Origin of the sequence: Sphingomonas sanguinis, assembly GCF_001476905.1 — a bacterium.
Lineage (GTDB): Bacteria > Pseudomonadota > Alphaproteobacteria > Sphingomonadales > Sphingomonadaceae > Sphingomonas > Sphingomonas sanguinis_B.
Genome location: NZ_LDTE01000079.1, coordinates 1 through 49,951 on the forward strand (window position 1 = coordinate 1; position 49,951 = coordinate 49,951).

Annotated in this window: 50 protein-coding genes; 14 read left to right on the top strand and 36 right to left on the bottom strand. The window is 66.2% G+C overall.

The window, feature by feature from the left end; genetic code table 11:
• Positions 1-150: 150 nt before the first annotated feature.
• Genes ruvC through SB4_RS12730 form a run of 3 tightly spaced genes read right to left on the bottom strand, consistent with a single transcriptional unit; the run spans position 151 to position 2,035 of the window.
• Positions 151-669 (bottom strand): crossover junction endodeoxyribonuclease RuvC, encoded by a 519-nt coding sequence (gene ruvC, locus SB4_RS12720; RefSeq protein ID WP_058752860.1) that lies wholly within the window; start codon positions 667-669, stop codon positions 151-153.
• Positions 670-724: 55 nt separating this feature from the next.
• A complete protein-coding gene (locus SB4_RS12725) occupies positions 725-1,468 on the bottom strand; it encodes a YebC/PmpR family DNA-binding transcriptional regulator (protein WP_042484083.1) in 744 nt (247 codons plus the stop codon).
• A gap of 27 nt (positions 1,469-1,495) precedes the next feature.
• A complete protein-coding gene (locus tag SB4_RS12730; RefSeq protein WP_058752861.1) occupies positions 1,496-2,035 on the bottom strand; it encodes a DUF1003 domain-containing protein in 540 nt (179 codons plus the stop codon).
• A gap of 71 nt (positions 2,036-2,106) precedes the next feature.
• On the opposite strand from SB4_RS12730, the gene SB4_RS12735 reads away from it, so the two are divergent.
• Positions 2,107-3,570 carry a helicase HerA domain-containing protein gene (locus SB4_RS12735; protein WP_058752862.1) on the top strand — a complete coding sequence of 488 codons (1,464 nt, stop codon included), beginning with the start codon at positions 2,107-2,109 and terminating at the stop codon, positions 3,568-3,570.
• A gap of 230 nt (positions 3,571-3,800) precedes the next feature.
• Here SB4_RS12735 and SB4_RS12740 read toward each other — a convergent pair whose 3' ends face one another.
• The 3 genes from SB4_RS12740 to SB4_RS12750 form a co-directional block, all read right to left on the bottom strand.
• The gene (locus tag SB4_RS12740; protein ID WP_058752863.1) at positions 3,801-4,190 is read right to left on the bottom strand and encodes a hypothetical protein; all 390 of its coding nucleotides are present in this window, start codon (positions 4,188-4,190) and stop codon (positions 3,801-3,803) included.
• A gap of 144 nt (positions 4,191-4,334) precedes the next feature.
• Complete coding sequence (locus tag SB4_RS12745; protein ID WP_037570224.1) at positions 4,335-4,595, bottom strand: DUF2312 domain-containing protein; 261 nt, start codon at positions 4,593-4,595, stop codon at positions 4,335-4,337.
• 144 nt (positions 4,596-4,739) lie between these two features.
• On the bottom strand, positions 4,740-5,042 hold the full coding sequence (locus tag SB4_RS12750) for a DUF1244 domain-containing protein (RefSeq protein WP_058752864.1): 303 nt from the start codon (positions 5,040-5,042) through the stop codon (positions 4,740-4,742).
• Between the two features lie 72 nt (positions 5,043-5,114).
• Between SB4_RS12750 and pyk the strand changes: the two genes are divergently transcribed.
• Positions 5,115-6,584, top strand: a complete 1,470-nt coding sequence (gene pyk / locus SB4_RS12755; protein WP_058752893.1) for a pyruvate kinase — start codon at positions 5,115-5,117, stop codon at positions 6,582-6,584.
• Between the two features lie 67 nt (positions 6,585-6,651).
• On the opposite strand, the gene SB4_RS12760 is transcribed toward pyk, so the two are convergent.
• From SB4_RS12760 to phhA, 11 genes are all read right to left on the bottom strand, one after another.
• Complete coding sequence (locus SB4_RS12760) at positions 6,652-7,533, bottom strand: AraC family transcriptional regulator (RefSeq protein ID WP_058752865.1); 882 nt, start codon at positions 7,531-7,533, stop codon at positions 6,652-6,654.
• A 136-nt stretch (positions 7,534-7,669) separates the two neighbouring features.
• Positions 7,670-9,064, bottom strand: coding sequence for a dihydrolipoyl dehydrogenase (gene lpdA / locus SB4_RS12765; protein WP_058752866.1), 1,395 nt, complete (start codon positions 9,062-9,064; stop codon positions 7,670-7,672).
• Positions 9,065-9,175: 111 nt separating this feature from the next.
• Positions 9,176-10,405: a 2-oxoglutarate dehydrogenase complex dihydrolipoyllysine-residue succinyltransferase gene (gene odhB, locus SB4_RS12770; RefSeq protein ID WP_058752894.1), complete on the bottom strand. Its 1,230-nt coding sequence runs from the start codon at positions 10,403-10,405 to the stop codon at positions 9,176-9,178.
• 112 nt (positions 10,406-10,517) lie between these two features.
• Entirely contained in the window at positions 10,518-13,499 is a 2,982-nt protein-coding gene (locus SB4_RS12775; protein WP_058752867.1) for a 2-oxoglutarate dehydrogenase E1 component, read from the bottom strand.
• Positions 13,500-13,629: 130 nt separating this feature from the next.
• Positions 13,630-14,514 (bottom strand): succinate--CoA ligase subunit alpha, encoded by an 885-nt coding sequence (gene sucD, locus SB4_RS12780; protein ID WP_042484035.1) that lies wholly within the window; start codon positions 14,512-14,514, stop codon positions 13,630-13,632.
• 79 nt (positions 14,515-14,593) lie between these two features.
• Positions 14,594-14,884 carry a GIY-YIG nuclease family protein gene (locus tag SB4_RS12785; protein ID WP_058752868.1) on the bottom strand — a complete coding sequence of 97 codons (291 nt, stop codon included), beginning with the start codon at positions 14,882-14,884 and terminating at the stop codon, positions 14,594-14,596.
• A gap of 88 nt (positions 14,885-14,972) precedes the next feature.
• Complete coding sequence (mdh, locus tag SB4_RS12790; RefSeq protein ID WP_058752869.1) at positions 14,973-15,935, bottom strand: malate dehydrogenase; 963 nt, start codon at positions 15,933-15,935, stop codon at positions 14,973-14,975.
• A 121-nt stretch (positions 15,936-16,056) separates the two neighbouring features.
• Positions 16,057-17,181 carry a cell division protein ZapE gene (zapE, locus tag SB4_RS12795; RefSeq protein ID WP_058715169.1) on the bottom strand — a complete coding sequence of 375 codons (1,125 nt, stop codon included), beginning with the start codon at positions 17,179-17,181 and terminating at the stop codon, positions 16,057-16,059.
• Between the two features lie 213 nt (positions 17,182-17,394).
• Positions 17,395-18,174: a succinate dehydrogenase iron-sulfur subunit gene (locus tag SB4_RS12800; RefSeq protein WP_058715170.1), complete on the bottom strand. Its 780-nt coding sequence runs from the start codon at positions 18,172-18,174 to the stop codon at positions 17,395-17,397.
• Between the two features lie 108 nt (positions 18,175-18,282).
• On the bottom strand, positions 18,283-18,858 hold the full coding sequence (locus tag SB4_RS12805) for an ATP-dependent Clp protease proteolytic subunit (protein ID WP_058752870.1): 576 nt from the start codon (positions 18,856-18,858) through the stop codon (positions 18,283-18,285).
• A 51-nt stretch (positions 18,859-18,909) separates the two neighbouring features.
• On the bottom strand, positions 18,910-19,779 hold the full coding sequence (gene phhA, locus SB4_RS12810) for a phenylalanine 4-monooxygenase (RefSeq protein ID WP_058752871.1): 870 nt from the start codon (positions 19,777-19,779) through the stop codon (positions 18,910-18,912).
• 14 nt (positions 19,780-19,793) lie between these two features.
• On the opposite strand from phhA, the gene SB4_RS12815 reads away from it, so the two are divergent.
• Positions 19,794-20,489 carry a TIGR02117 family protein gene (locus tag SB4_RS12815; protein WP_058752872.1) on the top strand — a complete coding sequence of 232 codons (696 nt, stop codon included), beginning with the start codon at positions 19,794-19,796 and terminating at the stop codon, positions 20,487-20,489.
• Positions 20,480-21,190: an esterase/lipase family protein gene (locus tag SB4_RS12820; RefSeq protein WP_153006203.1), complete on the top strand. Its 711-nt coding sequence runs from the start codon at positions 20,480-20,482 to the stop codon at positions 21,188-21,190. The genes SB4_RS12815 and SB4_RS12820 overlap by 10 nt, the downstream gene beginning before the upstream one ends.
• Here SB4_RS12820 and SB4_RS12825 read toward each other — a convergent pair.
• Both SB4_RS12825 and SB4_RS12830 read right to left on the bottom strand, forming a co-directional pair.
• Positions 21,184-21,492 (bottom strand): hypothetical protein, encoded by a 309-nt coding sequence (locus tag SB4_RS12825; protein WP_058733124.1) that lies wholly within the window; start codon positions 21,490-21,492, stop codon positions 21,184-21,186. The genes SB4_RS12820 and SB4_RS12825 overlap by 7 nt on opposite strands.
• A 13-nt stretch (positions 21,493-21,505) precedes the next feature.
• Positions 21,506-22,504, bottom strand: coding sequence for a glycerophosphodiester phosphodiesterase (locus SB4_RS12830; protein ID WP_058752896.1), 999 nt, complete (start codon positions 22,502-22,504; stop codon positions 21,506-21,508).
• A gap of 113 nt (positions 22,505-22,617) precedes the next feature.
• Between SB4_RS12830 and SB4_RS12835 the strand changes: the two genes are divergently transcribed.
• From SB4_RS12835 to SB4_RS12855, 5 genes are read left to right on the top strand one after another with little or no spacing between them, the layout of a single operon-like run.
• Positions 22,618-23,154, top strand: a complete 537-nt coding sequence (locus SB4_RS12835) for a 2Fe-2S iron-sulfur cluster-binding protein (RefSeq protein WP_058752873.1) — start codon at positions 22,618-22,620, stop codon at positions 23,152-23,154.
• The gene (locus SB4_RS12840; RefSeq protein WP_058752874.1) at positions 23,151-24,134 is read left to right on the top strand and encodes an FAD binding domain-containing protein; all 984 of its coding nucleotides are present in this window, start codon (positions 23,151-23,153) and stop codon (positions 24,132-24,134) included. Before SB4_RS12835 ends, SB4_RS12840 begins: the two co-directional genes overlap by 4 nt.
• 4 nt (positions 24,135-24,138) lie before the next feature.
• The gene (locus SB4_RS12845; RefSeq protein WP_058752875.1) at positions 24,139-26,376 is read left to right on the top strand and encodes a xanthine dehydrogenase family protein molybdopterin-binding subunit; all 2,238 of its coding nucleotides are present in this window, start codon (positions 24,139-24,141) and stop codon (positions 26,374-26,376) included.
• Complete coding sequence (locus SB4_RS12850) at positions 26,376-27,299, top strand: XdhC family protein (RefSeq protein ID WP_058752876.1); 924 nt, start codon at positions 26,376-26,378, stop codon at positions 27,297-27,299. Before SB4_RS12845 ends, SB4_RS12850 begins: the two co-directional genes overlap by 1 nt.
• On the top strand, positions 27,286-27,909 hold the full coding sequence (locus SB4_RS12855; protein WP_058752877.1) for a nucleotidyltransferase family protein: 624 nt from the start codon (positions 27,286-27,288) through the stop codon (positions 27,907-27,909). The genes SB4_RS12850 and SB4_RS12855 overlap by 14 nt, the downstream gene beginning before the upstream one ends.
• Here the strand turns inward: SB4_RS12855 and SB4_RS12860 are convergent.
• The 11 genes from SB4_RS12860 to SB4_RS12910 all read right to left on the bottom strand — a co-directional run bounded on the left by SB4_RS12860 (position 27,878) and on the right by SB4_RS12910 (position 42,480).
• Entirely contained in the window at positions 27,878-29,083 is a 1,206-nt protein-coding gene (locus tag SB4_RS12860) for an ABC transporter permease (RefSeq protein ID WP_058752878.1), read from the bottom strand. The genes SB4_RS12855 and SB4_RS12860 overlap by 32 nt on opposite strands.
• Positions 29,083-29,760 (bottom strand): ABC transporter ATP-binding protein, encoded by a 678-nt coding sequence (locus SB4_RS12865; protein ID WP_058752897.1) that lies wholly within the window; start codon positions 29,758-29,760, stop codon positions 29,083-29,085. The genes SB4_RS12860 and SB4_RS12865 overlap by 1 nt, the downstream gene beginning before the upstream one ends.
• 43 nt (positions 29,761-29,803) lie before the next feature.
• A complete protein-coding gene (locus tag SB4_RS12870; RefSeq protein ID WP_058752879.1) occupies positions 29,804-31,195 on the bottom strand; it encodes an efflux RND transporter periplasmic adaptor subunit in 1,392 nt (463 codons plus the stop codon).
• Entirely contained in the window at positions 31,195-32,667 is a 1,473-nt protein-coding gene (locus SB4_RS12875; protein WP_058752880.1) for an efflux transporter outer membrane subunit, read from the bottom strand. Before SB4_RS12875 ends, SB4_RS12870 begins: the two co-directional genes overlap by 1 nt.
• Positions 32,668-32,919: 252 nt before the next feature.
• Complete coding sequence (locus tag SB4_RS12880; protein ID WP_082670155.1) at positions 32,920-33,504, bottom strand: ABC-type transport auxiliary lipoprotein family protein; 585 nt, start codon at positions 33,502-33,504, stop codon at positions 32,920-32,922.
• Positions 33,505-33,524: 20 nt separating this feature from the next.
• Complete coding sequence (locus SB4_RS12885; RefSeq protein ID WP_058752882.1) at positions 33,525-34,487, bottom strand: MlaD family protein; 963 nt, start codon at positions 34,485-34,487, stop codon at positions 33,525-33,527.
• The gene (locus SB4_RS12890; protein WP_058752883.1) at positions 34,487-35,404 is read right to left on the bottom strand and encodes an ABC transporter ATP-binding protein; all 918 of its coding nucleotides are present in this window, start codon (positions 35,402-35,404) and stop codon (positions 34,487-34,489) included. Before SB4_RS12890 ends, SB4_RS12885 begins: the two co-directional genes overlap by 1 nt.
• Positions 35,404-36,510 carry an ABC transporter permease gene (locus tag SB4_RS12895; RefSeq protein WP_058752884.1) on the bottom strand — a complete coding sequence of 369 codons (1,107 nt, stop codon included), beginning with the start codon at positions 36,508-36,510 and terminating at the stop codon, positions 35,404-35,406. The genes SB4_RS12890 and SB4_RS12895 overlap by 1 nt, the downstream gene beginning before the upstream one ends.
• 97 nt (positions 36,511-36,607) lie before the next feature.
• Positions 36,608-37,813, bottom strand: a complete 1,206-nt coding sequence (locus SB4_RS12900) for a DUF445 domain-containing protein (protein ID WP_058752885.1) — start codon at positions 37,811-37,813, stop codon at positions 36,608-36,610.
• Positions 37,814-38,090: 277 nt separating this feature from the next.
• Positions 38,091-41,300, bottom strand: coding sequence for an efflux RND transporter permease subunit (locus SB4_RS12905; protein ID WP_058733137.1), 3,210 nt, complete (start codon positions 41,298-41,300; stop codon positions 38,091-38,093).
• A gap of 1 nt (position 41,301) precedes the next feature.
• Entirely contained in the window at positions 41,302-42,480 is a 1,179-nt protein-coding gene (locus tag SB4_RS12910; RefSeq protein WP_058752886.1) for an efflux RND transporter periplasmic adaptor subunit, read from the bottom strand.
• Between the two features lie 204 nt (positions 42,481-42,684).
• On the opposite strand from SB4_RS12910, the gene SB4_RS12915 reads away from it, so the two are divergent.
• The gene (locus SB4_RS12915; protein ID WP_193753813.1) at positions 42,685-43,434 is read left to right on the top strand and encodes an SIMPL domain-containing protein; all 750 of its coding nucleotides are present in this window, start codon (positions 42,685-42,687) and stop codon (positions 43,432-43,434) included.
• A gap of 140 nt (positions 43,435-43,574) precedes the next feature.
• On the opposite strand, the gene SB4_RS12920 is transcribed toward SB4_RS12915, so the two are convergent.
• The 3 genes from SB4_RS12920 to SB4_RS12930 form a co-directional block, all read right to left on the bottom strand.
• Positions 43,575-43,832, bottom strand: coding sequence for a GlsB/YeaQ/YmgE family stress response membrane protein (locus tag SB4_RS12920; RefSeq protein ID WP_042483991.1), 258 nt, complete (start codon positions 43,830-43,832; stop codon positions 43,575-43,577).
• Between the two features lie 159 nt (positions 43,833-43,991).
• The gene (sciP, locus tag SB4_RS12925) at positions 43,992-44,291 is read right to left on the bottom strand and encodes a CtrA inhibitor SciP (RefSeq protein ID WP_058715229.1); all 300 of its coding nucleotides are present in this window, start codon (positions 44,289-44,291) and stop codon (positions 43,992-43,994) included.
• A 95-nt stretch (positions 44,292-44,386) separates the two neighbouring features.
• Positions 44,387-44,617 carry a hypothetical protein gene (locus SB4_RS12930; RefSeq protein ID WP_058715190.1) on the bottom strand — a complete coding sequence of 77 codons (231 nt, stop codon included), beginning with the start codon at positions 44,615-44,617 and terminating at the stop codon, positions 44,387-44,389.
• A gap of 165 nt (positions 44,618-44,782) precedes the next feature.
• Between SB4_RS12930 and mnmA the strand changes: the two genes are divergently transcribed.
• Together mnmA and SB4_RS12940 are read left to right on the top strand one after the other, a co-directional pair.
• Positions 44,783-45,889, top strand: coding sequence for a tRNA 2-thiouridine(34) synthase MnmA (mnmA, locus tag SB4_RS12935; RefSeq protein WP_058752899.1), 1,107 nt, complete (start codon positions 44,783-44,785; stop codon positions 45,887-45,889).
• 15 nt (positions 45,890-45,904) lie between these two features.
• Positions 45,905-46,177 carry a UvrB/UvrC motif-containing protein gene (locus SB4_RS12940; RefSeq protein WP_058752887.1) on the top strand — a complete coding sequence of 91 codons (273 nt, stop codon included), beginning with the start codon at positions 45,905-45,907 and terminating at the stop codon, positions 46,175-46,177.
• Positions 46,178-46,190: 13 nt separating this feature from the next.
• Here SB4_RS12940 and SB4_RS12945 read toward each other — a convergent pair whose 3' ends face one another.
• From SB4_RS12945 to SB4_RS12955, 3 genes are read right to left on the bottom strand one after another with little or no spacing between them, the layout of a single operon-like run.
• Positions 46,191-46,565, bottom strand: a complete 375-nt coding sequence (locus SB4_RS12945; RefSeq protein ID WP_206598009.1) for a VOC family protein — start codon at positions 46,563-46,565, stop codon at positions 46,191-46,193.
• Between the two features lie 16 nt (positions 46,566-46,581).
• Positions 46,582-47,277 (bottom strand): VIT1/CCC1 transporter family protein, encoded by a 696-nt coding sequence (locus SB4_RS12950; RefSeq protein ID WP_058752889.1) that lies wholly within the window; start codon positions 47,275-47,277, stop codon positions 46,582-46,584.
• The gene (locus SB4_RS12955; RefSeq protein WP_058752890.1) at positions 47,274-47,987 is read right to left on the bottom strand and encodes a DUF4163 domain-containing protein; all 714 of its coding nucleotides are present in this window, start codon (positions 47,985-47,987) and stop codon (positions 47,274-47,276) included. Before SB4_RS12955 ends, SB4_RS12950 begins: the two co-directional genes overlap by 4 nt.
• Before the next feature lie 106 nt (positions 47,988-48,093).
• On the opposite strand from SB4_RS12955, the gene SB4_RS12960 reads away from it, so the two are divergent.
• Together SB4_RS12960 and SB4_RS12965 are read left to right on the top strand one after the other, a co-directional pair.
• Complete coding sequence (locus SB4_RS12960) at positions 48,094-49,338, top strand: putative DNA modification/repair radical SAM protein (RefSeq protein ID WP_058752891.1); 1,245 nt, start codon at positions 48,094-48,096, stop codon at positions 49,336-49,338.
• 66 nt (positions 49,339-49,404) lie between these two features.
• Positions 49,405-49,890, top strand: a complete 486-nt coding sequence (locus SB4_RS12965; RefSeq protein ID WP_058752892.1) for a hemerythrin domain-containing protein — start codon at positions 49,405-49,407, stop codon at positions 49,888-49,890.
• Positions 49,891-49,951: the final 61 nt, after the last annotated feature.

Here is a 49,951-nt window from a genome sequence, read left to right on the forward strand (position 1 = left end):
CCTCCCCCATCCCCTCCCGCCTGCGGGAGGGGCGTGCCAAGGCTCGCTTGCAGGAACACCTCAAAGGAACGCTTGCGGATAGCCAATCAACGCACCCCTCCCGCAGGCGGGAGGGGATGGGGGAGGGCAGGCCACGCGCGAAAAGGTCTGTTAAACCGCCCCAACCCGCCGCTGCATCGCCCGCGCACTTGCCAGATGGTGCGCATGCGTAATTGCCACTGCCAGCGCATCCGCCGCGTCCGGCCCGGTCAGCTTCACGCCCGGCAGCAAATGCCCGACCATGGCCTGCACCTGCTTCTTGTCCGCGCCGCCGGTGCCGACGGTCGCCTTTTTCACGATGCTGGGGTGATATTCGCCGACGATCAATCCGGCCTGCGCCGCCGCCAGCAGGACGATCCCGCGCGCTTGGCCCAGCTTTAGCGTGGATTGCGCATTGCTGTTGCCCAGCACCTCCTCGACCGCCGCGCCGTCGGGCTGCTGCTGGCGGATCACATCGTAGAGCGCGGCGTGCAGGTTCGCCAAGCGGCGCGGCAGCACCATCGACGGCTCGGTCTTGATCTGGCCATTGGCGACGTGGCGCAGGCGGTTGCCCTCCACCGCGATCACCCCCCAGCCGGTGGTGCCCAGACCGGGGTCGAGCCCGAGGATGATGGCGGGGGGTGGGGTCATAAGGTCTTCCGCGCCCACCTGCCCTCCCCGGCACGAAACCGGGGAGGCATCAGGATCAGCCGAGCTTTTCCATCACTTCGTCGGAGACTTCGTAATTGCCCCAGACGGTCTGGACGTCGTCGTCATCGTCCAGCGTGTCGATCAGCTTGAACAGGGTCGCCGCCGCCGCTTCGTCAACCGACACCATGGTCTGCGGACGCCAGGCGAGCTTGGCGCCTTCGGCCTCGCCCAGCACCGGTTCCAGCGCCTTGGCGACTTCGTGCAGATCGCCCTGCGCGGTCCAGATCTCGTGGCCGTCCTCGGACGAGGTCACGTCCTCTGCCCCGGCTTCCAGTGCGGCCTCGAACACCTTCTCGGCGTCACCGGCGCTGGCGGGATAGTTGATCAGGCCCATCCGGTCGAAACCATGGCTGACCGAGCCCCCCGCGCCCAGGTTGCCGCCATTCTTCGACACGGCGGTGCGCACGTTCGTCGCGGTGCGGTTGCGATTGTCGGTCAGCGCCTCGATGATCAGGCTGACGCCGCCGGGGCCGAAGCCCTCATAGCGGACCTCTTCGTAATTCTCCCCGTCGCCGCGCGAGGCCTTGTCGATCGCGCGCGCGATATTGTCCTTGGGCATCGAGGCCGCCTTGGCCGCGTTGACGGCCGCGCGCAGACGCGGGTTCATGTCCGGGTCGGGCGTACCCATCTTCGCCGCGACGGTGATTTCGCGGGAGAGCTTGGAAAATGCTGCCGAGCGCTTCTTATCCTGCGCGCCCTTGCGGTGCATGATGTTCTTGAATTTGCTGTGGCCTGCCATCGGTGCCTCTTGAGATGATCGGGCTCTTTACGACTGCCCAAGGGCCTTTGCCAACCCGTCGATCTTCGCCTCCAGACTATCGAGCCGTTCGGTGACTCCATTGTCCAGCTTGTGGTGCAGCCGCAATATGTCGATCTCGGCGCGCAAATTGGTACGATAGTCCAGGCTCGCCGCCAGCCGGTCCTTGGCCGATTGCCGGTTCTGGCTCATCATGATGACCGGCGCCTGGATCGCCGCCAGTGTCGAGAGCATCAGGTTCAGGAAGATGTACGGGTAGGGATCGAACGCCATGCCGAAATGGCTGAGCACATCCGAATTGAGCAGCATCCACCCCAGCAGGATCACCGAAAAGGTGATGATGAAGCCCCAACTGCCGCCGACCGCCGCCACCCGATCGGCCAGCTTCTCGCCCCAGGTCGAGGTTTCGTCCGCGACATCGGCGGCGTCGCGTGCGCTGAGCTGGCCCGACTCGATATCGGCGATGACCTGGGCTTCTTCCTCGTCCAGCTCATGCGCAGGCTTGCCCAGCGTGCGGCGGGCGATTTCGGCGGCGTTCGACAGGGCCATGGGCTTGGGGCTCCGTGCAAGAAATCAAATGCCTTGCTCCTTGGGGCGTTGATCGGCCAAACGCCAGAGTCATGACGGTACGCGTGGATATGGGAACCGATGAGCGCGGCTCGTCGGTGCCGATCGATCTTGAGGAACTGCTGGCGACCCGCCTGCTGGTGCAGGGCAATTCGGGGTCGGGAAAGTCGCATCTGCTGCGCCGCTTGCTGGAAAAGTCGGCCGGCCAGGTGCAACAGGTGGTCATCGATCCCGAGGGCGATTTCGTCACCCTGTCCAAGGCTTACGGCCATGTCGTGATCGAGGCGGGCGACTATGCTGAGCGTGAGGTCGGGCGCTTCGCCTCGCGCATTCGCGAACACCGCGCCTCGGTGGTGCTCAGCCTCGAGGGACTGGAGATCGAGGGCCAGATGCGCTGCGCCGCGACGTTCCTGAACGCCCTGTTCGATGCGCCGCGAGAGCATTGGTATCCCGCGCTCGTCGTGGTCGACGAAGCTCAGCTGTTCGCCCCCACAACGGGGGGCGAAGTGACCGAGGAGGTTCGCCGCGCCTCGCTATCCGCCATGACCAACCTGATGTGTCGCGGGCGCAAGCGCGGGCTGGCGGGGGTGATCGCGACCCAGCGACTCGCCAAGCTGGCCAAGAACGTCGCAGCGGAGGCGTCCAACTTCCTGATGGGCCGTACCTTCCTCGACATCGACATGGCGCGTGCGGCCGACCTGCTGGGCATGGAGCGGCGCCAGGCCGACTCGATCCGCGATCTGGCGCGCGGCACCTTCCTGGCGCTGGGCCCGGCGGTGTCGCGGCGGCCGATCACGGTGAAGATCGGCGCGGTCGAAACCTCGGCGCGCTCGGGCAGCCCTAAGCTGACCCCCCTGCCCGACGCCCCGCCGCCGGACTTGCAGGAACTGCTCTTCGCGCCGGTCGAGGAAGCGCCGACCCTGCCCATGACCTTCGACCCGCGTCCGCGCCGCGTGCCCGCCGAGGAACTGATGGCCGATCTCGGCCGCCCGCCCTTGCCCACGACCGCCGCCCCGCCCCAGCCGGAAATGGACGAGGCCGAGGTCGAGGCGATCTACGAACAGGTGTTGCGCGCGATCGTCGACGACCCCGAATCGACCTTCCGCCCCGCCTCTGTGCTATTCCAGGACTTCCAGGTGCGCTGCCGCATGGCGGGGCTGGCCCGGCCGCCGCTCGACCTGAACGGCTTTGCGCGGCGACTGTCCTGCGCGCGGGCGGGGATTTTCGACGTCAACGATCCCGACTGGCAGGAAGCACTGGCGCTGGCCGCGATGCTGCCCGACGACATGCTGGGCGCGTTCCTGCTGGTCGCACGCGCGGCGCGCGAGGGCCTGCCCTGCCCGCCGGATACCAAGATCGCCGAGACGTACGGGACCAGCTCGCTGGGCCGTGTGAAGCGGCTGATCGCCTATATCGAGAGCCGCGACCTGTTCGTGTGCCGCACCGACCTGACGGGCAAGCGGTCGATTACAATTCCCCGGCTGGGCTGGACCACCCAGGCGGCGGAGATGGGGTGAGGGTTGCCCTTGGCCTTCGACTTCGCTCAGGCGGAACGGAGGTTGGGGATTTTGGCGCGCGTAAAAGCGGGCGTCTCAGTCATTGTGCGAACCAACGCCCTACTTTTTTCGACGCTTTGCTGCCTTATCGTCATCACGGCGCATTTTTCGTTCCAACAGCATCACCAGCAACTGATCTGACCAGCAGAGCGCGATGATAGCGGGGACAGCCAGAATCGCACCCAGCCAAGTCATTGTCGTTTGACGTCCGGCGCGGCCTGGCCCTTAGACCTCGGCACCCAGATTGTACACGACAGTCCTTCGACCAAGGGCCCGCCATCCGGCATCCGGACGCGCTTAAAGCAGCCGCCCAGCGGAAATTCACGGCTCAGCCATTTCCCCTCCGGCGTGTCCTGTTCATAAGATTCGATCTTATGCCGCTGCAGAAACGTCCATAGCTTGTCTGCCGCCTCGCCAGCACAGATGTATTTGTGGCTTTCCTCGGTATCGCTGACGTAACCGGCGGCAATGGCCTCGCCCAGACACATTTCCATGAAACCCGGCATCTGTTCCGGAAAGGGCTTGTCGACGGCGGCGGCAAGCAACGCGAGCGAGAAGATCGGCATGATGAAACGAAACATGCCTGATCGGCCGACTGCCATCAAGCGCGACCCCCGTTCAGCCTGAGCGAACTCGAAGGCCACGGTCCACCGCCCACCACCAATAAAAAGGGCGACGGAGCCCGAAGCCCCGCCGCCCTTCGCATTCCGAACCCGAAACCGGGATCAGATCATGCCCAGCGCCTTCATATACACTTCGAGGATGGCTTCCTCTTCCTGATATTCTTCGCGCTTCTTCTTGCGGATGGCCATGATCTTCTTGATCGCCTTCGGATCATAGCCGCGCGCCTTGGCTTCGGCGAACACATCCTTGATGTCGTCCGAAATGCCCTTCTTCTCTTCTTCCAGCCGCTCGGCCCGCTCGATCAGCAGGCGCAGCTCGTCGGCCGTCACATTGCCGCTGCTGTCGAAATTCTCGTCCGCCATGGTCTTTAACCTTCTTGAAATCCTGTCCGCCCCCACGAACCCGCCGCCACGACACGGGCCCCGCCCATGGGCAAGGTCGGTCCGGCGCGAATGTCGGGATCGGGGAGCGGTCTAGGCGCTTCCGCGCCGTCGCTCAAGCGGGGGTTAACGGTTCTTCTTCACACTCTCGGCCATGCGCGCCAGTTGTTCCGGCGTCGCCTCGGCCTGATGCTCGGCCTTCCACTGGTCATAGGGCATTCCGTAGATCGCCTCACGCGCGGTCGCCTTGTCGACGCCCGCCGCCTCGCCCACCCAGTCGGACAGGCAGTTGCGGCAAAAGCCCGCCAGCCCCATCAGGTCGACATTCTGCGCGTCGGTCCGGTGGCGCAGATGCAGCACCAGCCGACGAAAGGCTTCCGCCGCCGCCTTGTCATCGATTGCATTCAACGCATCCACTGCATCGGCCATATTCGTCGCTCCTAGGTTGATCGTAACGCATTAGGCTTTAGGACACAGGCCGAAAAAATGCAGGATGTGACCATGACCACTCTCCCTCCGCGTTCGCGCAAAGTCCGCGTCCTGGCCACGCTCGGCCCGGCGAGCAGCGATCCCGAGACCATCGCCACCCTGTTCCAGGCGGGTGCCGACGCCTTCCGAATCAATATGAGCCATGGCGATCAGCAGTCGAAGATCCCGCTCATCCAGGCGATCCGCGGGCTGGAGGAGCGGTTCGGCCGTCCGACCACGATCCTGGCCGATCTCCAGGGGCCGAAGCTGCGCGTCGGCAAGTTCGCGGACGGCAAGGTCATGCTGGAAACCGGCAGCACATTCATCCTCGACCGCGATCCGACGCCGGGCGACGCGACCCGTGTCGAACTGCCGCACAAGGAAATCTTCGCCGCAATCGAGCCGGGCGCGCGCCTGCTGCTCGACGACGGCAAGCTAGTCCTGCGCGTCGCCTTCCACGACGCGGACAAGATCACCACGCTGGTCGAGGTCGGCGGCGCGCTGTCAAACAATAAGGGGCTGAACGTCCCCGACGTGGTGCTGCCCATGGCCGCGCTGACCGAGAAGGACCGTTCGGATCTGAACTTCGCGGTCGAGCAGGGCGTGGACTGGATCGCCCTGTCCTTCGTGCAGCGCCCCGAGGACCTGATGGAGGCGCGCGGCCTGATCAAAGGACGCGCCGCGCTCCTCGCCAAGATCGAGAAGCCGCAGGCGATCGACCGGCTGGAGGAAATCGTCGAGCAGTGCGACGGCGTGATGGTCGCGCGCGGCGACCTTGGCGTCGAACTGCCTCCTCAGGCGGTGCCGCCGCTGCAAAAGCGCATCGTCGAGGTGTCGCGCCGCATGGGCCGACCGGTGGTCGTCGCAACGCAGATGCTCGAATCGATGATCCAGAGCCCCTCGCCCACTCGCGCCGAGGTATCGGACGTGGCGACCGCCATCTATGACGGCGCCGACGCGATCATGCTGTCGGCCGAGTCGGCGGCGGGTGCCTGGCCGGTCGAATCGGTCGCGATGATGAACGCGATCGGCGTGTCGGTGGAAAACGACCCCGGCCACGGCGACCGTGTCCATTTCACCGCGATGACCCCCGACCCGACCACCGCCGACGCGCTGGCCGAGGCCGCCGCGCGGATCACCGATACCGTGTCGGCCAAGGCGATCATCTGCTTCACCACCAGCGGCTCGACCGCGCGCCGCATCGCGCGCGAGCGTCCCTCGGTGCCGCTGCTGGTCCTGACGCCGCAGTTGGAGACGGCCCGTCGCCTGGGCCTGCTCTGGGGCGCCCACGCGGTCCACACCCGCGACGTCGAATCCTTCGAGGAAATGGTCGCCAAGTCCAAGCGCATGGCCTTGCGCCACGGCATCGCCGAGGCGGGCAACCAGGTCGTGCTGATGGCGGGCGTTCCCTTCCGCACACCGGGGTCGACCAACGTGCTGCACGTCACCCGCATCATGGGCGACGAACTGGCCAATTATGGCGACCGCAGCGAAGAGGCGTAAGCGCCAGGCCTGACTATTGGCGGACAGACGAGAGGCGGCGGCGCGACAGGCGTTCGCCGCCTCTTTGTCATTTCAGCGGCAGGAAGAGTTCCAGGACCGCTTCATGTGCGGGCACATCGGGAAAGAGCGAGAGATGCTGGCAATAAAGAGGGAAGTCGCGCGCCTCCTCGCCGCTGGCGGGTAGCCAATCGCGATAGAGATAGATCGCCGCCGGCTCCAGATCATGGCTATGCCCTACGATCCTCAGCACCGCGCAGCGCCCGCCGGGAATGGTGCCAAGCTCGATCCGCTCGCCTTTCGCTTCGATCGGCTGATCCGTTCCAACGCACAAATCCATACGATAGTCGGCTGGGGGCGTGTTGCGTGGGTCTGAATGAAAGACATTGAAGGTCGTGCTGATCTTCGGCGACAAACCCATCGCCTTGCGCCAGGCGATAAAGCGCTGGATGGTCGCACCGATCGTCGCGGGATCACCGCGATGCTCCATGATTGCTACCGGGATCGGGGACACGTCGCGGATCGTTACATCGTCAGGGGTGTAGGTGGTCTGCATGAGCTTGCTCCTCGCGTTCTCGAGAGGCCCGAAGGCCGCGAGCCACGGCTCCCAATCAGGAGTTTTCCTGAACGACGACGGCGACTGCCCGAACCGTTGCCGAAAGGCGCGAGCGAAGGCATCCGGGGCGTCGTAACCGGCATCCATCGCTATGTCGGTGACGCTCTGCGCGTCCCGGTATGCCAGCCGGTAGGATGCCCGTTTCAGGCGGGCGAGCTGGACATAGCGATGCACGGTCAGCCCGAAGGTCGCCGCGAACTGCCGGTGGAAATGGTATTTCGAAAAGGCTGCGACGCCGCTCACCGCATCCAGGTCCAGATCATCGTCCAGATGTCGATCGATATGATCCAGCACCCGCTGCATCCGGTTTTGGTAGTGGCGTAGCGCCGCCTTCATCGTCCAATCCTCCGTGGCGAGTTCAGCTAGACGCTACCGGCCCATCGGCGCTCGACAGATCTTGCGCTTCGCACCATGACAAAAGGGGCCAGCATCTCGCGATGCCAGCCCCCTTCGTTGATTTGGTAAAGCCCGATCAGATGTGGATCGGCTTGCCCTGCACCGCCATGGCAGCTTCCTTGAGCGCCTCGGCATGGGTCGGGTGGGCGTGGCAGGTATAGGCGATGTCTTCGGACGTCGCGCCGAACTCCATCGCCTGCGCGGCCTGGGCGATCATGGTGCCCGCGAGCGAGGAGATGATCCACACGCCCAGCACGCGGTCGGTCTTGGCGTCGGCGATGACCTTCACGAAGCCGTCGGTGTCGCGGTTGGTCTTGGCTCGGCTGTTCGCCATGAAGGGGAACTTGCCGACCTTGACCTCGCCACGCTCCTTGGCGGCTTCTTCCGACAGGCCGACACCGGCGATCTCGGGCATGGTGTAGACGACGCTGGGGATGACGTCGTGGTTCACGATGCCGGTCTGGCCCGCGATGTTCTCAGCCACCGCGACGCCCTCGTCCTCCGCCTTGTGCGCGAGCATCAGGCCCGGGGCGACATCGCCGATCGCCCAGACGCCGTCGACATTGGTCGCGAAGTCATGGTCGATCTCGACCTGGCCACGGCCGTTCAGCTTTACGCCCGCGGCTTCCAAGTTCAGCCCGTCGGTGTTCGGCTTGCGGCCGATTGCGACCAGCACGGCGTCGGCCGACAGCGTTTCCGCCGCACCGCCAGCCGCCGGTTCGACCGACACGGTCGCGCGGTCGCCCTCGACGGTGACGCCGGTCACCTTGGTCGAGGTCTTCAGCTCCATGCCCTGCTTCTTGAAGAGCTTGGCCGATTCCTTGCGGACCTCGCCGTCGAAGCCCGGCAGGATCTGGTCGAGATATTCGACCACCGTCACCTTGGCGCCCAGGCGACGCCAGACCGAGCCCAGCTCCAGCCCGATCACGCCGCCACCAATGACGACCAGATGCTCCGGCACCTTGGGCAGCGCCAGCGCGCCGGTCGAGTCGACGACGACCTTCTGGTCGATCTCAACACCCGGCAGCGGGGTCACGACCGAGCCGGTCGCGATCACGATGTCGCGCGCGGTAACGGTCTGGTCGCCGACCTTCACCGTGCTCAAATCCTGGAACGCGGCCTTGCCCTTCAGCCAGGTGACCTTGTTCTTCTTGAAGAGATACTCGATACCACCGGTCAGCTCGCCGACCGCCTTGGCCTTTTCGGCGTGCATCTGGTCGAGGTTGAGGCGGGCACCGTCGATCTCGACGCCGAACTTCGCGAGGGCACCGTGGCTCGCTTCCTCGAACAGCTCGGACGCGTGGAGCAGCGCCTTGGACGGGATGCAGCCGACATTGAGGCAGGTGCCGCCCAGCGTCTCGCGCGCTTCGGCGCATGCGGTCTTCAGGCCCAGCTGCGCCGCGCGGATCGCCGCGACATAGCCGCCGGGGCCCGCGCCGATCACCAGGACGTCATAGTCATACTCAGCCATTTGTCTCTCCCGTTCCCCGGCGTCCGGGGTCCAGCCTCGCGGGCGCACCCGCCTTCACACAATAGGAACGGACCCCCGCGGTTGCGAGGGTCCGTATAGATCACAAAGCGATCAGAGGTCGATCAGGATGCGGGTCGGGTCCTGGATCGCATTCTTCAGCGCGACGAGGAAGGTCACCGCCTCGCGGCCGTCGATGATGCGATGGTCATAGGACAGCGCCAGATACATCATCGGGCGGATGACGATCTGGCCGTCGACGACGACCGGGCGCTCCTCGATACGGTGGAGGCCCAGCACCGCCGACTGGGGCGGGTTGATGATCGGGGTCGACATCAGCGAGCCGAACACGCCGCCGTTCGAGATGGTGAAGGTGCCGCCCTTCATCTCGTCCATTTTCAGCGTGCCGTCCTTGGCGCGCTTGCCGAAGTCGCCGATCGTCTTTTCAATGCCCGCGACCGTCAGGTCCTGCGCATCGCGGATGACCGGCACGACCAGGCCGTTCGGGGCCGAAACGGCGACCGAGATATCGGCATAGTCGTGATAGACGATCTCATCGCCCTCGATCGACGCGTTGACCGAAGGAATGTCCTTCAGCGCCATCGTCGCGGCCTTCACGAAGAAGCCCATGAAGCCCAGGCGGACGCCGTGCTTCTTCTCGAACAGGTCCTTATACTTGGCGCGCGCCTCGATCACCGCGGTCATGTCGACGTCGTTGAACGTCGTCAGCATCGCGGCGGTGTTCTGCGCTTCCTTCAGGCGCTTGGCGATCGTCTGACGCAGGCGCGTCATCTTCACGCGCTCTTCCTTGCGCGCCGAACCGGCGGGGGCAGCGGCCGGAGCAGCAGCGGCGGGAGCCGGCGCGCTGGACTTGTTGGCAGCGGCGGCAGCGACGTCTTCCTTGGTAATGCGGCCGTCCTTGCCGGTGCCCTTGATCGTCGCGGGGTCGAGACCATGCTCGAGGACCGCACGACGCACCGACGGCGAGAGTGCTGCGGGCGAGTCGCTCGACTCGTCGCCAGCAGGCGCAGCGGCGGGTGCCGGAGCAGCCGCCGGGGCTGCGGTCACGGCCGGGGTCGCCGCTTCGGTCTTGGCCGGGGCCGAACCACCGGCGTCGACGGTCGCCAGCAGCGCGCCGACCTGCACCGTGTCGCCGACCTTCACCGCATGCTCGCCCATGACACCCGCCACCGGCGAGGGCACTTCGACCGAGACCTTGTCGGTCTCCAGGCTCGCGATCGGCTCGTCGACCGCCACCGCATCACCCGGCTGCTTCAGCCATTCGCCCAGCGTCGCTTCGGAGATCGATTCGCCCAGCACCGGGACCAGAACTTCAGTCGCCATTTCCATTTCCTCCGCCCGGTCCATCGACCGGGGCTCTTACGCGGGCGGGCAAAACGCCCGCGCCAGATTTCATCCCTCCCCGGCTCGATCACGAACCGGGGAACTCGGTAAGTCAGTCCGCCGCCGCCGTGGTCGGCTTGGCGGTGGTGTTGCTGCCCTCGGCGCGCGTCCGGCGGATTTCCTCGCGGACATTATGGCCCAGCGCATCGGCGACCAGCGCGCCCTGCTCGGCGGTGTGGCGCTTCATCAGGCCGGTGGCGGGCGACGCCGCCGCCGCACGACCCGCATAACGCGCCCGCTTCACGCTCGCACCGGCGGCCGCCAGCGACTCTTCGATCAGCGGCTCGACGAAGAACCAATAGCCGTTGTTCTTCGGCTCTTCCTGCGCCCAGACCACATCCTGCAGGTTCGGCATGCGCGCGATCCGCTTGGCCAGCGCATCGCTCGGGAACGGATAGAGCTGCTCGACACGCACGATCTGGGTCGAGGTGTCGCCCGCCGCATCGCGTGCCTCGATCAGGTCATAGGCGACCTTGCCGGTGCACAGGACCAGCCGCGTCGTGGCCTCGTCGGCGGCACCGTTGGTGTCCGACAGCAGGCGACGGAAGTGGCTCTCGCCCTGGAAATCCTCGGCCTTCGATACCGCCAGCTTGTGACGCAGCAGCGACTTGGGCGTCATGACGATCAGGGGCTTGCGGAAATTGCGGTGCATCTGGCGGCGCAACAGGTGGAAATAGTTGGCCGGGGTGGTGCAGTTCGCAACCTGGATATTGTCGTTGGCGCAGGACTGGAGGAAGCGCTCGGGACGCGCGGAGGAGTGCTCCGGCCCCTGCCCTTCATAGCCATGCGGCAGCAGCATCACGAGGCCGTTGGCGCGCAGCCACTTGGACTCGCCCGACGTGATGAACTGGTCGATCATGATCTGCGCGCCGTTGACGAAGTCGCCGAACTGCGCCTCCCACAGCACCAGCGTCTTCGGATCGGCCAGCGCATAGCCATACTCGAAGCCGAGCACGCCATATTCGGACAACGGGCTGTCCAGCACTTCAAAGCTGCCATGCTCGACGGTCTTCAGCGGCACGTACTTGTGCTCGTCGGTCTGGTCGACCCAGACGGCGTGACGCTGCGAGAAGGTGCCGCGACCCGAGTCCTGACCCGACAGACGCACACCATAGCCTTCCGACAGCAGCGAACCGAAGGCCAAGGCCTCACCGGTCGCCCAGTCGAAATTCTCGCCGGTGGAGAACATCTGGCGCTTGGCGTCGAGCACGCGGTTCAGCGTCTTGTGGACCTGAAGCCCTTCCGGGATCGTGGTCAGCGTACGGCCGATCGCGTCGAACAGCTTCTTGTCGAGGCCGGTCTCGACGTTGCGGCGACCCTGATCGGACTCCTTCGGGGCCGACAGACCCGACCAGCGACCGGCGAACCAGTCCGCCTTGTTGGGCTTGTAGCTCGCGCCAGCCTCGAACTCGCCTTCGCAGCGCGTGGTATACTGCTTGATATTCTCGTCGACCCAGGCCTGATCGACCACGCCTTCGGACACAAGGCGCTTCGCATAGGTCTCGGCCACACCGGGGTGCGAACGGATCTTGTTGTACATCAGCGGCTGGGTAAAGCCCGGCTCATCGCCCTCGTTGTGACCGAAGCGGCGATAGCACCACATGTCGATCACGATGTCGCGGTGGAACTTCTGACGGAATTCGATCGCCATCTTGGTGGCGAAGGTCACCGCCTCGGGATCGTCGCCATTGACGTGGAAGACCGGCGCCTGGACGCCCTTGGCCACATCCGACGGATAGGGCGAGGAGCGCGCGAACTGCGGCGAGGTGGTGAAGCCCACCTGGTTGTTGATGATGAAGTGGACGCAGCCACCCGTGTTGTAACCACGGATGCCGGAGAAGCCGAGGCACTCCCAGACGATGCCCTGGCCCGCAAAGGCGGCGTCGCCGTGGATCAGCACCGGCACCGAGGCCGAGTGATCCTCCAGGTCGCCCGCGATCGTCTGGATCGCGCGGGTTTTGCCCAGCACGACCGGGTTCACCGCCTCGAGGTGCGAGGGGTTGGCGACCAGCGACATATGGACCTTGTGGCCGTCAAACTCACGGTCGGTCGAGGTGCCCAGATGATACTTCACGTCGCCCGAACCGCCGATATCATCGGGGTTGGCCGAGCCACCGGCGAATTCGTGGAAGATCACGCGCAGCGGCTTGGCCATCACATTGGCCAGCACGTTCAGGCGGCCGCGATGCGCCATGCCGAACACGATCTCGCGCACGCCCATCTGGCCACCGTACTTGATGACCGACTCGAGCGCGGGGATCATCGACTCGCCGCCGTCCAGGCCGAAGCGCTTGGTGCCGACATATTTCTTGCCGAGGAACTTTTCCCACTGCTCGGCCTCGATGACCTTGTTCAGGATGGCCTTCTTGCCATCGGTCGTGAACTCGATCGCCTTGTCCTGGCCTTCCATCCGGTCCTGGAGGAAGCGGCGCTCCTCCACGTCCGCAATGTGCATATATTCCAGGCCGACATTGCCGCAGTAATTCTTGCGCAGCGTGTCGACCAGCTCGCGAACGGTCGCCCATTCAAAGCCCATCGTGCCGCCCAGATAGACCTTGCGATCGATATCGGCGTCGGTGAAGCCGTGATATTCAGTCTTCAGATCTTCGGGCAGCTCGCGCAGGCCCGACAGGCCGAGCGGGTCGAGATTCGCCGCGAGGTGGCCGCGCACCCGGTAGGTGCGGATCAACATCTGCGCCCGGATCGCGTCACCCGCCGCCTTCACGATGTCGGCGGTCGAGGGTGCCGCAGCGGCCGGAGCGGCGGCGGCGGGCTTGCCACCCTTGGCGGGCTTGGGAGCCGGTTCCATCTGGGTCGGGTCGAGGCCCGCCGTCAGATCGTCGGTCGAGGTCAGCGGCCAGCGCTTGTTCTGCCAGCTGGGGGCGCCCACGCCCTGCTCCAGACCCTCGAAAAAGGTCCGCCAGCCAGCATCGACCGACGACTGGTCGGCCTGATACTTGGCATAGAGCGTTTCGATGAAGGCGGGGCTGACGCCCGCCGCGATGTCGCTGAATTCCTGGCCTTCGTAGCCCATGAGACGCTTCCTCGACCGCCCGACTTCTTTATGATCGCCACCCCGGCACATCCGCCTGGGGTCCGCAGCCGCGAGCGGCCCGCCTGCCGCCACGGACCCCGGCGGGTGTGCCGGGGTGACGCGATACGCCTTACTTGTTCAGCACCGACAGCAGCGTCGAGCCGAGTTCCGACGGGCTGGCCGCGACCTTGATCCCGGCCGCTTCCATCGCCGCGATCTTGTCCTCGGCGCCGCCCTGGCCGCCCGACACGATCGCACCGGCATGGCCCATGCGACGGCCCGGAGGCGCGGTGCGGCCCGCGATGAAGCCGGCCATCGGCTTGCTGCGACCGCGCTTGGCTTCGTCGCGCAGGAACTGCGCGGCTTCTTCTTCCGCCGAGCCGCCGATCTCGCCGATCATGATGATCGACTGGGTCTCGTCATCGGCCAGGAACAGCTCCAGCACGTCGATGAAGTTGGTGCCGTTGACGGGATCGCCGCCGATGCCGACCGCGGTCGTCTGACCAAGGCCAGCGTTCGAGGTCTGGAACACCGCCTCATAGGTCAGCGTGCCCGAACGCGACACGACGCCGACCGAGCCCTTCTTGAAGATCGAACCCGGCATGATGCCGATCTTGCACTCGCCCGGCGTCAGCACGCCCGGGCAGTTCGGACCGATCAGGCGCGACTTGGAACCCGACAGGGCACGCTTGACCTTGACCATGTCGAGGACCGGAATGCCCTCGGTGATCGCGACGATCAGCGGGATTTCCGCGTCGATCGCTTCCAGGATCGAGTCGGCCGCGAAGGGCGGCGGCACGTAGATGACCGACGCGTCCGCGCCCGTCTTCGACTTGGCTTCGGCGACGGTGTTGAAGACCGGCAGGCCGATATGCTCGGTGCCGCCCTTGCCCGGCGTCACGCCGCCGACCATCTGCGTGCCGTACGCCAGCGCCTGCTGGGTGTGGAACGTGCCGGTTTCACCCGTCATGCCCTGGGTGATGACCTTGGTGTTCTTGTTGACGAGGATGCTCATCTTAGCTCCCAATTCCCTTGTGTCCCCGCGAAGGCGGGGACCCAGTCCTGGGCTCCCGCCTTCGCGGAAGCACGATCGCTCAAAACAATGACTCGTACAGGTCGAGCCAATTCGGATTTTTCTCTTCGATCAGCCGCAGCTTCCAGTCCCGGTTCCATTTCTTGAGTTGGCGTTCGCGAAGCCGCGCACCGTCCAATTCGTCATGGGCTTCGTACCAGACCAGAAACCTGCAACCGTACTTCTTGGTGAATCCGTCGATCAGGGCGTTGCGGTGTTGATAGGCCCGCTTAACCAGATCGCTGGTGACACCGACATATATCGTTCCGTTCAGTCGGCTCGCCATCATGTAGACGTAGCCGGCCTTGGTCATCCCTGGGCCCCTTGTGCTCCCGCGAAGGCGGGAGCCCAGTACTGGGTCCCCGCCTTCGCGGGGACACAAGGAAATTCAGGATGCAATCTTACGCCAGGCTCTCGTCGATGCCCTTGCAGGCCACGAGCAGCTCCTTGACCGCGTCGACCGAAACCTGAAGATTGGCCTTCGCCTCGTCCGACAGCTTGACCTCGACGACCTTCTCGACGCCACCGGCGCCGATCACGACGGGCACGCCGACATAGAGGTTGTCGATGCCATACTCACCCGACAGGTGCGCCGCGGCCGGCAGGATGCGCTTCTGGTCGTAGAGATACGCCTCGGCCATCGCGATGCCGCTGGTGGCGGGCGCATAGAAAGCCGAGCCGGTCTTGAGCAGCGCGACGATCTCGCCGCCGCCGCCACGGGTGCGCTTGACGATCTCGTCGACCTTTTCCTTGGTCGAGAAGCCCATCTCGATCAGGTCGCTGACCGGGATGCCGCTGACGGTCGAATATTCCAGGACCGGCACCATGGTGTCGCCATGGCCGCCGAGGACGAAGGTGTTCACGTCCTTCACCGACACGCCGAACTCTTCGGCGAGGAAGTGGCTGAAGCGCGCCGAGTCGAGCACGCCCGCCATGCCGACGACCTTGTTGGCCGGGAGACCCGAGAATTCGCGCAGCGCCCAGACCATCGCGTCGAGCGGGTTGGTGATGCAGATGACGAAGGCGTCGGGCGCGTTGTCACGGATGCCCTCGCCGACCGCCTTCATCACCTTCAGGTTGATGCCGAGCAGGTCGTCGCGGCTCATGCCTGGCTTGCGCGCGACACCGGCGGTGACGATGATGACGTCCGCGCCCGCAATGTCGGCGTAGTCGTTGGAGCCCTTGATATTCGCGTCGAAGCCCTCGACTGGGCCGCACTGCGACAGGTCGAGTGCCTTGCCCTGGGGAACACCCTCGACGACGTCGAACAGGACGATATCGCCCAGCCCCTTGAGCGCGGCGAGGTGCGCCAGCGTGCCGCCGATGTTACCGGCGCCGATCAGCGCGATCTTCTTGCGAGCCATTCCAATCCTACTCCGTAGTGGACGTACGTGATTGGTCACGCGGCCTACGCCCATATGGGCGTCGGGGCAACCGTTATTCCACAGAGTTTAAGATTTTAAACGATAATGGTTCGCAAGTGCATTAAGCGTTCATTAGCCCTTCATCGGGACCATGGCCCTGGGCCAGATAGTCCTCGGAACGCATCTCTTCCAACCGGCTGATCGTACGCTCAAACTCGAAACGGCCGTCGCCGGTTTCATAGAGATCGGCGGGTTGGGCGTCGGCTGCGGCGAGCAGCTTGACCTTGTGTTCGTACAGCGCGTCGATCAGCTGGACGAAGCGCGCCGCCTCGTTTCGGTTCTCCGGCCCCAGCTTGGGGATGCCGACCAGGATGACGGTGTGGAAACGTCGCGCAACCGCCAAATAGTCCGCCGCGCCCCGCGCCTCGCCGCATAGCCGCTTGAACGAGAAGACCGCGACACCCTTCAGCGCCTTGGGCACATGCAGGACGCGGCCGCCGACCTTCAGGTCTTCGGAGGGCACATGTGCGGCATCCTCGACCGGATAGTCGGTCAGGCGGAAGAACGCCGCTGACAGCGTCATCGTCGCCTTCGGTCCATTGGGCACCAGCCAGGTGTCGAGCCGCCCCAGCCGGTCGCGCCGGTAATCGGTCGGCCCGTTGAGCGCCAGCACGTCCAGCCGCGCCTCGATCAGCGCGATGAAGGGCAGGAAATGCTCGCGGTTGAGCCCGTTCTTGTAGAGGTCCTTGGGCGGCCGGTTGGAGGTGGTGACTATCGTCACCCCCGCCTCGATCAGCGCGGTGAACAGCCGCGACAGGATCATCGCATCGGGGCTGTTCGTGACCATCATCTCGTCGAACGCCAGCAGCCGGACTTCCTCGGCCAGCGCGGCGGCGACGGGGGCGATCGGGTCGCCCGCCTGCTTGGCGCGCTCGGTGGCGATGCGGGCGTGGACCTCCAGCATGAACTCGGCGAAGTGGACCCGGCGCTTGGCCTCGACCGCCACATGGTCGAAGAACAGGTCCATCAGCATCGACTTGCCGCGCCCGACATCGCCCCAGAGATAGACGCCCTTGGGCGCGGGCGCGCTTTTGCCGGTCAGGCGCGCGAAGAGGCCGGTCTTGCGCGGGGTTTCCAGTTCGGTCGCGAGTTGCTCGAGTCGCGCGGCGGCGGCAGCCTGTTCGGGATCGGGGCGGAGCTCTTCTGCGGAGACCAGGCGACGATAGGCGTTGAGGATGTCGGGCATGTTGGGGGCGATGTCTGCCCTGCCCTCTCTCGCGTCAAGTCCCACCCTCACCCTTCCTACCCGCTAACGCGGGCGGGCCCCTTCCCTCTCCCAATGGGAGAGGGAGGGAGGCGCGTCAGCGCCGGAAGGGTGAGGGTGGTTTTAAATCAAGGCTGGAATGAAAAAGGGGGCCGTTCCCGACCCCCTTTCCGTTTCCGCCGAAACCGTGCCGGATCAGATGACCCGCTCGGCTTCCATCTTCTTGATCTCGGCGATCGCCTTGGCCGGGTTCAGACCCTTGGGGCAGACATTCGCGCAGTTCATGATCGTGTGACACCGGTACAGGCGGAACGGGTCTTCCAGCTCGTCCAGACGCTCGCCAGTCATCTCGTCGCGGCTGTCCGCCAGCCAGCGATAGGCCTGGAGCAGGATCGCCGGGCCCAGGAACTTGTCGCTGTTCCACCAATAGCTGGGGCACGAGGTCGAGCAGCAGGCGCACAGGATGCACTCGTACAGCCCGTCGAGCTTGGCGCGGTCGTCCGGCGACTGGAGGCGCTCCTTGCCCGACGGGGCGGGCGACACGGTCTGCAGCCACGGCTTGATCGAGGCATATTGGGCGTAGAAGTGCGTGAAGTCGGGGACCAGATCCTTGACCACGTCCATGTGCGGCAGCGGCGTGATCTGAACAGTGCCCTTCACATCCTCGATCGCGGTGGTGCAGGCCAAGCCGTTGCGACCGTCGATGTTCATCGCGCACGACCCGCAAATGCCCTCACGGCACGAACGGCGGAAGGTCAGCGAGCTGTCCTGCTCGGCCTTCATCTTGATCAGCGCGTCGAGCACCATCGGACCGCATTCGTCCAGATCGATCTCGAACGTGTCGTAGCGCGGGTTCTGACCCGAATCGGGGTCGTAGCGGTACACCTTGAACTTCTTCAGGCGGCCGCCGGTGGTCGCCTTGTGCGTTTCGCCCTTCTTGATGACGCTGTTCTTCGGCAGGGCAAATTCGGCCATGGTCACAAACCCGCTGGATGGGCCGACAGGCTGTCGGCAAAGGATCGCCCCCGCCGATACATGACAGCGGCGCTTGTCGCAAATGTCTTGACCGATTTAGCCGCGGGTTCAGATCACATCAAGAACGAGACCCAGGTCGCGCGCTTCCTCGGCATCGATATACCAGTTGCTGACCGCCTTTTCGCGCAAGGTATCGAACGACACCTGCGATCCGTTGACGATGGCGCGAAACCCCTCCTCCTGGATCAGGACCGACTGCTCGATCTCATGCAGCTTGGCCTTCAGGATCGCGGGCAGGCTGGTCAGCGGGCCGGTCAGGTCGACCGAGCCCGACATCTGTCGTTCGTGGAGCATCAGCCGGGTGCCGCGCGTCAGGAACCGCGTCTCGACCGGAAAGGCCGACATGAAGGTCGCACCCGCCGAGTATACCGCAACCTTGCCCAGGAACAGCGTCTCGCGGCCGGTATAGTCGCGCAGCAGGCGGATCGAGTCGCCCATCGCCCGCGCCATTTCCGGGTCGCCGCCCAGCGTGGTGATCGACACGACCAACGGGCCATCCTGGTCAGCGGCGGCAAGCTGGTCCTTGAAACCGGCATACATCACCTCGTCCACCGTGCCGTAAAGCTGGATGTGCGGGCGGGCGAGCAGCGGATATTTCACCGCTCTGTTGGGCATGTCGTGCATGGGGTGGCGAACAGGGGGTGCGGGATAAGGTTCCGCCAGCCAAAGGATACCCTATCCCAGCTTCGCCTTCGCATAGTCCTGCGTTCCGTGCGTCACCAACGCGTCTCCATCGACAATCTCAGCGACGGGAATGTCCGGCAACGCCTTGATCTCCTCGTAGAGCGGCGCGAAGTCCGTCTCCAGCGTGGTCTTGAGCAGATCCTCGTAACTCGGGATCACGAAGTAATTCTGCTGGAAATCGTCGATGCGATATTCCGTCCGCATCACGCGGGCGAGGTCGAAGCCGATCCGGTTGGGGCTCGGGTCCTCCAGCGCGAAGCGGCTCTCCGAATAGCTCGACACGATTCCCGCGCCGTAGATCCGCAAATCGCCATCCTCGCGCACCAGCCCGAACTCGACCGTGTACCAGTAGAGCCGCCCCAGATATTTCAGCGCATCCATGCCCAGCGCGCGCTGCCCGCCGCGCCCATAGGCGGCCAGATAATCGGCGAAGACGGGATCGGCGAGCATCGGCACATGGCCGAACACGTCATGGAAGACGTCGGGCTCCTGCAGGTAATCCAGCTGGTCGGGCCGCCGGATGAAATTGCCCGCGACGAAACGGCGATTGGCCATATGGTCGAAGAACACATCGTCGGGCACCAGCCCCGGTACCGCGACCACCTGCCACCCGGTCAGCTTCATCAGCCGTTCGGACAGTTCCTCGAAATCGGGAATGCCCGGCCGCGACAGCTTGAGCACGTCCAGCCCGCGAAGATACGCTTCCGATGCCCGTCCGGGCAGCAATTGGGACTGGCGCGCGAACAGCGTATCCCATGTCGCGTGTTCTTCCGCCGTGTAATGCTCCCACCCCTGCGGGATGGTCCAGTCGGCTCCGGCCCCTTCGGGCGGGGCAGCGAGAACATGGGTATCCTGTGCCATGCGGAGAGCCTATCATGATGATGGTGACAAATGAAACCATATCGTGGCGACGACTGGGGCGCGTTGCAAGGGGCGTTGCGGCCGCGATCGGCTTGATCCTGTTCGGTTATTTCGGCCTGGGGCTGACGCTGGGCGCAATTCCCCGGACGACCGCCCCCCTGCCGGCCGCCGGGGCGGATGCCATCACCATCTTCGTCGAGTCGAGCGCGATCCACACCGCGATCATCGTGCCCATACAGGCGGCGGGGGTGGACTGGCGCGACTGGGCACCGGGGCAGGATTTGCGCGACCCGCGCTATGCGGGCTTTCCCTTCCTCGCCATCGGCTGGGGTGAGGCGGGCTTCTTTCGCGAAACGCCGCACTGGCGTGACGTGAAAGCCGGTACGATCCTGCGCGCCGCATTCGGCAGCGACCGGACGCTGATCCATGTCGACCATCTGCCGCTCCCCCGCGCCAATGGCGACGATGTCCGCGCGGTGCGCCTGTCGCCGCAAGCCTATCGCCGCCTGGTCGGCGTCATCCAGACAAGCTGGAAACGCGGCGGGCCGCATTATCCGGGTTATGACGTGTACGATGCCTTTTACGAGGCAAACGGGCGATACAGCGCCGCCCATACCTGCAACAGCTGGACCGGCGATGCGCTGGCGGCGGCAGGGGTGCGGATGGGGTGGTGGACGCCCTTCCCAGCATCGGTGATGACATGGCTGTGATCCCGCCGCCCTCCAAGGCGCTGTGGGCCGCCGAACTGCCCCGCGCCTTGTGGATGGGCGCGACATGGTTGCGGCACCGCGCGGAACTGGCCGCCGTGCCGCATGGCGATGGGCGGACGGTCATGGTGCTGCCCGGCCTGTTCAACACCGACGCCGCGACGGTCCTGCTGCGCCGCTACCTGGCCGCCAAGGGCTACCGCGTCCATGGCTGGAGGCTGGGCCGTAACCGGGGCGTGCGCAGCGTCGGGACGGAGGCCGAGCGATTGATCGCCCGCATCGAGTCGCTGTCCGACAACGGACCGATGACGTTGATCGGTATCAGCCTGGGCGGGATCATGGCGCGAATGGCGGCGCAAGGACGCCCCGATCTGGTCGCGGGCGTGGTCACCATATCCTCGCCCTATGCCGGGCCGCCGCGCGCGACCAATGTGTGGAAAGCGTTCGAGCGGCTGACCGGCGAGCGGGTCGACGATCCCGCCGTCCTGGCCCGCTCGGCGGCGATCGCGGGGCCGCTGCCCTGCCCCGCGGCCGCGATCTGGAGCCGGAGCGACGGGCTGGTCGCCGGGATCATCTGTCGCGACGATGCGACTCCGTCGGTCGAAGTCCGCTCCAGCCATTTATGGGTCCAGCATCGGCCGCAGGTGCTGGCAGCGGTGGCGACCATCCTCGCCGGATGGCCGCCACCCGTCAGCGATCAATAACCGGCGCGGTACCCGTCATAGCCCTGCTGGCTGGGCTGCCCCTGCGGGTTCTGCTGGCATTGCTCCGGGTGCTTGCGACACTGCTTCTCATAGTCGCGGCGAGCGCGGCCTTCCTTGGCCTCCTGCTTGCGCATCTTGCGGCCGTAATTGCGGTCCGCCTCGTCCTGGCTGGTCGTGGTCCAGTCGACCACCTGCCCCGCCGCCTGGAACGGCGCCTTCACCACGCTGGCCACCGTCTTGACGCAGCCTCCGGTCGCCAGCGGCAGGGTCAGGACGGCGAGTTTCAGGACGAGGTTACGCATGGTACGGGATCTTTCAGCGGGCGCGCAAAAAAGCGTTGCGCGTTTCTATACCGATGTGCGGGAAATCGGTGAAGAAACCGTCGATGCCCTGGCCCAGCGCGGCGCGAATTTCGCCCGCGACATCGCCATGCGCCTTGGGATCGGTGCCCTTTCGGAAGGCAGGCCGCACGAAGTAATTTTCCGCGCGGTACGTCCAGGGATGGACGCGCAGGCCCGCCGCATGGGCATCGGCCACCAGCGTCGTCGGCGCATCGCCGTTCCACAGCATCGCCTTGTCGGGCCCGATGCCCCAGGCATAGGTCGCGACCTGCTTCAACCCTTCCGGCGTCATCATCGCGGCATAGCTGGGCGCGGCCTTGTCCGCCGGGCCGTCTTCACCCGCGACCAGCTGGATCAGGCGGATGCCGGTCATCGTCTTCAGATGCTTGAGGTTGTTCACCTCGAACGACTGGATGAAGACCGGCGCCTCGGCGGTCGTCCAACCCGCCTTGGTCAGCGCGGCCACCAGGGCTGCGTCGGTGCCCTTGCCGATGCTTGCGAAATAGGTCGGGTGCTTGGTTTCGGGATAGATGGAGATGGTGCGCCCGGTGTCCTTCGTCCGCTGCTTGGCGAGCGCGATGATCTCCTCCAGCGTCGGGATCTGGAACTGCCCGTCATAGGCGGTCGAGCGCAGCTGCGGCAGGCGTTCGCGGGCGCGCAGGGTCTTCAGCTCGGCCAGCGTGAAGTCCTCGGTGAACCAGCCGGTTTCGGTCTGGCCGTCGATGGTCTTCGTCGTCTTACGGTCGGCGAACTCGGGATGCGACGCGACATCGGTGGTGCCCGAAATCTCATTCTCGTGCCGGGCGACCAGATGGCCGTCCTTGGTCGGCACCAGATCGGGCTCGATCACGTCGGCGCCCTCCCGGATCGCGAGATCATAGGCGGCCAGCGTGTGTTCGGGGCGCTCCCCGCTCGCCCCCCGATGCGCGATGACGATGGGCGAGGACAGCGGCTTGGCGGTTTCGGCGGACATGGCCTCACCCTGCCCGATCACGAGCAACGCGGCAATGAGAGTGGTTCGCAACGGGAAACCCAACAGATTCATGGCGTTTGTTCATCCAATTGTAATCCCAAGGGGATGGCGCGATGCATTTCACAATCAATGGTCAATCGCATGACATCGAGGTCGATGTCCGAACGTCGCTGCTCGATCTATGTCGCGAACATCTGGGGCTGACCGGCTCCAAAAAGGGCTGCGACCATGGCCAGTGCGGCGCATGCACCATGCTGGTCGATGGCCGCCGTATCAACAGCTGTCTGACGCTGGCCGTGATGCATCAGGATGACGAGATCACCACGATCGAGGGTCTGGGCCAGCCGGGCAACCTCCATCCCATGCAGGACGCCTTTGTCCGGCATGACGGCTATCAGTGCGGCTATTGCACGCCGGGCCAGATTTGCTCGGCGGTCGGTATGCTGGCCGAGGTCGCCAAGGGCTGGCCCAGCCATGTCACCGAGGATCTGGGCCATGCCGAGCTGACGGTCGAGGAAATCTCGGAACGGATGAGCGGCAATCTGTGCCGCTGTGCCGCCTATCCCAATATCGTCGATGCCATTCGCGAAGTAGCCGGACAGGGCAACCGCAATCCCAATGACGACGTCGGCAAGGAGGTCGCGGCATGAAACCGTTCGACTATGCCCGCGCCGACTCGGTCGCCACCGCCACCCGCGATGGCGCAGCGCCCGGCGCACGCTTCATCGCGGGCGGCACCAACTTGCTCGACCTGATGAAGTTGCAGGTCGAGACGCCCGAGACGCTGATCGATATCAGCCGCCTGGAGCTGGGCGCGATCGAGGAGCGCGAGGATGGCGGGCTGACCATCGGCGCGCTGGTGCCCAACAGCGACCTGGCGGCCGATGCGCGTGTCATCGAGCGCTATCCGGTGCTGTCGCGCGCCTTGCTGGCGGGCGCGTCGGGGCAGTTGCGCAACAAGGCCTCGACCGGCGGCAATCTGCTCCAGCGGACGCGCTGCTATTATTTCTACGACCCCGCCACCCCCTGCAACAAGCGCGAGCCGGGTAGCGGATGTTCGGCGATCGGTGGCGAGAACCGCATCCTGGCGATCCTCGGCACCTCGGACCAGTGTATCGCGACGCATCCCAGCGACATGGCGGTCGCCATGCGCGCGCTGGAGGCCGTCATCGTCACGCAAAAGCCCGATGGCGACCGCCGCCGGATCGCGATCGGCGAATTCTATCGCCTGCCCGGAGCCACGCCCGAGATCGAGAATGTGCTGGAGCCGGGTGAATTGATCACCCATGTCGAACTGCCCCCCGCGCCTGCGGGCAAGCAGACCTATCGCAAGGTGCGCGACCGGGCATCCTATGCCTTTGCGCTGGTATCGGTGGCGGGCATCGTTGCGGTCGAGGATGGCAAGATCGCCTCGGCGCGTCTGGCCTTTGGCGGCCTAGGCCCGATGCCGTGGCGTGACGAAGCGTTGGAAGCCGCACTGGTCGGCCAGGCCCCGACCGATGCCGCCTTCCACGCCGCCGCCGACGCGCTGCTGGCCGAGGCCCAAGGCCATGGCTCGAACGACTTCAAGATTCCGCTGACGCGCCGCACACTTATCGCGACGCTCCGTGAACTGACGCAGGAGGGCTGATCCCATGCTCGGATTCGGCAAGGACGACACGAACGCGCTGACCATGAATCAGCCGCATCCCGACAGCCTGCTCGACACGGGCGTGCAGGGGGTAATTTCCAAACCGCTCGACCGGGTGGACGGCCCTAAAAAGGTGACGGGCACCGCCACCTACGCCGCCGAATACGCCATCGAAAACTGCGCGCATGGCGTGCTGGTCAGCGCGACCAAGGGGCACGCCAAGATCAAATCGATCGACGCCGATGCGGTGAAGGCCATCCCCGGCGTCATCGACGTCATCACCGACTACGAGACCTTCATTCGCAATTCGCAGCAGGGCGGTGAAACGAGCGCCCCGACGCAAGGGGTGCGCACGGTCGACTATTTCGGCGAGATCATCGCCATCGTCGTCGCCGAGAGCTTCGAGATCGCCCGCGACGCGGCCAAGCGCCTGAAGGTCGATTACGAACCGCTCGACGGTGTGTTCGATTACGAGGCGAACAAGGACGAGGCCGAGCCCGCCCCCGACGGCCTGATCAAGGGCCATTACGACAAGGGCGATTTCGACCAGGCGTTCGAGGGCTCGGCAGTGAAGGTCGACGTGACCTATACCACCCCCAGCCAGAACTCCGCCGCGATGGAGCCGCACGCCTCGATCGCGGTGTGGGAGGACGATGCGCTGACCCTCTACGGTGCCTATCAGATGCCGACGTCGGATGCGCAGCAGCTCGCCAAGTCGCTGGGTATCTCGCCGTCCAAGGTGCGGATCATCTCGCGCTATATCGGTGGGGGCTTCGGATCGAAGCTGGGTATCGCGCCCGAAAGCGTCGCCGCCGCCATCGCCGCCAAGCGGCTCGGCCGCCCGGTCAAGGCGGTGATGCTGCGCCAGCAGGTGTTCGACGCCACCGTCCGCCGCTCCAACACCGAACAGCGGATGCGACTGGGCGCGGAAGCCGGTGGACGAATCGTCGCGCTGGGACATGAGGCGATCACGTCGAACCTGCCCGACGAGGACTTTTTCGAGCCCGTCGGGATCGGCACCCACTTCCTCTATGCGGGCGAGAATCGGCGGATCAATCACGACGTGGTGCGGCTGAACTGGCTGCTCTCCGGCTCGATGCGCGCGCCGGGCGAGGCGGTCGGCATGGTCGGGCTGGAATGCGCGATGGACGAACTGGCCGAAGCGGTCGGCATCGATCCGATCGCCCTGCGCAAGATCAACGATCCCGAACAGGACCCCGAGTTGAAGGTCCCCTATTCCTCGCGGCAACTGACCCGCGCGCTGGAGGAAGGCGCCAAGCATTTCGGCTGGGACCAGCGCCAGGCGCCGGGCGCGCGGCGGGAGGGCGACTGGCTGATCGGCATGGGCGTGGCCTCGGCCGCGCGATCCAATATGCTCCAGCAGTCGTCCGCCAAGGTGGAACTCCACCCCGACGGCACCGCGACCGTCAGCTCGGCGATGACCGACATCGGCACGGGCAGCTATACGATCATGGCGCAGATCGCCGCCGAGATTCTCGGTCTGCCGGTCGAGAAGATCAGCATGGCGCTGGGCGACACCAACGATCCCCCCGCCGCCGGGTCGGGCGGGTCCTGGGGAGCGGGATCGGCAGGCTCGGCGGTCTATCTGGCGGCCGAACGGGTGCGCGAGAAGCTGGCCAAGGCGATGGGCGTCGACACGGACAGCCTGACGCTCAAGGACGGCATGGCGATCGGCGACAATCGCTCGGTCCCGATCGGCGAACTGTTCGGCAAGGAAAGCCTGTCTGCCGTGGGCACGATCAAGCCCGGCCAACAGGAAAAGCAGTTCAACCAGGCCAGCTATGGCGCGCACTTCGTCGAGGTCGGCGTGAACGTCGTCACCGGCGAGGTCCGCGTGCGGCGGATGCTGGGCGTGTTCGCGGCGGGGCGCGTGCTCAACGCGAAGACCGCCCGCTCGCAATGCCTGGGCGGCATGACCTTCGGCATCGGCACCGCGCTGACCGAGGAGCTGATCCACGATCCGCGCACCGGCAAGCTGGTCAATCACGACCTCGCCGAATATCATGTGCCAGTGAACGCCGATGTGCCCCAGCTGGAGGTCCATTTCCTCGACGAACGCGACATCCACGCCAACCCGATCCATGCCAAGGGGATCGGTGAGCTGGGCATTTCCGGCGCGGCCCCGGCGGTCGTCAACGCCATCTACAACGCCACCGGCGTGCGGGTGCGCGAGATGCCGGTGACGCTCGACAAGCTGCTCGATCATCTTCCGGCTCTTTGATGAGCGACCATGACAGCGTCCTCGCCGCCGCAAGGGAATGGCGCGGCGAGCAGATGGCGATCGCGACGGTGGTGTCGACCTGGGGGTCGGCACCGCGTCCGCGTGGCAGCCATATGCTGGTTCATGCCGATGGCCGGTTCGAGGGATCGGTGTCGGGCGGCTGTGTCGAAAACGACATCCTTCACACCGCCGCCGAGGTGATCGCGGGCGCGCCGTTTCAGGTAAAGCGCTACGGTGTGGCGGATGCCTCGGCCTGGGAAGTCGGCCTGCCCTGCGGCGGCGAGATCGCGGTCATGGTGCAGCCGGTGTCAGCGGAGGGCTTCGACCCCGAATTGTTCGACCGAATCGCCGAAACGCGCGAGCGGGGCCAGGCCCTGACCGTCACCACCGACCTGACCACCGGCCATTCGGGCCTGCGCCCGATCGAGACCGGCGAAGTCTTCGCCAACCGCTATGACCCGCCGCGCCGGTTGCTGATCGTCGGTGCGGTGCAGATCGCACAGAGCCTGGCGCAGCTGGCACAGACGCTGGGCATCGCCACCACCGTCATCGACCCGCGCGCGCGCTTCCTGACCGAGGAACGCTTTCCCGGCGTGACGCTGGACGATCGCTGGCCCGATGAAGCGGTCACCGCCCATGCGCCCGGCCCCGCCACCGCCGTGGTGACGCTGAGCCACGACACCAAGATCGACGACCCCGCGCTGGTCGCCGCGTTGGCGCACGACACCGCCTATGTCGGCGCGCTGGGCAGTCGGCGCAGCCATGCCGCGCGGCGGGAGCGTCTCGCTTCGATGGGCGTTTCCCTGTCAGCGATCGACCGGATCGATGGCCCCGTGGGCCTCGACATCGGGGCGATCGGCCCGTCCGAGATCGCGCTGTCGATCGCGGCGGCGATGATAGGAGCCTTTCATGATCGACGCTAAGGATGTGGCGCTGGTCCTGCTCGCCGCGGGACAGTCGAGCCGCTTCGGGATGGAGAACAAGCTGGAGGCCGAATTTCTCGGCAAGCCGGTGGGTTTCCACGTCACCACCGCGCTGGAGAGCATCCCCTTTGCCGACCGGATCGTGGTGACGGACGGCTGTCAGCTCGACTTTGCCTCGCGCGGCTATCGCGTCATCCACAATGAGGATGTCGGCCAGGGCATGTCCCACTCGATGCATCTCGGCGTGCGTGAAGCGATGAAGGCCTCGCCCCAGGCGATCCTGATCGCGCTGGCCGACATGCCGCGTGTGACGGCGGCGCACATCTATCGCCTGTTCGACGCGTTCGAGGGCCTGGATTCGGTGGTGGTATCGAGCAATGGCGAGCACCCGACCCCGCCGGGCGTCTTTGGCTCAGGCCGGTTCGAGGCGTTGCTGAAGCTGGAGGGCGACGAGGGCGGCCGCAAGCTGGTCGCGGTCGGGCGACATGTCGTGACCGCGCCCGCCGAGCTGATCGATATCGACACGCCCGAGGACCTCGAGCGGCTGCGTCAGCTCGTCCATGCGCCCGAGCGCACCATCACTCGTGGCGAAGCGCGTCGATCGGATTGAGCGCCGCCGCCCGCCGCGCCGGGAAGTAGCCGAATACCACACCGATCACCGCCGAAATGGCAAAGGCGATGATGTTGATCTGAAGATCGAAGGTCCAAGGCACCTGCATCACCGGCACGAGCAGCGCGATGATCGCCTGCGCCAGGAGCAGGCCGATGATCCCGCCCAGGCAGGACAGCACCACCGCCTCGACCAGGAACTGCATCAGCACCTCGCGCGCGACCGCGCCGATCGCCAGGCGGATGCCGATCTCGCGCGTGCGTTCGGTGACGGACACCAGCATGATGTTCATGATGCCGATGCCGCCGACCACCAGGCTGATTGCCGCCACCGCCGCGACGATGCGGGTCAGCATGGTCGTCGTGCTGGTCAGCGTGTCGCTGATCTGCTTGGTGTCGAAGATGTTGAAGTCCTCGGCCTTATCGCCGGTGATGTTGCGTCGTTCGCGCAGCAACGAGGTCAATGAGGCCTGCACCGCGCTGGTCTGATAAGCCTGGTCGACGCCGACCAGCATCAGGCGGATGTCGCGATTGCCGGTGAAGCGCCGCTGGACTGCCTTGATCGGCATCAGCACCACATCGTCCTGATCGCCGAACCCACCCTGCCCGCGCGTCGTCAGCACGCCGATTACGTCGCAGCTGATCGCGCCGATGCGAAACCGCTGGCCAACGGCATCGGTGCTGGGGAACAGGTTTTTGCGCACCGTATTGCCGATGATGCACACCGCCTTGCCCGACGCCTGTTCGGCCGGGGTCCACAGCCGCCCGGAGGCCAAGGGCCAGGGCTGGACGGTGAAATAGGCGAGCGTCGTGCCGGTGACCGTGGTCGACCAGTTCGCGCCCTCATAAATGGCGGTCGCGCTGGCCTGGGCCTGGGGTGCCACCGCCGTCACGCCTGCGATCTGCTCGGCGATGGCGGATACGTCCTCGGGCTTGAAGTCGGGCGGACGCGGACCGCCACCGCCGCGCCCGAAGCCCTGGCCGGGGCGTACCTGCAGGATGTTGGTGCCCAGCGACGAGATAGACTGCTGCACGGCGGCGGTCGTCGCCTTGCCCAGCGTCACCATGGTCACGACCGCGCCGACACCGATGATGATACCGAGCGTCGTCAGGAACGAGCGCAGCACATGCCGCCGGATCGACCGGATCGCGAGGATGAGCGTGGTGCCGAACATCAGTTCACATCCATATCCGGCACGACGCCCGGCCGGTGCTGCGCCTCGATCCGATCGACCAGCCCGTCCTTGAAGTGGATGACGGTGCGCGCGAACGCCGCCATGTCGGGCTCATGCGTGACCATCAGGACGGTGATGCCGCTGTCCCGGTTCAGCCCGGTCAGCAACTCCATGATCTCCACCGAACGCTCGGAGTCGAGATTGCCGGTCGGCTCGTCGGCCAGCAGCACGTCGGGGCTGGTGACGATGGCGCGCGCGATCGCCACGCGCTGCTGCTGCCCGCCCGACAGTTCGGCGGGGGTATGGTCCCACCATTTGTCGAGCCCGACCTTCTCCAGCGCCTCCATGCCCAGCTCGCGCCGCGTCTTCTTGTCCTCGCCCCGATAGAGCAAAGGCAGCTCGACATTCTCCAGCGCGGTGGTGCGCGACAGCAGGTTGAAGCCCTGGAACACGAAGCCCAGATAGCGCCGCCGGAGCATCGCGCGCTGGTCGCGGTCGAGCGTCTCGACATGATGGCCGCGGAATAGGAAGCTGCCGCCGCTGGGCACGTCGAGACAGCCCAGGATGTTCATCGTCGTCGACTTGCCCGATCCCGACGGCCCCATGACCGCCACGAAGTCCCCGCCCGCGATATCCAGGTCGACGCCTTTCAGCGCCTGGAACTGGGTCGCCCCCATGCCATAGGTCTTGGTGACGCCGCGAAGCTGGATCAGGGGTGCCTCAGCGGCCACCGCCTGCTCCCTGCCCACCGCCGGAGCGCCCCTGACGCCGCTGGCCGCCACCACCCGACTTGGCGTCCTGGCCCGCCGCGAGCTGGCCGGTGATGACCTCCATGCCGGGCTTCAGGTCGCCCGACAGGACTTCGGTCATCGAACCGTTGGTGTCACCGGTGACGATCTGGATCGGCTGCGGCTTGCCGTCGCCCCCGCGCACATAGATGGTCTGGGTCGCGCCGCGCTGCACGGTGGCGGTGCGCGCCGCGCGGTCGCGGCGCGGGCGGAAGGTCAGCGAACCCGCAATGCCACCGCCGCCCTGGCCCGCCCCGTCGGAGGGCTGGAAGCGAAGCGCGGCATTGGGGATCAGCATCACGTTCCGCTTGTCCGACGTTACGATGTCGGCGGTCGCGGTCATGCCGGGGCGCAGTTGCAGGTCGGGGTTGGCGACCGTCAGGTCGGCGGCATAGCTGACCACCTGCCCCGTGGTCGACGCCGCGCTGGCGGTCGAGGAGGCAGACGACGTGGCCGCGCTGACCGTCAGGTTCGATCCCAGATCGACACGGGTGATCGTCGCCGGGAAGGTGCGGCCGGGAAAGGCGTCGACGGTGAAGTTCGCCTTCTGCCCGATCTTCACCTGGCCGACATCGGCCTCGTCGATCGCGACCTCCAGCTTCATCTTGGTAAGGTCTTCGGCGATCACGAACAGGGTCGGCGTGTTGAACGATGCCGCGACCGTCTGGCCCGGATCGACCTGCCGCGCCAGCACCACGCCCGACACGGGCGAGCGGATGATCGCGCGCTGACGCTGGGTCTGCGACTGGGCGAGCTGCGCGCGCGCGGCGGCGACATTGGCCTCCGCGACGCGCAGCGCGGCGACCGCGCGCTGCGCGTCGGCGCGCCCGGCCTGAAGCTCGGTGGCCGAGGGGACACGGCCGTTGGACAGCTTATAGACCTGCTCCAGCCGCGCGAGCTGCGCCTGCGACTCCGCCACGGTCGCGCGCGCCTGCGCCACCTGCGCGGTGTTGGCCGCCAGCGTCGCTTGGGCGGCGCGAATCTGGTCGTCGATCTGCTCGGGGTCGATCAGTGCCAGCGCCTCGCCCGCCTTCACCCGGTCGTTGACGTCAACCACGACCTTGGTGACCAGACCCGACAGCTGCGAACCGACCGTCACCTGATTGGTGGGTGCCAGCTTGCCGGTCGCCGAGACGGTGACGGTCAAATTGCCGCGCGTGACGGGGGCGGTCGCATATCCGGCGTCCTTATTGCCCCCGAAACAGCTTTTCAGGAGCAGCGCCAGCAGCACCACGCCGACGATCACGACGCCCCATTGCACCCATTTGCGCCAGCGTGGCTGCGGCTTCACGCCCAGGAAATCGTCGAGAGTCTGGTCGGCCATCAGCGGTTGTCCGGGGTTGTCGAGCGCTCAGGCGCTACGGGAATAGCGGTGTCGTCCCAGCCGCCGCCTAGTGCGGCGAACAGCTGGACCTGTGCCGTCGCGGCGTCGGATCGGGCCTGCACCAGCCCGTTTTGGGCACTGAGCAGCGCCGCTTCCTGTTGCGACAGGGTGGTGAAGTCGGTCAGGCCGGTGCGGTACTGGCTGCGCGCCAGGATCGCCGAGTTACGGGCGGCGTCGAGCTGGATGGCGAACTGCCGCTCCCGCTCGCGGGCGGTGTTGAGCGCGACGATCGCGTTCTCGACATCCTCCAACGCGAGGAGAACGGTGCCCTGATAGGCGGCATAGGCCTGATCGGTCAGCGCCTGGGCGTTGCGGACCTGGGACCGCAGCCGCCCGCCGTTGAAGATCGCCTGGGTCAGCCCCGCGAACAGGCTGCCGGTGATCGCGTCGCCCAGCGAACCGAGGCTGGTCGCCGCCGTGTTGATATTCCCGGAGATCGCAAGCGCAGGATAGAGCGCGGCCTGCGCCACGCCGATCCGGGCGGTCGCGGCGGCCAGGTTGCGCTCGGCCGCACGGACATCGGGGCGACGACGCAAGATATCCGCCGGAATACCGACGCCGATCACCGCCGGGCCTTGCGGGATGGGCCGCACCGCCTCCATCCGCGCCTTGACTGCACCGGGGGCCTGGGCGGTCAGCACGCCCAGGCGCGAGACGGCGGCGTTATATTGCTGCTCGATCGAGGGGATGGTCGCCGCGGTCTGCGCCCGCTGACTACGCGCCTGTTCGGAATCGAGCGAGGACACCAGGCCTGCCTGGACTCGGAAACCCGCAATTTCCAGATTGTCGTCCTGCAGCGTCAGGCTGGCCCGCGCATTGGCGAGCTGTGCCTGGTAGGCGCGGGCCAGCACGTAATTGCGCGCCAGCTCGCTCTCGACGGTCAGCAGGGTCGCGGCATAGCTGAACCCGGCCCCTTCGTACGTGGCGCGGGTCGCCTCGACGGTGCGGCGGACTTCGCCGAACAGGCCGACCTGATAGCTGGCCGACAGCCCGACGGTGAAGCTGTTGCTGCCGCCCCCGCCGGTATCGACGACCGTGCCGTCGGGCAGCGTGAAGCTGCGTCCACCACCGCGCAGATTTTCGTTGCGCTGATAGCCGGTCGAGCCCGACACATTGGGCAGCAGCGAGGCGCGACTCTGGATCAGGCTTTCGCGCGCCTGTCTCAGCCGGGCGATGGCCTGGGCGACGTCGGTATTGGCGACCACAGCCCGCTCGACCAGTTCGGCAAGCAGCGGATCGTCGAACGAGCGCCACCAGCGGCTGAAGTCCTGCGCCTGCGCATTGGCGGCGGGCACCGACCAGTTCGCGGGCACCCCCAGCGCTTGCGGAGCCGCGGGGCGATAATCGGGGCCGACCGTACAGCCGGACAAGGCGGCGGTGGCGAGAAGAAGGACGCGGGCGCGAGGCTTCATGGACAGGAACGTGCCGTGCCATTACGGCCCCGTCCAGCGCATTTCTGTCGCAAAGTGTGACGGATACGGCAGATTTTCTTCATCTTGCCGCACACGCTTTGGGGAGGCGAAAGTTCCACTCCGATCCAAAAATCCTCCCCGGCACGGGGAGGTGGCAGGGCGCAAGCCCTGACGGAGGGGGACTTCCGTGCGGCACTCCCCCTCCACCATGCTGCGCATGGTCCCCCTCCCCGCCAGCGGGGAGGATAGGTGTTACCGCCCGACCCAGTCGGACACTTGCTGCGCCACCTGGTTTGCCGCCTGGTTCAGCGCCGGGCCGACGCTTGCCGCGTCGATCTTGCCGACCGGCACGCGCGCCTCGAACCGGCGCTTCTCGACGCCGGTCTGGCCATCACGCTGGAGTGCGGCATCGAACATCACCACCGCATCGCGCCGCGTCGCGTCCATGCCGAACTGGCGCAACTCACCCGACAGACGGTCGCCCGGATCGCTCACCGAGTCCCGCGCCGACAGCACGACGCGGTTCACCCGCGCGGTCAGCGTGTCGGCCATCAACCGCGCGAAAAGGCGCGCGGGCGGCTCGGCCCATTGCGCGTCCTTTACATAGGCGATGCTGGTCGCATCTTCCTGCACCGGCACGCGGGCGGTCGCCAGTTCCTGCGGCGTGGTCGGCACCTGGATGGTGATCGACTTGGCGCGGGCCGAATCCTGCGTCTGGCCGACGGTCGGCGCCGACTGCGCCTGAAGCGTCAGCAGCGAGGGCGGCGGCTTGGCGCCGAAGCTGATGCAGCCCGCCAGCGGAAGCGATGCCATCAGAACGATCAGCGGAGTCTTCATGACTGTCCTCATCGGCTTCCTCACTTGCCCTTATAGTCCGGCAGCTTCTGCTGCCCGATCAGCGACCCTGCGCCCTGCTGGTCGACCTTTTCGGCGACCGCCGACAGCGACTGGGTCATCACGCGCAGGTCCCGCACCAGACGATCCACCTCCGGCACGGTCTGCTTCGAGAAGGTCTGCAGGCCCGGCCGCGCATCGCCGATCGCCGAGTTCAGCGTGTCGGCGCTCTTCTGGGCCGAGGCGATGGCCTTGTTCAGGTTGGTCATGGTCGGCTTGACCTCTTCGGCGAGCAGGCCGTTGGTGGTCGCCGCCAGCTGGCCGATCGACTGCGCTGCGTCACCCGCCTGCTGGATCGCCACACGAGTCTGGGCCAGCGTTGCCGCGATCTCAGGCCCGCGATCGGCGAGCGCATCGGTCAGGCGGTTGGTGTTGTCCAGGATGCCCGCGATCGATGCCTGATTGCGATCCGAGAGCAGGCCGGTCAGACGCTCGGTCAGCGTCGACAGCCGCTCGAGCAGTTGCGGCGCGGAGTTCAGGATCGCGCCGATGCCGCCCTGCTTGGTCGGGATGACCGGCACGCCGTACGGGCAGACGGTCTTGTTCTCCGGCTGCGGACAGGCGATCGGCGGCGCGCCCTTGCGCGCGCCATCCAGCGAGATGGTGCTGGTGCCGGTGAAGCTGGCCGAGATCGACGCGGTCGTGCCCTGCAGGATCGGCGTCTGGTCATTGACGGAGACGCGGACGCGCACGAACTGCGGATCGGGGCGCCAGAGCGCGATTTCCTTCACCTGGCCGGAGGGCACGCCCGAATAGGTGACCGCCGAGCCCTTGGCCAGGCCGTCCACCGACTGGCGGAAGAAGATGTCATATTCCTTCTCCGTCGTGCCGCCCAGACGGGCGATCCAGACGGTGAAGATCGCCAGCACTGCGAGCAGGATCAGCACGACAGAGCCGACGAGGACGTGGTTTGAACGGGTTTCCATCAGCGTGTCCCTGCTTCGCCTCTCGCATGGGCATCGGCCGCACTGCCTTGGGAATGGTGTCCCGTGGCATCGGCGTCGACTTCGGTGGGGTGGCGCGCGGCGTCCGTGTCCGCCGAACGGGGCCGAATATCGGCCACTTCGTCCTTGGCGGCGATGGCGGCGCGACCACGCGGGCCCTTGAAATATTCCTCGATCCACGGATGGTCGAGCGCGATCAGCTCGTCGATCGTGCCGACCGCGATCACCTTCTTGTCGGCCAGCACCGCCACCCGGTCACAGATGGCATAAAGCGTGTCGAGGTCGTGGGTGATGAGGAAGACGGTCAGCCCCAATGTCTTCTGGAGCGAGGCGATCAGCTGGTCGAACGCCGCCGCGCCGATCGGGTCGAGGCCTGCCGTCGGTTCGTCCAGGAACAGCAATTCGGGATCGAGCGCCAGCGCCCGGGCCAGCCCAGCGCGCTTCTTCATGCCGCCGGACAATTCGGCCGGGTATTTGGGCCCCGCATCGGCGGGCAGGCCGGTCATCACGACCTTGTAGGACGCGATCTCGTCCATCAGCGCCTGAGGCAGATCGCGGTAGAATTCCTTCAGCGGCACCGCGACATTCTCCGCCACGGTCAGCGTCGAGAACAGCGCACCGCCCTGGAACAGCACGCCCCAGCGCTTGCGGACATCGACCGCCTCTGTCGCATCGCGGCCGATGGTCTGCTCGCCAAAGACGGTGATGTCGCCGGCATCGGGCGTCTGGAGGCCGATGATCGTGCGCATCAGCACCGACTTGCCGGTGCCCGATCCGCCGACCACGCCCAGAATTTCGCCACGATGCACGTCGAGATCGAGGCCATCATGGATGACCTGCTCGCCAAAGCTGTTGCGCAGGCCCCGGATGTGGATGAGGATATCGTCCTGCTCGGCCATCAATCCCATCCGATCCAGGTGAAGAAGACCGCGAAGAACGCGTCGAGCACGATCACCAGGAAGATCGCCTGCACCACCGCCGCCGTGGTGCGCAGGCCGACCTGCTCGGCATCCGACTTGACCTGCATCCCCTGAAAACATCCCGCGATCGCGATGATCGCGCCGAAGACGGGGGCCTTGATCAGGCCGACATACAGGTCGGTGATCGGCACCACTTCGCGAATGCGCGACACGAAGGTGACTGGCGGAATGCCGAGCGACACCGCCGCCAGAAAACCACCGCCGATGATTGCGATCAGCGAGGAGTAGAAACCGAGCAGCGGCATCAGCGTCACCGCCGCCAGCGTGCGCGGCACGACCAGCGCCTCCATCGGTGACACGCCGATGACGCGCATCGCGTCGATCTCTTCGGTCAGCTTCATCGTGCCCAGTTGCGCGGCAAAGGCCGAGCCCGAGCGCCCCGCGACCATGATCGCGGTCATCAGCACGCCCAGCTCGCGCAGCGTCAGGCGGCCGACCAGATTGATCGTAAAGACCTCCGCGCCGAACTGACGAAGCTGCACCGCGCCCTGTTGCGCGATGACGATGCCGATCAGGAAGCTCATCAGCCCGATGATGGCCAGCGCCGAGACACCGACCGTCTCGAACTCATGCACGACCGCATTAAAGCGGAAGCGGCGCGGATGGCGGATCACCGCCAGCGCCGCGAGCGTCGTGGCGCCCAAGAAGCCGAGCAGGCCGTACAGCGTCTGGAAGGAAGCAACGACCGCGTCGCCGACCTCGCCCGCCACGCGCGCGAAGGGGCTGACCGGCTTGGGCCGCATCGCGACCGGCTGGTCCGCCTCGGTGACCTTGGAGAACAGATGCCGCTGGTCGTCGTCCAGCCCTTCGATTTGGGCATCGTTGCGGGCGGCGAACCGGTGGATCAGCCACGCGCCGACTGTGTCGATACGGTCGACCTGGGACAGGTCGATCCGCCGGACCTTCCCATCCTCCCGGTCGAGCCGTTCGGGCAGGTCGCCCAGCGTCGCCAGCGACAGGCTGCCGGAAAAGCGCAGCGCGCCCCCATCCCCCGCATCATGCTGATAATCGGCCTTGGCGTTCATCACCTGCCTCTTTGCGGGAAAGCGGGACCATCGACAAGGCGCTTCATAGCAGCGACGAATCGACTATTCGCGGTAATTAGACGATTGAGTGACGTTTTCATAGCAGCCGATCCACGACATGCAGGATCAGGCCGACACTGCCACCCACCAGCGTGCCGTTGATACGGATATATTGCAGGTCGCGCCCCACCGCATTTTCCAGTCGCGAAGTGACGGTATCGGCGTCCCAGCCGCGCACCGTCTCCGACACCAGCCGGACGATGCCGTCGCCATAATCGGCCGCGACGCCCGCCACCGCGCGGCGCACGAAGCGGTTGATGGTGGCCGACAGCCTGGGATCCTCCTGCAGCGTCTGGCCCAGCTGGCGCAGCATCTCGCCCAGTTTCCCGGCGGTAACCGCCTGCGGATCGCGGGCCATGCGCAGCAGGGCTTCGCGCGCCTGCTCCCACAGTCCGTCGAGCCAGCGCTGCATCGCCGGGTTGGCGATCAGGTCCGCCTTCATCGCCTCGACCCGCTCGCGGGTGCGCGGATCATATTGCAGGTCCCAGGCGAGGCGCTCGAGCCCCTCCTCGATCTTCTGGCGCAACGGATGGTCGCGATCCTCCGCGACATCGTGGAGCAGCTTGTGCAGCCCGTCGATGAGCTTGTCGGCCAGCGTCTCGTCCAGCCCGGTCCAGCGCAGGATGGCCCCAGCCCGCTCGTGCACCATCGTGCGAACGATCGTCTCGTTCGCTTCCAGCGCGGAGGCAGCCCAGCGCAGGACGGAGTCGAGCAGCGGCAGATGCCGCCCCTCTGCGATGCTGGCCCGGAGCAACTGGCCCAGGATCGGCGAGACCTCGGTCGCGCGCAGCCGTCCGGCGATGCCCGCCTTCACCATGCCGCCCAGCCGCTGGGGGTCGAAGGCGGTCAGCATCTCGGCGAACAGGCGCGAGGCCCCGCGCCGGATACGCCCGCCCTCCTGCGGCGGTTGCGCCAGCCAGCGCCCCGCCGCGCCCGCCACGTCCAGCCGGTGCATCCGCCGTGCGACGACGCGCGGGATCAGGAAATTGGTGCGCAGGAAATTGGCCAGCGTGTCGCCGATCCGGTCCTTGTTGCGCGGCACGATCGCGGTGTGCGGAATGGGCAGGCCGAGCGGATGGCGGAACAGCGCGGTGACCGCGAACCAGTCAGCCAGTCCACCGACCATCGCCGCCTCGGCAGAGGCGCGGACGAAACCCCAGGCCGGATGCACCGGCTGCATTGCGCGGGACAGAAGGAAGAGCGCCGCCATCAGGACCAGTAGTCCCGTCGCCACGACCCGCATCTTCCGCAGGGCGGGTGGAACGGTCTGGCTACCCCCCGATCGCATGGCGACTTCCATCATTCAGGACAATTCGCGGCGCGCGACTTTGTTCAAGAGGAATCTTTCCCCAGCGTAACGAAACGGAGCAGTTCTTCATTCCTCCCCTGTAAGGGGAGGGGGACCAGCGAAGCTGGTGGAGGGGTGTTACGGCCAGCGATCGTCTCCATCACGACCGGCTACACCCCTCCGTCAGCGCTGCGCGCTGCCACCTCCCCTTCCAGGGGAGGAACATCACGTCCTACTCCGCCGGATCGTAACCCAGCTTGCCGGTCGCGGGCGGCAACGCGGGTCCACCTGCGGGACCTTCGATCACCGGACCACCGCTGCCCAGTTCGTCACCGGGGGTATAGGTCAGCAGGCGCCGGCCCAGGCGCGGGCCGATCCAGCGTTCGACCCCCACCGCCAGGCTGAACGCGGCGGGCACGATCAGCAGGGTGAGGATGGTCGACATGGCAAGCCCGCCGATCACCGTCACGCCCATCGGGCTGCGCCACGATCCGTCCCCGCCCAGCGACAGCGCGGTCGGGATCATGCCCGCGACCATCGCGACCGTGGTCATCACGATCGGCTGGGCGCGCTTATGCCCTGCGTCCAGCACCGCCTCGCGGATCGGCACGCCCTTGGCGATCTCCTCCAGCGCGAAGTCGATCAGCAGGATCGAGTTCTTGGCGACGATGCCGAGCAGCATCAGCAGGCCGATATAGACCGGCAGCGACAGCGGATTGCCGCTGAAATACAGCGCCAGCAACCCGCCCAGCGGCGCCAGCAGCAGCGAGGCCATGTTGACGAAGGGCGGCAGGAAGCGGCGATAGAGCAGCACCAGCACCGCAAAGACCAGGAAGATCGCCGAGATGATGGCGGTGAAGAAGTTCTTCATCATTTCCGCCTGCATCTTGGCCTGGCCCAGCACCATCTCGCTGACCCCCATGGGCAGGTTCTTCATGATGGGCAGGTCATGGACCTTCTTCATCGCGTCGCCGCTGATGACGCCCTTGGCCAGGTCGGCCCCCACCGTCACCTGACGCCGCTGGTTCACGCGGTCGATCTGGGTCGGGCCTGCGCCCAGACCGATATCGGCGACGACGCTCAAGGGCACCGAGCCGCCGGTCTGGGTCTGCACGGGCAGGTTCTGGATCGTCGACAGCCGCGCGCGGGCATTCTGGTCGAGCGCGACGCGGATCGGCACCTGGCGGTCGGACAGCGAGAAGCGCGCCGAATTCTGGTCGATATCGCCCAGCGTCGCGATACGGATCGCGCTCGACAGCGCCTGTGTCGTCACGCCCAGATTGGCCGCGAGGTCGAGACGCGGACGGATGACGATTTCCGGCCGGTCGAGATTGCCGACGATACGCGGCGCGACCAGGCCGGGCAGCGTGCCCATCTGCTGCACGATCTTGTTGGCGGTATCGCGCAGCACGGCGGGGTCGTCGCCGCCCAGCGTGATGGTCAGGTCGCGCCCGCTCGATCCCCAGCCGAACTGCGACTGGAAGGTCACGCGCGCGTCGGGGATCGCCGCCAGTTGGGGGGCCAGCGAACGCTCGAAGTCGGTGCTCTTCATCGAGCGATCCTCCTTCAGCGTCGCGACCACCCGGCCATTGCCGACACTGGTGCGCGAATAGACCGATTCGACGTCGGGCTGCTTCTTGAGGAAGGTCGCGACCTTTTTCACGACAGCATCGGTCTGGGCCAGCGTCGTGCCGGGCACCATCTCGATCTTGGCGACCGCCTGGTCATTGTCCTGCGGCGGCTGGAAGGTCTTGGGGATGATGGCGAACATCACCACGGTCAGCACGAACGCGCCGACGCCGATGCCGATCACCCACAGGCGATGGTCGCGGAACCGGCCCAGGATGCGCCGGAACAGCCCCCGCTTCACCCCATCAGTCGGCCGGTCGAACCGCAGCGACCAGCGCAGCGTCGCCATATAGGCGTCCATCAACCTGCCTTCGCCATGGCTGGCATGGCCCGCCGACTTCAGGAAATAGGCCGCGATCATCGGCGTGATCATGCGCGCCACCGCCAGGCTCATCAGCACCGAGACGACGACGGTCAGACCGAAATTCTTGAAATACTGGCCCGGCACGCCCGGCATCAGCGCGACCGGCAGGAACACCGCGACGATCGCCATAGTGGTCGCCAGCACGGCGAGACCGATCTCGTCCGCCGCGTCGATCGACGCCTGATAGGCGGATTTGCCCATGCGCATGTGCCGGACGATATTCTCGATCTCCACGATCGCATCGTCGACCAGCACACCCGCCACCAGGCTGAGCGCGAGCAGCGTCATCTGGTTCAGCGTGAAGCCCAGCAGGTCCATGAACCAGAAGGCCGGGATCGCCGACAGCGGGATGGCCAGTGCCGAGATCACCGTCGCGCGCCAGTCGCGCAGGAAGATGAAGACGACGATGACGGCCAGCACCGCGCCCTCGATCATCGCATGGATGGCGCTTTCATATTGCGCCTCGGTATATTTCACGCTGTTCGAGCGGAGGACGAACTTCACCTCCGGGTTGCGCTTTTCCAGTGCCTTCAGCTTCTCGACCGCGCCGTTATAGACGCTGACGTCCGAGGCGCCCTTGGCGCGCTGGAAGTCGAAGCTGATGACCTGCCGTCCGTCGACCGCCGCCTGCGAGCGTTGCTCGGCATAAAGGTCGCGGACCGTGGCGATGTCGGCGAGGCGCACGGTACGGCCGCCACGCACGTTGATCTGGGTCTGACCCAGGTCATAGGCGTTGCGCGCATTGCCCAGCACGCGGACCGCCTGTTCGGTGCCCGCAATCTCGGCACGGCCACCGGCGGCGTTCAGGTTGGTCATGCGCAGCTGGGCGTTGACCTCGCTGGCGGTCAGCCCCTGCGCCTGTAATTTCAGGGGATCGAGGATCACGCGGATCTCTCGCGTCACGCCGCCGTTGCGGATGACCTTGGAGAGACCCGGAACCGACAACAGCTCCTTGGTGACGTTATTGTCGATATACCAGCTCAGCTGTTCGGGCGTCATGTTGGACGCCACCGCCGAGTAACTGGCAAGGTCGTTATCGGTCGAATCGACGCGGATCACCTGCGGCTCCAGGATGCCGTCGGGCAGCATCGAGCGGATCTGGGTGATTGCATCGCGCGCATCGCTGACCGCACGGTCGATCGGCGTGCCGATATCGAGCTGGACCAGAGTCTGCGACGAGCCCTCGGTCACGGTCGAGGTGATCTGGTCGACGCCCTGCAAGTTCCGCAACGCCGCCTCGACCCGCTGGGTAACTTGCGTCTCCAGCTCGGTCGGGGCCGCACCCGGCTGGTTCACGACGACCACGACGATCGGGAAGTCGATGTCGGGGTCGTTGTTCACGTCCATCCGCATGAAGCTGACGATGCCCGCCAGCGTCAGCGCGACGAACAGGACGATCGGCGGAACCGGGTTCCGGATCGCCCAGGCCGAGATGTTGCGGAAACTCATCTTACTGGGCCCCCTGGCCTGCCACGATCGGATGAACCAGCTGGCCCGCCGCCAGGAAACCGCCGGCCGAACGTACCACCCGCTCATCGCCCTTCAGGCCCGAGGCGATGGTCACGCCATTGTCCGAGACCTGCCCGATCTTGATGTCGCGGCGCGCCACCTTGTTGTCGGGTCCGACGATGTAGACGAAGCTGCCCTTGTCATCGCTCTGGATCGCCGAGTCCGGCAGGACCGGCGCACGGGCCGTGCCGCCACGGATCGTCGCGGCGGCAAAACCACCGGGACGCAGCGCGGGGTCATAGGACAGCGCGATGCGCGCCACGCCCTGGCGGGTCTGCGGGTCGATGACCGGCGACACCTGCCACACCTCGCCCTTGAAGCTCTGGGAGCCGCCGACCGGCGTGACGGTCGCGGGCGCGCCCACGGCCAGGCCGACCAGGTCGGATTCGGCCAGCTGCGCGCGCAGCTCCATCTGGCCGCCCATCGCCATGCGGAACAGCACGCCCGAACCCGAGCTGACGATCTGGCCCGGCTCGGCGGCGCGGGTCAGGATCAGCCCTTCGGCGGGCGCACGAATGTCGAGGCGGCCGTTGCGCGCCAGGGCTTCCTTATAGGAGGCCTGCGCCTGCCGGACGCGCGCGGCGGCGGCATCGCGGGTCGCGGTACGGCGCTGGAGATCGGCCTTGGAGATGAAGCCGCGATCGACCAGCTGCTGGGCACGATCGAGTTCAGCCTGCGCGATCTTCTGGTCCGACTGGGCCACCGCGATCTGCGCATTCAGCGCCGAGGCGGTCTGGGTCTGCACCGAGCGGTCGACGGTCGCCAGCACCTGTCCGGCGCGGACCCACTGGCCCGGCTCGACCAGGACGCGGGTGATCATGCCGCCCTCGCCAGCAACGCCGACCGGCATTTCGCGCCGGGCCGCCAGCGTTCCGGTCGCGGAGATTTCGCGGCTGACCGACTGCTGGCCGGGCACGACCACGGTGATGTTGGGCACCTGGGTTCCCGCGCCCGCCCCCTGGCCCGCCTCATGCTTCTTGGGCGCGAACAGGACCCAGCCGAGCAGCGCCACGGCGCCTATCGCCACGGCCACCCAGATCCAGCGTCCGCGCCGCCGGGGCGCGGGCCCTTCCAGACCCAGATGCTGGCCGCCACCAATCGCCCCCGTCTCGTAATTCATGTTCGTCACCGATCCCCGACCCGCATTCCCATTGCGTGCAACCTACGCAGAATGCGCCATTAACGGCTGTGTTATAGAAATATAGCACCCTGTACAAGCATCTTTGCACATGCCTGGATCAAGGTGGCTCAAAGATGATTCCAACGCGTTCATCGCACGTTTTGCCGATGTCCGCCAAAGCCTTGGCGGCATCAAAGGGAGATGATGATGAACAAGATCCTGCTTGCCGCCGCGCTGGCCCCCGCCGCGCTGATTCCGAGCATGGCACAGGCGCAAAGCACGCCCGCGCCGACCACCGTCGAACCGCTGGTCCCCGCCACCGGCACCGTGCTCGACATCTCGGCCGAGGGGCGCACGACGCGCGTGCCCGACATCGCGACCATTCGCGCCGGCGTGGTCAGCCAGGGCGCGACGGCCGCCGCCGCGCTCAGCGACAATGCCCAGCGCATGGCCCGTGTGCTGGCCGCGGTGAAGCGTGCCGGGGTCGCCGACCGCGATATCCAGACCGCGACCGTCCAGCTCCAGCCGCAATATCGCTATGGCGATGATGTGCCGCCCGCCATCACCGGCTATCAGGCGACCAACACGCTCAGCATCCGCTTCCGCGACATCGCCAAGTCGGGCAGCATCCTGGACGCCCTGGTCGCGCAGGGGTCGAACCAGATCGAAGGTCCTAATCTGTCGATCGACAAGCCCGATGCCGCACTGGACGAGGCCCGGGCCGATGCGGTCCAGCGCGCCCGCGCCCGCGCCGAACTCTATGCCAAGGCGGCGGGGATGCGGGTGACGCGGATCGTCTCGATCACCGAGAACGGCGCGGATGCCGGTGGCCCTCAGCCGCCGATGATGATCCGCACGATGGCGATGCGGTCCGACGCGATGGAAAAGACCAGCATTGCCCCCGGCGAGCGCGACGTGACCGTCAATGTCTCGGTCCGCTTCCTGCTGAACTGAACGACGTCGCCCCCATCGCCTTGACGGCATGGGGGCGACCGTTCCGGCAGGCGGATCGAGGTCCGCACCATACCCGACACACGAAAAAAGCCGCCCGGTCGCCCGGACGGCTTTTTTGGCTCAACGAGCGAATGCGTTGTTTAACGCACCCGACCGCGACGAACCAGGTTCACGATCGCCAGCAGGACGACGGCGCCCAGCAGCGACACGAGGAACGAGGTCAGCGTCAGACCGGCATTGTTGATCGAGCCGCCTGCGAAGATCAGGCCGCCGATGAACGCGCCGACTACACCGACGACGATGTTCAGGAAGATGCCCTGCTGAGCATCGGTACGCATGATGATGCTGGCCAGCCAGCCAATGACACCACCGACGATAAGCCACAGGATAATACCCATTGTCTTTCCCTCCGTTGGGCCCGCGAGCGGGACACGGGGGGAAGACGTGCGAATGCCGGTTATTGTTCCGTCCCCGTACCGGCGATTCGATGAACCGTTTTCAAGAAGTCAACAATGCGATCGTTTTTATGTGGCTTCGTTCCCCCAGCGATGCCGCGGTCAATATTTCTGCTGACGTTCGTAGAGCGAGCGATAATGCTGGATGCGGGTGACGCGCAGACCGGGCATTCCCGAGCGGTCGATCGCGCGTTGCCACCCTGCGAATTCCTCGACGGTCAGGCCATAGCGGTCGCAGACCTCGTCGACCGAGAGCAGCCCGCCATTGACGGCCGCGACCACCTCCGCCTTGCGACGGACGACCCAGCGCGTGGTGCTGGGCGGCGGCAGGTTTTCGAGCGTCAGCGGTTCGCCGAGTGGCCCGATTACCTTGGCAGGGCGGATCTTTTGGTTCTCGATCATCATGCAACCTCACTGGGGCTCCCCACCCCATGTCGTCTGTTGGCCCTGCATAACCCGGGCCCTTGAACATCACCTAAAATCGAAAGGTTAACGTGTCATTCATTCCTGCCCCAGCGTGCGAGGGCCCGTGCCATAGGCCCGTTGAACGCCCCGTCCAACGGGGCGAACAGGCTGGGATCGGGGGCCCCGCGCGTGAATCCGGCCTGGACCGCGGCGGTCCGGCTGGCGGCCTGCCGCGTGGTCGCGCCGACCATCAGCACCGCCAGGTCGGGCGGTAGCACCGTCAGTTCGGTATCCCGATCAAACCGGTTGAAGCTGAGGTCCAAAAGCGCAATCCATCCCGACTGGTGAAGCCCCTTGTTATCGGGTGGATATGAAAGCCGGGTAAAGGCCGGAAAGCATGTCCACTTTTTCGCACGCCTTATTCACGGGGCCGCCCGCCTTTTTTGCCTTTTTTGCATGCAAGGCGCGAAAGGCGTATGGACGCGACCATGGATCAGTTGGTGGATTTCCAGCTTGGGGGCGATCCCCGAGCCAAGCGGATCGTGGTCGCGATGTCGGGCGGCGTCGACAGCTCGGTCGTGGCGGCGCTCGCCCATGCCACGGGGGCCGAGACGATCGGCGTCACCTTGCAACTCTATGACCATGGCGAAGCGGTCGGGCGGGCGGGCGCCTGCTGCGCCGGGCGCGACATTCGCGACGCGCGCGCGGTCTGCGACCGGCTGGGCATCGCGCATTATGTCTTTGACCATGAAGACAGTTTTCGGACGCAGGTGGTCGACCGCTTTGCCGACGAATATCTGGCGGGGCGCACCCCCATCCCGTGCGTCCAGTGCAATATGGGGCCGAAATTCACCGACTTGCTGAAGCTGGCCCGCGACCTGGGCGCCGACTGCCTGGCGACCGGCCATTATGTCCGCCGGGTCGAAGGGGTGAACGGCGCGGAGTTGCATCGCGGGGCCGATCCCGCGCGCGACCAGAGCTATTTTCTGTTCGCCACGACGCAAGGTCAGCTCGACTTCCTGCGCTTCCCGCTCGGCGCGCTGCCCAAGGCGCGGGTGCGCGAGATCGCCGCCGAACTCGGCCTGGGGGTCGCCGCCAAGCCCGACAGCCAGGATATCTGCTTCGTGCCCGACGGCGACTATGCCGGGCTGGTCCGCAAGCTGCGCCCCGAGGCGGATACGCGCGGCGACATCGTCGACCTGTCGGGCGCCAAGCTGGGCGAGCATCGTGGCCTGATCCACTATACGGTTGGCCAGCGGCGCGGGCTGGAGATCGGCGGCAGCCCCGAGCCGCTCTATGTCGTCCGGTTGGAGCCCGATACGAAGCGCGTCGTCGTCGGCCCGCGCACCGCGCTGGCGGTGGAGGCGGCGCGGCTGACCGGCATGAATGTGCTCGGCCCGCTCGACGGACCGCTCTTCGCCAAGGTGCGGTCGATGGCCAAGCCGGTGCCCGCGCGCATGGTCGGCGACCGGCTGGTCTTCGACGCGCCCGAATATGGCGTGTCGCCGGGCCAGGCGGCGGTGCTGTATGACGGCCACCGGGTGCTGGGCGGCGGCTGGATCGCCGAGACCGAGGCGGCACGGATCGCCGCCTGAGGCGTTTCCCGCCGCATGACCGGCCCCTGCATCGAAGACCTGCGCCGCCAGATGGAAGCGGCCGCCGAACGCCTCGACTTCGAGGAGGCCAAGCGCCTGCGTGACCGCATCAACCTGCTGCGCGGTGGGGCGGCGGATGCGGACGTCGACACCAGCGGCCTGACCCGCCAGCAACCCGGCGCCATGGGCCTGGGCACCAGCCAGTCGCGCCCTGAACGCCCCGAAGGCTGGGTTCCGCCGAAAAAGCCCGACCCGATGACCAAGGGGCGCGGGCGGCGGCAGGGTTAACGATTGCCGCTGCTTAGCGCCCTTCGATCCGCCAAGGCGGATAACGACGATTCTCCCCTGCGCGGAACAGGCAAAGCTGGTTGCCCGCCGGATCGACCAAGCGGGCCTCGCGCCACAGCCAACTCCGATCCGTCGCCTCGGACAGGAGCGGGTAGCCTTGGGCGACGATCCGCACGGCTGCGGCGTCTACGTCGTCCATTTCGAAATAGATGACCGGACCATCCGACGGAACATGCGATTGCAGGTGAATGGAAAGCGTTGCCTCTCCCTCCGGCAACTCGAAGCGAGCATATTCGTGACGGGCCGACACAATTAGCCGCAGGCCAAGTGCAGTATAGAAGCGGACACTGGCCTCAAAATCGGTGGCCCCTAGCGTGACCTGATTCAATCGCACCCTCTGCCCCCTACAACGCCGTGCCCGCGAGATGCCCGATCGCGGCCGTCGCCGACATGGCGAGCACACCCCAGATCAGCACGCGCACCGCGCCTCTCGACTGGCTCGCCCCGCCCGCCGTCGCGCTGACCGCCCCGAGCGCGGCCAGGCAGACCAGCACGCCCGCCACGATTCCCCACAAAGCCGCGCCGTGCGGCACTAGAATCGCCAGCAGCAGCGGCACCGCCGCCCCCACCGAGAAGGACGCCGCCGAGGCCAGCGCCGCCTGCACCGGTCGCGCCGCCCCTTCGTCGGTGATGCCCAGTTCGTCGCGGGCATGGGCGGCGAGTGGATCGCCCGCCATCAGCTCTCGCGCGACCAACCGGGCGGTCGCCTCGCTCAGGCCCCGCGCATGATAGATCGCGGCGAGCTCCGCCTCCTCCGCGACTGGATCGGCGGCCAGTTCGGCCTTTTCGCGGGCCAGGTCGGCGGCTTCCAGATCGGCCTGCGAGCTGACCGAGACATATTCCCCCGCCGCCATCGAAAAGGCGCCCGCGACCAGTCCGGCCAGCCCCGCGACCAGGATCGCCGGGCGGTCCGCACCGCTGGCCGTCACGCCGACCACCAGGCTGGCGGTCGACAACAGCCCGTCATTGGCGCCCAGCACCGACGCACGCAGCCAGCCGACCCGGTCGATCCGATGGCGTTCACGATGCGGGGTGGTCACCGCTGCACCGCAAAGGCGCTGCGATAGGCGGGCTTGACCGTTTTCAGGATCGCGGGCGTCACGGGCAAGGTCACCTCATAAGTCCCCTCGGCATAGGAGCCCGCGACATAAGGATCGGCGATCAACCCGATCCGGTCGATCGCGCGGCCATTGGTCGATCCCAGCAACAGCGTGAGCTCCTTGATCGACGGACAGCTGTTCATCGACGATACCGTTCCCTGAGTGCGCCGCATCTGCTCGGCCTTCAGCTGCGTACAATAGCTGGTCCGTGTCGCCGATTGAAGCGCCGCGTCGGAGGTGAAGAGCGCCCTGGGCTCCAGCCGCCGCCCTGCCGCCTTGTCCCAGACCAGACCATAGGATGCGGGTTGGCCATGCGCACCGCCGGTATAGTCATAGCTGTCACCCGACAGGCTGACGAAACGCGGCGTCTGCGTCACCAGCTTCCAGCTCTGCACATAGGAATAGCGTCGATAAGGAAAGCCCGACTTCGCCGCCTCGCGCCGCGCGGCCGCGCCGTCCCGCATGGTCTTGGCACGAAGCCGCGCACGGTCCGCCTCCAGCCAGGCCTTCAGCCCCGGGACCCGCGCGGCGGCCGTAGGATAGGCATAGCCGAACTCATAATCGGCGGTCTTCACCGTCGGCACGTCGTCCTGCGCCAGCACTGGACTGGCACACCCTACCAAGGCCAGCGCGATCCATCCGTTCCGCATCACCGATCTCCCCGAAAAGGCTCATTCCTGTATCAAACGCGCTGTACGGGCGATGAGCGACGCGGTTCCTCTTGAGAGCGACAATCAGGGAACGTATATAGAACGAATGGCGCAACTCGACACCCGTGAAAAACTGGCGATCCTCGCGGATGCGGCAAAATACGACGCCTCCTGCGCGTCGTCGGGCACGTCGAAGCGTAACAGCCGTGACGGAAAGGGGATCGGATCGACCGAGGGCATGGGTATCTGCCACGCCTATGCGCCTGATGGCCGCTGTATCTCGCTGCTCAAGATCCTGCTGACCAACAGCTGCATCTTCGACTGCCATTATTGCATCAACCGCAAATCGTCGAACGTCCGCCGCGCGCGCTTCACCGCGCAGGAGGTGGTGAATCTGACGCTGGCCTTTTACCGGCGCAATTATATCGAGGGCCTTTTCCTCTCCTCGGGCATCATCAAGTCGTCCGACTATACGATGGAGCAGATCGTCGAGGTCGCGCGCAGCCTGCGGGAGGATCATGGCTTTCGCGGCTATATCCATCTGAAGACCATTCCCGATGCCGATCCGGAGCTGGTGCGCCTGGCCGGGGTCCATGCCGACCGCGTGTCGATCAATGTCGAGCTACCCACCGTCGGCGGTCTCCGTCGCCTTGCGCCCGAAAAGGATGCGGGCCGGATCGAGGGCGCGATGGCCGATGTGAAGACCGCGATCGAGGACCGAACGGACGCGGCGAAGAAGTACAAGTCCGCCCCCGGCTTCGCCCCCGCCGGACAGTCGACCCAGATGATCGTCGGCGCCGATGCCGCGACTGACCGCGATATCGTCGGGCGGGCGGCGACGCTGTATGACCGGTTCCGCTTACGTCGTGTCTATTATTCGGCGTTCAGCCCGATCCCCGACGCCTCCGCCGTCCTGCCGTTGCAGCGCCCGCCGCTGATGCGCGAGCACCGGCTCTACCAGTCCGACTGGCTGATGCGCTTCTATGACTATCAGCCCAATGAAGTCGCGGCGGCGGCCGACGAGGCGACGGGGATGCTGCCACTCGACATCGATCCCAAACTCGCCTGGGCACTGAAATTCCGGCAGAATTTTCCCGTCGATGTCAACCGCGCCCCGCGCGAGATGCTGCTGCGCGTGCCCGGCCTGGGGGTGAAGGCGGTCGACCGGATTATCGCGACCCGCAAATGGCGCAAGCTGCGGCTGGAGGATGTCGGGCGCCTGACCGTCTCGATCACCAAGCTGCGCCCCTTCCTGATCGCCGAGGACTGGCGTCCGGTCGCGCTGGCCGAGCGGGCGGACCTGACGTCGCTGGTCAAGCCTGCGCACCAGCAACTCGAACTCTTTGCCTGAATGAGAGTGATTCGCGGGTGAAACGGGCGTCATCGTGCGCCGTTACGCTCCGCGAAGGAGACGATCATGGCCACCGCCGACATCTATGCCGACCTGAAGCGCGACCACGACAAGCAGCGCGACATGCTGAAGCAGCTCGCCGAGCTGAAGGGCGACAGCGCCAAGCGCAAGAAGCTGTTCGAGACGTTCCGCGTCGAGGTGCAGAGCCACGCCGCCGCCGAGGAGGAGTCGCTCTATGCCACCATGCTGGGCGAACCCGAGCTGCGCGACGATGCGCGCCATTCGGTGTCCGAGCACAAGGAGATCGACGATCTGCTCGGCGAGATGATGGACCTCGACTTCGCGTCGGACGAGTGGGAGTCCAAATTCTTCCACATGCGCCATCGCTACGAGCATCATATCGACGAGGAAGAGGAAGAGATGTTCCCCGCCGCCGAGAAGGAGCTAGACGACGCGACCGAGGAAAAGCTCGCGGAAATCTATGAAGAGCGCAAGCCGATCGAGGCGAAGGACGCCAAGGCCAACCCGCCGGGCGGCGACGAGCGCGATTGAATTTGAGGGACGCGCTTAAAGCGGGAAGGTGTCCGCTCACTACTCCCCTCCCCTTCAGGGG

Bases quoted from the DNA above. Each gene is read 5' to 3' on its own strand.
- SB4_RS12800 (WP_058715170.1), bottom strand. From the start codon at position 18,174: ATGGCCGAATTTGCCCTGCCGAAGAACAGCGTCATCAAGAAGGGCGAA.
- SB4_RS12735 (WP_058752862.1), top strand. From the start codon at position 2,107: ATGACGGTACGCGTGGATATGGGAACCGATGAGCGCGGCTCGTCGGTG.
- SB4_RS12805 (WP_058752870.1), bottom strand. From the start codon at position 18,858: ATGCACGACATGCCCAACAGAGCGGTGAAATATCCGCTGCTCGCCCGC.
- mdh (WP_058752869.1), bottom strand. From the start codon at position 15,935: ATGGCTCGCAAGAAGATCGCGCTGATCGGCGCCGGTAACATCGGCGGC.
- SB4_RS12860 (WP_058752878.1), bottom strand. From the start codon at position 29,083: ATGTTCGGCACCACGCTCATCCTCGCGATCCGGTCGATCCGGCGGCAT.
- SB4_RS12785 (WP_058752868.1), bottom strand. From the start codon at position 14,884: ATGACCAAGGCCGGCTACGTCTACATGATGGCGAGCCGACTGAACGGA.
- SB4_RS12840 (WP_058752874.1), top strand. From the start codon at position 23,151: ATGAAACCGTTCGACTATGCCCGCGCCGACTCGGTCGCCACCGCCACC.
- SB4_RS12880 (WP_082670155.1), bottom strand. From the start codon at position 33,504: ATGAAGACTCCGCTGATCGTTCTGATGGCATCGCTTCCGCTGGCGGGC.
- sucD (WP_042484035.1), bottom strand. From the start codon at position 14,514: ATGAGCATCCTCGTCAACAAGAACACCAAGGTCATCACCCAGGGCATG.
- SB4_RS12885 (WP_058752882.1), bottom strand. From the start codon at position 34,487: ATGGAAACCCGTTCAAACCACGTCCTCGTCGGCTCTGTCGTGCTGATC.
- SB4_RS12890 (WP_058752883.1), bottom strand. From the start codon at position 35,404: ATGGCCGAGCAGGACGATATCCTCATCCACATCCGGGGCCTGCGCAAC.
- SB4_RS12815 (WP_058752872.1), top strand. From the start codon at position 19,794: ATGATGATGGTGACAAATGAAACCATATCGTGGCGACGACTGGGGCGC.
- SB4_RS12855 (WP_058752877.1), top strand. From the start codon at position 27,286: ATGATCGACGCTAAGGATGTGGCGCTGGTCCTGCTCGCCGCGGGACAG.
- SB4_RS12940 (WP_058752887.1), top strand. From the start codon at position 45,905: ATGACCGGCCCCTGCATCGAAGACCTGCGCCGCCAGATGGAAGCGGCC.
- zapE (WP_058715169.1), bottom strand. From the start codon at position 17,181: ATGCCCGACATCCTCAACGCCTATCGTCGCCTGGTCTCCGCAGAAGAG.
- SB4_RS12955 (WP_058752890.1), bottom strand. From the start codon at position 47,987: ATGCGGAACGGATGGATCGCGCTGGCCTTGGTAGGGTGTGCCAGTCCA.
- SB4_RS12730 (WP_058752861.1), bottom strand. From the start codon at position 2,035: ATGGCCCTGTCGAACGCCGCCGAAATCGCCCGCCGCACGCTGGGCAAG.
- SB4_RS12760 (WP_058752865.1), bottom strand. From the start codon at position 7,533: ATGAAGGCGGCGCTACGCCACTACCAAAACCGGATGCAGCGGGTGCTG.
- SB4_RS12920 (WP_042483991.1), bottom strand. From the start codon at position 43,832: ATGGGTATTATCCTGTGGCTTATCGTCGGTGGTGTCATTGGCTGGCTG.
- SB4_RS12895 (WP_058752884.1), bottom strand. From the start codon at position 36,510: ATGAACGCCAAGGCCGATTATCAGCATGATGCGGGGGATGGGGGCGCG.
- SB4_RS12850 (WP_058752876.1), top strand. From the start codon at position 26,376: ATGAGCGACCATGACAGCGTCCTCGCCGCCGCAAGGGAATGGCGCGGC.
- SB4_RS12830 (WP_058752896.1), bottom strand. From the start codon at position 22,504: ATGTCCGCCGAAACCGCCAAGCCGCTGTCCTCGCCCATCGTCATCGCG.
- SB4_RS12835 (WP_058752873.1), top strand. From the start codon at position 22,618: ATGCATTTCACAATCAATGGTCAATCGCATGACATCGAGGTCGATGTC.
- mnmA (WP_058752899.1), top strand. From the start codon at position 44,783: ATGGATCAGTTGGTGGATTTCCAGCTTGGGGGCGATCCCCGAGCCAAG.
- SB4_RS12775 (WP_058752867.1), bottom strand. From the start codon at position 13,499: ATGGGCTACGAAGGCCAGGAATTCAGCGACATCGCGGCGGGCGTCAGC.
- sciP (WP_058715229.1), bottom strand. From the start codon at position 44,291: ATGATCGAGAACCAAAAGATCCGCCCTGCCAAGGTAATCGGGCCACTC.
- SB4_RS12725 (WP_042484083.1), bottom strand. From the start codon at position 1,468: ATGGCAGGCCACAGCAAATTCAAGAACATCATGCACCGCAAGGGCGCG.
- SB4_RS12740 (WP_058752863.1), bottom strand. From the start codon at position 4,190: ATGTTTCGTTTCATCATGCCGATCTTCTCGCTCGCGTTGCTTGCCGCC.
- SB4_RS12915 (WP_193753813.1), top strand. From the start codon at position 42,685: ATGATGAACAAGATCCTGCTTGCCGCCGCGCTGGCCCCCGCCGCGCTG.
- SB4_RS12845 (WP_058752875.1), top strand. From the start codon at position 24,139: ATGCTCGGATTCGGCAAGGACGACACGAACGCGCTGACCATGAATCAG.
- SB4_RS12745 (WP_037570224.1), bottom strand. From the start codon at position 4,595: ATGGCGGACGAGAATTTCGACAGCAGCGGCAATGTGACGGCCGACGAG.
- SB4_RS12825 (WP_058733124.1), bottom strand. From the start codon at position 21,492: ATGCGTAACCTCGTCCTGAAACTCGCCGTCCTGACCCTGCCGCTGGCG.
- SB4_RS12900 (WP_058752885.1), bottom strand. From the start codon at position 37,813: ATGCGGGTCGTGGCGACGGGACTACTGGTCCTGATGGCGGCGCTCTTC.
- phhA (WP_058752871.1), bottom strand. From the start codon at position 19,779: ATGGCACAGGATACCCATGTTCTCGCTGCCCCGCCCGAAGGGGCCGGA.
- SB4_RS12865 (WP_058752897.1), bottom strand. From the start codon at position 29,760: ATGGGGGCGACCCAGTTCCAGGCGCTGAAAGGCGTCGACCTGGATATC.
- ruvC (WP_058752860.1), bottom strand. From the start codon at position 669: ATGACCCCACCCCCCGCCATCATCCTCGGGCTCGACCCCGGTCTGGGC.
- SB4_RS12870 (WP_058752879.1), bottom strand. From the start codon at position 31,195: ATGGCCGACCAGACTCTCGACGATTTCCTGGGCGTGAAGCCGCAGCCA.
- lpdA (WP_058752866.1), bottom strand. From the start codon at position 9,064: ATGGCTGAGTATGACTATGACGTCCTGGTGATCGGCGCGGGCCCCGGC.
- SB4_RS12820 (WP_153006203.1), top strand. From the start codon at position 20,480: ATGGCTGTGATCCCGCCGCCCTCCAAGGCGCTGTGGGCCGCCGAACTG.
- SB4_RS12875 (WP_058752880.1), bottom strand. From the start codon at position 32,667: ATGAAGCCTCGCGCCCGCGTCCTTCTTCTCGCCACCGCCGCCTTGTCC.
- SB4_RS12965 (WP_058752892.1), top strand. From the start codon at position 49,405: ATGGCCACCGCCGACATCTATGCCGACCTGAAGCGCGACCACGACAAG.
- SB4_RS12905 (WP_058733137.1), bottom strand. From the start codon at position 41,300: ATGAGTTTCCGCAACATCTCGGCCTGGGCGATCCGGAACCCGGTTCCG.
- SB4_RS12750 (WP_058752864.1), bottom strand. From the start codon at position 5,042: ATGGCCGATGCAGTGGATGCGTTGAATGCAATCGATGACAAGGCGGCG.
- SB4_RS12960 (WP_058752891.1), top strand. From the start codon at position 48,094: ATGGCGCAACTCGACACCCGTGAAAAACTGGCGATCCTCGCGGATGCG.
- odhB (WP_058752894.1), bottom strand. From the start codon at position 10,405: ATGGCGACTGAAGTTCTGGTCCCGGTGCTGGGCGAATCGATCTCCGAA.
- pyk (WP_058752893.1), top strand. From the start codon at position 5,115: ATGACCACTCTCCCTCCGCGTTCGCGCAAAGTCCGCGTCCTGGCCACG.
- SB4_RS12910 (WP_058752886.1), bottom strand. From the start codon at position 42,480: ATGAATTACGAGACGGGGGCGATTGGTGGCGGCCAGCATCTGGGTCTG.